Source organism: Nonomuraea sp. NPDC049646, from assembly GCF_044465525.1.
Classification (GTDB): Bacteria; Actinomycetota; Actinomycetes; order Streptosporangiales; family Streptosporangiaceae; genus Nonomuraea.
Genome location: NZ_JBITLU010000006.1, coordinates 166,830 through 223,995 on the forward strand (window position 1 = coordinate 166,830; position 57,166 = coordinate 223,995).

Annotated in this window: 47 protein-coding genes (1 of these 47 running past the window's edge); 20 read left to right on the top strand and 27 right to left on the bottom strand. The window is 73.5% G+C overall.

From position 1 onward, the window contains the following. Positions 1-406: the beginning of a gamma-glutamyltransferase family protein gene (locus tag ACIBQ8_RS19330; RefSeq protein ID WP_397170100.1), read on the bottom strand. It extends 1,319 nt beyond the left edge of the window; the window shows 406 of its 1,725 coding nt (coding positions 1-406); it begins with the start codon at positions 404-406; the stop codon falls past the left edge of the window. A gap of 94 nt (positions 407-500) precedes the next feature. Between ACIBQ8_RS19330 and ACIBQ8_RS19335 the strand changes: the two genes are divergently transcribed. Both ACIBQ8_RS19335 and ACIBQ8_RS19340 read left to right on the top strand, forming a co-directional pair. Further along, positions 501-1,610: a sensor histidine kinase gene (locus ACIBQ8_RS19335; protein ID WP_397192603.1), complete on the top strand. Its 1,110-nt coding sequence runs from the start codon at positions 501-503 to the stop codon at positions 1,608-1,610. Then, positions 1,607-2,254, top strand: coding sequence for a response regulator transcription factor (locus ACIBQ8_RS19340; RefSeq protein ID WP_352349443.1), 648 nt, complete (start codon positions 1,607-1,609; stop codon positions 2,252-2,254). Before ACIBQ8_RS19335 ends, ACIBQ8_RS19340 begins: the two co-directional genes overlap by 4 nt. Here ACIBQ8_RS19340 and ACIBQ8_RS19345 read toward each other — a convergent pair. Continuing rightward, positions 2,235-3,713, bottom strand: coding sequence for an FAD-dependent monooxygenase (locus tag ACIBQ8_RS19345; protein WP_397192604.1), 1,479 nt, complete (start codon positions 3,711-3,713; stop codon positions 2,235-2,237). The genes ACIBQ8_RS19340 and ACIBQ8_RS19345 overlap by 20 nt on opposite strands. A gap of 57 nt (positions 3,714-3,770) precedes the next feature. Between ACIBQ8_RS19345 and ACIBQ8_RS19350 the strand changes: the two genes are divergently transcribed. From ACIBQ8_RS19350 to ACIBQ8_RS19375, 6 genes are all read left to right on the top strand, one after another. Beyond that, positions 3,771-3,968 carry a helix-turn-helix domain-containing protein gene (locus tag ACIBQ8_RS19350; protein ID WP_352326953.1) on the top strand — a complete coding sequence of 66 codons (198 nt, stop codon included), beginning with the start codon at positions 3,771-3,773 and terminating at the stop codon, positions 3,966-3,968. Further along, positions 3,965-4,438 carry a Clp protease N-terminal domain-containing protein gene (locus ACIBQ8_RS19355; RefSeq protein ID WP_397192605.1) on the top strand — a complete coding sequence of 158 codons (474 nt, stop codon included), beginning with the start codon at positions 3,965-3,967 and terminating at the stop codon, positions 4,436-4,438. Before ACIBQ8_RS19350 ends, ACIBQ8_RS19355 begins: the two co-directional genes overlap by 4 nt. 58 nt (positions 4,439-4,496) lie before the next feature. Then, on the top strand, positions 4,497-5,270 hold the full coding sequence (locus tag ACIBQ8_RS19360) for a class I SAM-dependent methyltransferase (RefSeq protein WP_397170106.1): 774 nt from the start codon (positions 4,497-4,499) through the stop codon (positions 5,268-5,270). A 140-nt stretch (positions 5,271-5,410) separates the two neighbouring features. Then, positions 5,411-5,647: an SHOCT domain-containing protein gene (locus ACIBQ8_RS19365; RefSeq protein WP_397192606.1), complete on the top strand. Its 237-nt coding sequence runs from the start codon at positions 5,411-5,413 to the stop codon at positions 5,645-5,647. 96 nt (positions 5,648-5,743) lie between these two features. Beyond that, positions 5,744-6,622 (top strand): sulfite exporter TauE/SafE family protein, encoded by an 879-nt coding sequence (locus ACIBQ8_RS19370; RefSeq protein WP_397192607.1) that lies wholly within the window; start codon positions 5,744-5,746, stop codon positions 6,620-6,622. A 56-nt stretch (positions 6,623-6,678) separates the two neighbouring features. Continuing rightward, positions 6,679-8,067: a tetratricopeptide repeat protein gene (locus ACIBQ8_RS19375; protein ID WP_397192608.1), complete on the top strand. Its 1,389-nt coding sequence runs from the start codon at positions 6,679-6,681 to the stop codon at positions 8,065-8,067. A 34-nt stretch (positions 8,068-8,101) separates the two neighbouring features. Here ACIBQ8_RS19375 and ald read toward each other — a convergent pair whose 3' ends face one another. Together ald and ACIBQ8_RS19385 are read right to left on the bottom strand one after the other, a co-directional pair. Beyond that, positions 8,102-9,211 (bottom strand): alanine dehydrogenase, encoded by a 1,110-nt coding sequence (ald, locus tag ACIBQ8_RS19380; RefSeq protein ID WP_397192609.1) that lies wholly within the window; start codon positions 9,209-9,211, stop codon positions 8,102-8,104. A 52-nt stretch (positions 9,212-9,263) separates the two neighbouring features. Next, complete coding sequence (locus ACIBQ8_RS19385; RefSeq protein WP_397170113.1) at positions 9,264-10,646, bottom strand: aspartate aminotransferase family protein; 1,383 nt, start codon at positions 10,644-10,646, stop codon at positions 9,264-9,266. A gap of 231 nt (positions 10,647-10,877) precedes the next feature. Between ACIBQ8_RS19385 and ACIBQ8_RS19390 the strand changes: the two genes are divergently transcribed. Continuing rightward, positions 10,878-12,233 (top strand): dipeptidase, encoded by a 1,356-nt coding sequence (locus ACIBQ8_RS19390; RefSeq protein WP_352326941.1) that lies wholly within the window; start codon positions 10,878-10,880, stop codon positions 12,231-12,233. Positions 12,234-12,334: 101 nt separating this feature from the next. On the opposite strand, the gene ACIBQ8_RS19395 is transcribed toward ACIBQ8_RS19390, so the two are convergent. Continuing rightward, complete coding sequence (locus tag ACIBQ8_RS19395) at positions 12,335-12,559, bottom strand: hypothetical protein (RefSeq protein WP_397170117.1); 225 nt, start codon at positions 12,557-12,559, stop codon at positions 12,335-12,337. 10 nt (positions 12,560-12,569) lie between these two features. Next, positions 12,570-13,025, bottom strand: coding sequence for a hypothetical protein (locus tag ACIBQ8_RS19400; protein WP_397192610.1), 456 nt, complete (start codon positions 13,023-13,025; stop codon positions 12,570-12,572). A gap of 128 nt (positions 13,026-13,153) precedes the next feature. Here ACIBQ8_RS19400 and ACIBQ8_RS19405 point away from each other — a divergent pair, with 128 nt between their 5' ends. The 4 genes from ACIBQ8_RS19405 to ACIBQ8_RS19420 are packed head-to-tail and all read left to right on the top strand — an operon-like array spanning position 13,154 to position 17,264. Beyond that, positions 13,154-13,798, top strand: coding sequence for an alpha/beta fold hydrolase (locus ACIBQ8_RS19405; protein WP_397192611.1), 645 nt, complete (start codon positions 13,154-13,156; stop codon positions 13,796-13,798). A gap of 57 nt (positions 13,799-13,855) precedes the next feature. After that, on the top strand, positions 13,856-14,425 hold the full coding sequence (locus ACIBQ8_RS19410; RefSeq protein ID WP_397192612.1) for an ATP-binding cassette domain-containing protein: 570 nt from the start codon (positions 13,856-13,858) through the stop codon (positions 14,423-14,425). Next, the gene (locus ACIBQ8_RS19415; protein ID WP_397170123.1) at positions 14,425-16,701 is read left to right on the top strand and encodes a YhgE/Pip family protein; all 2,277 of its coding nucleotides are present in this window, start codon (positions 14,425-14,427) and stop codon (positions 16,699-16,701) included. The genes ACIBQ8_RS19410 and ACIBQ8_RS19415 overlap by 1 nt, the downstream gene beginning before the upstream one ends. After that, a complete protein-coding gene (locus ACIBQ8_RS19420) occupies positions 16,698-17,264 on the top strand; it encodes a TetR/AcrR family transcriptional regulator (RefSeq protein ID WP_397170125.1) in 567 nt (188 codons plus the stop codon). The genes ACIBQ8_RS19415 and ACIBQ8_RS19420 overlap by 4 nt, the downstream gene beginning before the upstream one ends. 67 nt (positions 17,265-17,331) lie before the next feature. On the opposite strand, the gene ACIBQ8_RS19425 is transcribed toward ACIBQ8_RS19420, so the two are convergent. Beyond that, positions 17,332-17,853 (bottom strand): cysteine dioxygenase, encoded by a 522-nt coding sequence (locus tag ACIBQ8_RS19425; RefSeq protein ID WP_397192758.1) that lies wholly within the window; start codon positions 17,851-17,853, stop codon positions 17,332-17,334. 117 nt (positions 17,854-17,970) lie between these two features. On the opposite strand from ACIBQ8_RS19425, the gene ACIBQ8_RS19430 reads away from it, so the two are divergent. The 3 genes from ACIBQ8_RS19430 (at position 17,971) to ACIBQ8_RS19440 (ending at position 26,063) form a co-directional block, all read left to right on the top strand. Continuing rightward, positions 17,971-18,852 carry a LysR family transcriptional regulator gene (locus tag ACIBQ8_RS19430; protein WP_397170127.1) on the top strand — a complete coding sequence of 294 codons (882 nt, stop codon included), beginning with the start codon at positions 17,971-17,973 and terminating at the stop codon, positions 18,850-18,852. Positions 18,853-18,948: 96 nt separating this feature from the next. Further along, positions 18,949-19,578, top strand: a complete 630-nt coding sequence (locus tag ACIBQ8_RS19435; protein ID WP_397192613.1) for a LysE family translocator — start codon at positions 18,949-18,951, stop codon at positions 19,576-19,578. Positions 19,579-19,661: 83 nt separating this feature from the next. Continuing rightward, entirely contained in the window at positions 19,662-26,063 is a 6,402-nt protein-coding gene (locus tag ACIBQ8_RS19440) for a hypothetical protein (RefSeq protein WP_397192614.1), read from the top strand. A gap of 133 nt (positions 26,064-26,196) precedes the next feature. Here ACIBQ8_RS19440 and ACIBQ8_RS19445 read toward each other — a convergent pair whose 3' ends face one another. Genes ACIBQ8_RS19445 through ACIBQ8_RS19465 form a run of 5 tightly spaced genes read right to left on the bottom strand, consistent with a single transcriptional unit; the run spans position 26,197 to position 32,393 of the window. Next, positions 26,197-27,783 carry an acyl-CoA synthetase gene (locus tag ACIBQ8_RS19445; RefSeq protein WP_397192615.1) on the bottom strand — a complete coding sequence of 529 codons (1,587 nt, stop codon included), beginning with the start codon at positions 27,781-27,783 and terminating at the stop codon, positions 26,197-26,199. Beyond that, the gene (locus ACIBQ8_RS19450) at positions 27,783-28,931 is read right to left on the bottom strand and encodes a thiolase domain-containing protein (RefSeq protein ID WP_397170135.1); all 1,149 of its coding nucleotides are present in this window, start codon (positions 28,929-28,931) and stop codon (positions 27,783-27,785) included. Before ACIBQ8_RS19450 ends, ACIBQ8_RS19445 begins: the two co-directional genes overlap by 1 nt. Positions 28,932-28,934: 3 nt before the next feature. Next, the gene (locus ACIBQ8_RS19455; RefSeq protein ID WP_397192616.1) at positions 28,935-29,954 is read right to left on the bottom strand and encodes a thiolase domain-containing protein; all 1,020 of its coding nucleotides are present in this window, start codon (positions 29,952-29,954) and stop codon (positions 28,935-28,937) included. Beyond that, on the bottom strand, positions 29,951-30,853 hold the full coding sequence (locus ACIBQ8_RS19460; RefSeq protein ID WP_397170138.1) for a Zn-ribbon domain-containing OB-fold protein: 903 nt from the start codon (positions 30,851-30,853) through the stop codon (positions 29,951-29,953). Before ACIBQ8_RS19460 ends, ACIBQ8_RS19455 begins: the two co-directional genes overlap by 4 nt. Next, positions 30,843-32,393 carry an acyl-CoA synthetase gene (locus ACIBQ8_RS19465; protein WP_397170140.1) on the bottom strand — a complete coding sequence of 517 codons (1,551 nt, stop codon included), beginning with the start codon at positions 32,391-32,393 and terminating at the stop codon, positions 30,843-30,845. The genes ACIBQ8_RS19460 and ACIBQ8_RS19465 overlap by 11 nt, the downstream gene beginning before the upstream one ends. Positions 32,394-32,519: 126 nt before the next feature. Between ACIBQ8_RS19465 and ACIBQ8_RS19470 the strand changes: the two genes are divergently transcribed. Both ACIBQ8_RS19470 and ACIBQ8_RS19475 read left to right on the top strand, forming a co-directional pair. Further along, positions 32,520-33,329, top strand: coding sequence for a crotonase/enoyl-CoA hydratase family protein (locus ACIBQ8_RS19470; protein WP_397192617.1), 810 nt, complete (start codon positions 32,520-32,522; stop codon positions 33,327-33,329). 105 nt (positions 33,330-33,434) lie between these two features. Further along, on the top strand, positions 33,435-33,908 hold the full coding sequence (locus ACIBQ8_RS19475) for a carboxymuconolactone decarboxylase family protein (RefSeq protein WP_397170143.1): 474 nt from the start codon (positions 33,435-33,437) through the stop codon (positions 33,906-33,908). Here ACIBQ8_RS19475 and ACIBQ8_RS19480 read toward each other — a convergent pair. The 6 genes from ACIBQ8_RS19480 to ACIBQ8_RS19505 all read right to left on the bottom strand — a co-directional run bounded on the left by ACIBQ8_RS19480 (position 33,884) and on the right by ACIBQ8_RS19505 (position 39,824). Next, positions 33,884-34,672 (bottom strand): arginase family protein, encoded by a 789-nt coding sequence (locus ACIBQ8_RS19480; RefSeq protein ID WP_397192618.1) that lies wholly within the window; start codon positions 34,670-34,672, stop codon positions 33,884-33,886. The genes ACIBQ8_RS19475 and ACIBQ8_RS19480 overlap by 25 nt on opposite strands. A gap of 25 nt (positions 34,673-34,697) precedes the next feature. Continuing rightward, entirely contained in the window at positions 34,698-35,804 is a 1,107-nt protein-coding gene (locus tag ACIBQ8_RS19485; RefSeq protein ID WP_397170146.1) for an NAD(P)H-dependent flavin oxidoreductase, read from the bottom strand. Positions 35,805-35,892: 88 nt separating this feature from the next. Then, the gene (locus ACIBQ8_RS19490; RefSeq protein ID WP_397192619.1) at positions 35,893-36,642 is read right to left on the bottom strand and encodes an SDR family NAD(P)-dependent oxidoreductase; all 750 of its coding nucleotides are present in this window, start codon (positions 36,640-36,642) and stop codon (positions 35,893-35,895) included. A gap of 61 nt (positions 36,643-36,703) precedes the next feature. Then, a complete protein-coding gene (locus tag ACIBQ8_RS19495; RefSeq protein WP_397192620.1) occupies positions 36,704-38,023 on the bottom strand; it encodes an FAD-binding protein in 1,320 nt (439 codons plus the stop codon). Continuing rightward, positions 38,020-38,907 carry a decaprenyl-phosphate phosphoribosyltransferase gene (locus ACIBQ8_RS19500; RefSeq protein WP_397170151.1) on the bottom strand — a complete coding sequence of 296 codons (888 nt, stop codon included), beginning with the start codon at positions 38,905-38,907 and terminating at the stop codon, positions 38,020-38,022. The genes ACIBQ8_RS19495 and ACIBQ8_RS19500 overlap by 4 nt, the downstream gene beginning before the upstream one ends. After that, entirely contained in the window at positions 38,904-39,824 is a 921-nt protein-coding gene (locus ACIBQ8_RS19505; protein WP_397192621.1) for a DUF3068 domain-containing protein, read from the bottom strand. The genes ACIBQ8_RS19500 and ACIBQ8_RS19505 overlap by 4 nt, the downstream gene beginning before the upstream one ends. A gap of 120 nt (positions 39,825-39,944) precedes the next feature. Between ACIBQ8_RS19505 and ACIBQ8_RS19510 the strand changes: the two genes are divergently transcribed. Beyond that, a complete protein-coding gene (locus ACIBQ8_RS19510; RefSeq protein WP_397170154.1) occupies positions 39,945-41,192 on the top strand; it encodes an acyltransferase family protein in 1,248 nt (415 codons plus the stop codon). Here the strand turns inward: ACIBQ8_RS19510 and ACIBQ8_RS19515 are convergent. Next, positions 41,135-42,958, bottom strand: a complete 1,824-nt coding sequence (locus ACIBQ8_RS19515; protein ID WP_397192622.1) for an ArnT family glycosyltransferase — start codon at positions 42,956-42,958, stop codon at positions 41,135-41,137. The two genes, ACIBQ8_RS19510 and ACIBQ8_RS19515, sit on opposite strands and share 58 nt — an antisense overlap. Here ACIBQ8_RS19515 and ACIBQ8_RS19520 point away from each other — a divergent pair. Further along, a complete protein-coding gene (locus ACIBQ8_RS19520; protein ID WP_397170157.1) occupies positions 42,957-43,730 on the top strand; it encodes a class I SAM-dependent methyltransferase in 774 nt (257 codons plus the stop codon). The two genes, ACIBQ8_RS19515 and ACIBQ8_RS19520, sit on opposite strands and share 2 nt — an antisense overlap. Here the strand turns inward: ACIBQ8_RS19520 and ACIBQ8_RS19525 are convergent. The 8 genes from ACIBQ8_RS19525 to ACIBQ8_RS19560 all read right to left on the bottom strand — a co-directional run bounded on the left by ACIBQ8_RS19525 (position 43,671) and on the right by ACIBQ8_RS19560 (position 56,794). Then, positions 43,671-44,648 (bottom strand): DUF3068 domain-containing protein, encoded by a 978-nt coding sequence (locus ACIBQ8_RS19525; protein WP_397170159.1) that lies wholly within the window; start codon positions 44,646-44,648, stop codon positions 43,671-43,673. The genes ACIBQ8_RS19520 and ACIBQ8_RS19525 overlap by 60 nt on opposite strands. Further along, the gene (locus tag ACIBQ8_RS19530) at positions 44,645-46,483 is read right to left on the bottom strand and encodes a hypothetical protein (protein ID WP_397192623.1); all 1,839 of its coding nucleotides are present in this window, start codon (positions 46,481-46,483) and stop codon (positions 44,645-44,647) included. Before ACIBQ8_RS19530 ends, ACIBQ8_RS19525 begins: the two co-directional genes overlap by 4 nt. Then, a complete protein-coding gene (locus tag ACIBQ8_RS19535) occupies positions 46,480-50,619 on the bottom strand; it encodes an alpha-(1->3)-arabinofuranosyltransferase family protein (protein WP_397192624.1) in 4,140 nt (1,379 codons plus the stop codon). The genes ACIBQ8_RS19530 and ACIBQ8_RS19535 overlap by 4 nt, the downstream gene beginning before the upstream one ends. Then, the gene (locus ACIBQ8_RS19540; protein ID WP_397192625.1) at positions 50,616-51,839 is read right to left on the bottom strand and encodes a glycosyltransferase family 4 protein; all 1,224 of its coding nucleotides are present in this window, start codon (positions 51,837-51,839) and stop codon (positions 50,616-50,618) included. The genes ACIBQ8_RS19535 and ACIBQ8_RS19540 overlap by 4 nt, the downstream gene beginning before the upstream one ends. 82 nt (positions 51,840-51,921) lie before the next feature. Further along, positions 51,922-52,053, bottom strand: coding sequence for a hypothetical protein (locus ACIBQ8_RS19545; protein WP_260477562.1), 132 nt, complete (start codon positions 52,051-52,053; stop codon positions 51,922-51,924). Positions 52,054-52,177: 124 nt separating this feature from the next. Further along, positions 52,178-53,686, bottom strand: coding sequence for a hypothetical protein (locus tag ACIBQ8_RS19550; protein ID WP_397192626.1), 1,509 nt, complete (start codon positions 53,684-53,686; stop codon positions 52,178-52,180). A 77-nt stretch (positions 53,687-53,763) separates the two neighbouring features. Then, positions 53,764-55,941, bottom strand: a complete 2,178-nt coding sequence (locus ACIBQ8_RS19555) for an acyl-CoA dehydrogenase (RefSeq protein ID WP_397170167.1) — start codon at positions 55,939-55,941, stop codon at positions 53,764-53,766. Positions 55,942-56,011: 70 nt separating this feature from the next. Next, on the bottom strand, positions 56,012-56,794 hold the full coding sequence (locus ACIBQ8_RS19560; RefSeq protein WP_397170169.1) for a hypothetical protein: 783 nt from the start codon (positions 56,792-56,794) through the stop codon (positions 56,012-56,014). Positions 56,795-57,166 lie beyond the last annotated feature (372 nt).

Consider the following 57,166-nt stretch of genomic DNA (forward strand, 5'->3'; position numbering starts at 1 on the left):
GCGTGCCGGGCACGCCCGCCGACAGGCCGCTGGTGACGCCCTCGTCGAACGGGATGCCCTCGAAGCTGGTGGCGGTCATCGCGCGCGGGGCGGTCTCGCGGCCGTCGATGGTGACGACCTTGCGCTGCCTGGCGTCGTACAACACCATGAAGCCGCCGCCGGTCAGGCCGGCCGAGTACGGCTCGGTCACCCCGAGCACGGCTCCGGCGGCCACGGCCGCGTCGACGGCGTTGCCCCCGCGTCTCAGCACGGAGATCGCGGCCTTGCTGGCGTCGAGGTCGACGGTGGCGACGGCGCCTCCGTACCCCTCGGCGACCGGGGCCTTCTGCTGGGGGCCCGCCGACGCGGGCGCGGCGGGCAGGAGTGAGATGAGGACTGCTGCTGCGGAGAAGATCACACGGCGCATGGTGTCCACGATGACCCAGCTACGCCCGTCGTGGTAGGGCCCCCTCGGACAAGGGGATGATGTCGCGCGCGCCGCCGTGGCCTAGCGTGGAGGCGTGCGTGGGAAGTCCGGTTTCGACCCTTATCTCGCCCTGATCGTGGCGGTCGCCCAGCTGGTGATCGCCCAGGGCGCGACGTGGGGCCAGCGTCTCCTCAGGGAGCAGCTCGACCCGTACGCGTACGCGTTGCTGCTGGTCGGGCCGCTGGCCATCCTCTTCCGCAGGCGCTTCCCGCTGCTGACGGTCGCCGTCGCGCTCGCCGCGATGGACCTGTTCCTCATCGGCGGCTACGCCTACGGCCCCGCCTTCCTCAGCCCGGGCGTCCTGCTGTTCCTCCTGGTCACCGGAGGCAGACGGCTGATGGCCTGGACGATGGCGACCATGACGGTGACCTCGCTGCTCAGCTACGCCTGGTGGGTGGGCAATCGGGACCTGTTCCACAGCGTGGCGATCCTGGCGTTCATCCTGCTGTTCATGGTCGTGGCCGAGCTGGTCAGGATCGTCAGGGAGCGCCGGGCCGAGCGCGAGCGCGTCGCGGAGGAGGAGGCCAGGCGGCAGGCCAGCGAGGAGCGCCTGACCATGGCCCAGGAGCTGCACGACGTGCTCGCGCACAACATCTCGCTCATCCACGTGCAGGCCAGCACCGCGCTGCACCTCATCGACGCCAACCCCGAGCAGGCCCGCTCGGCCCTGGCCACGATCAAGACGGCGTCCAAGGAGGTCCTGGGCGAGATGCGCTCGGTGCTCAACGTGCTGCGCGAGGGCGCCCCGCGATCCCCGACGGCCGGGCTCGACCGCCTCGACGACCTCGTCCAGCGTTCGGGGATGGAGGTCTCGCTCAGGCGGGTGGGGTCGCGGCCGCTGCCGCCGCAGGTCGAGCGGGCCGCGTACCGGATCGTGCAGGAGTCGCTCACCAACGCCGCCCGCCACGCGCCCGGCTCGCGGGTGTCGGTGCGCCTGGAGTACGGCGCCCAGGAGCTGGTCATCGTGGTCGCCGACACGGGGGCGACCAAGCCGGCCGTGCTGTCGGAGGAAGGCAGCGGCAACGGCATCCCCGGCATGCGCGAGCGCGCCTCCGCCCTGGGCGGCACGCTCGTCGCCGGCCCGTCGGGCGGCGGCTTCCAGGTCGAGGCCCGTCTGCCCCTACCCGAGGAGAACCCAACGTGATCAAGGTGTTGCTCGCCGACGACCAGGCGCTGGTCCGGGCGGGCTTCAAGGCCCTGCTGGACGCCCAGCCCGACATGACCGTGGTCGCCGAGGCGGCCGACGGCGCGGAGGCGGTGCGCCTGGCCGGCGAGCACGCCCCTGACGTCGTGCTGATGGACATCCGCATGCCCGGCACCGACGGCCTGACCGCCACCCGCCTGATGCCGCCCGGGCCGCACATCATCATCCTGACCACCTTCGAGCTGGACGAGTACGTCTTCGAGGCGCTGCGCGGCGGCGCGTCCGGCTTCCTGGTCAAGGACACCGAGCCGGCCGAGCTCATCCAGGCCGTGCGGGTGGTCGCGGCGGGCGAGGCGCTGCTGTCGCCGAGCGTGACCCGGCGGCTGATCGCCGAGTACGCCTCGCGCGCCAAGGAGCCGGTCGCCACCCAGGGCCTCGACCAGCTCACCGAGCGCGAGCGCGAAGTGCTGTCCCTGGTCGGCACGGGCATGACCAACGACGAGATCGCCGCCAAGCTGTTCATGTCGCCGGCCACGGCCAAGACCCATGTCAGCCGGGCCATGATGAAGCTGCACGCCCGCGACCGCGCCCAGCTCGTCGTCATCGCCTACGAGTCGGGCCTGGTCAAGCCGGGCTGGCTCTGACGGCGGACGGTCCCGCGCCGAACCACGCCCGCGCGGCCTCGGCCAGGCCGCCGGTCCCGGCCCAGGCCACGTACCCGTCGGGGCGGACGAGCAGCACGTCGGCGGGCGGCTCGGCGCACCGCGCCCGCACCACGTCGATCCAGCCGCCTTCGGGCAGCACCGGGGCCGGGTCGTCGCGGAGGTCGAGGAGGACCGGCCGTCCGGACCGCAGCAGCCCGGCCGCCCGCTGCTCCCCCGCCGCCGTGCTCGGCGGCAGGCCGGGGAGGAACCGGCCGGCGAGCGGATGCGGGTGCTCCAGCCCGGACGCGGGCGGGTAGCGGGTGTCGGAGCCGTGCAGGAGCGCGGCGAGCCGGCGCAGCGGCTGCTCGTCGGCGAACAGCTCGGCGAGCAGCGCGCGCAGGGCGTCGCCGTCCTCGCCGGGGGCCCGTTCCAGCGCCGCCTGGGCGCGGGTCTGGGCCAGCGCCCGCGCGGCCACCGGACGGCGCTCCTCCTCGTAGGTGCCGAGCAGCCCGGCGGGCACCCGTCCGAGCAGCACGGCGGCCAGCTTCCAGGCCAGGTTGGCCGCCTCCGTCAGGCCGACGTTGAGCGCCGATCCGCCCGCCGGGAACAGGTGGGCGGCGTCCCCGGCCAGGAACACCCGCCCGGCCCGGTAACGCTCGGCGAGCCGGGCCTGGGCGACCGTGCCGGACAGCCAGATCGGCTCGCCCAGCGGCAGGTCCCGTCCGATCACCCGGCGTACGGCCGCGCGGAAGTCGTCCGGGGTCACCGGGCCGACGGGCAGCGTGCCGCGCTCGCGCACCCCTGCGATGAGCACGCCGGGCCGCAGCGAGGTGAGCAGCAGGCGGCCGGACGGGGTGCGGTTCCAGCCGGGTTCCAGGCCCTCGACCCGCGGCGCCCGGAACGGGCCCTGCTCGTCCAGGGCGAAGTGGCCGAGCCGCAGCACCTCGTCGTCGGTGGTGCCCGGGAAGCCGATGCCCGCCAGGGCGCGGACGGTGCTGTGCCCGCCGTCGCAGCCGACCACGTACCGGGCGCGGGCCCGGCCGGTGGACAGCTCCAGCGTGACGCCCTCCTCGTCCTGGGCCAGCCCGACGACCTCGTGGCCGCGCCTGATCTCGGCCCCGAGCCGGGCGACCCGCTCGGTCAGCAGCCGTTCCAGCCGGGGCTGCTGGATCAGCAGCAGCCGCAACGGCATGTCGTCGTGCCCGGCGAAGCGCAGCGGCACCTGCCCGAACGGGAACCCCGGGGCGGGGCCGGCGAAGCCGCTGCCCTCGGCGAGGAGGCCGAGCAGGCCGCGGTGGCCGAGCAGTTCCACGATCTGCCCGGCGAGCCCGTTGGCCTTGGGCAGCTCGCTCGGTTCCGGGCGTTTGTCCAGCACGATCGGGCGTAAGCCGGCCAGCGCCAGCTCGCCCGCGAGCATGAGCCCGACCGGGCCCGCTCCCACGATCATCACGTCGTCCATGCCTGTCAGGCTAGATTGACAAAATCCCGGCTGTCAATCTAGCCTGACAGCGTGGACATGGAAGAGCTGTCTCAACGCATCAGGTCGAACGACCCCGCCCTCGGCCTTCGGGCGGTGGGCGCGCTGCACCGGCTGGCCGAGCAGGTCGAGGCGGCGTCGGTGGCGGCCGCCAGGGAGCAGGGCTGGACCTGGGAACAGATCGGCGACGCGCTCGGCATGTCGCGGCAGTCCGTGCACGCCAGATACGGAAAGTGAGGATCGCCATGTTCGGCAAGGAGAAGAGCCCCTTCGCGACCGTCGTCAGCGCGGCGCTCGACGAGGCCAGGCAGCGCGGCGACCGGCGGCTCGGCACCGAGCACCTGCTGCTCGGCCTGCTGCACGATCCCGCCGCCGAGCCGGCGCGGGCGCTCGGCGTGGACCTGGCCGGGGCGCGCGCCGCGCTCGACGAGCTCGACCGCGAGGCGCTGCGCTCGATCGGCCTCGACCTCGGCCAGGCCCCGCGCGCGACGCCCCGCCGGCATCCGCCGGTCCCCGGCACCGCGCTCACGTCGAGCGCCCGCGCGGTGATCAACGCCGCCATCGGGGCCACCCGGCGGAAGACCAGGTCCCAGGCGCCCCACCACCTCCTGCTCGCCCTCCTGGAGCGGGACCGCCACGACCCGGTGGCCCGGCTGATCGACCAGCTCGGGATCGACCGCGCGGCCGTCCGCGCCCGCGTCGCCTGACCGGCGACACGGGAGAAATCCGGTTGAAGCCGCGCCGGGGCGCTGACAGGGTCGAAGGATGCGGCGTACATACGATGACCTGGTCGAAGAGGCCGACACGGTGTCCGTGGCCGGCTGGGACTTCTCCTGGCTGGAGGGCCGGGCCACCGAGGAGCGGCCCTCGTGGGGCTACTCCCGCCTGCTGGCCGGGCGGATGGCGGGGGCGCAGGCGGCGCTCGACGTCCAGACCGGCGGCGGCGAGATCCTGGCCGGGCTGCCCACCCTGCCGAAGGTGACGGTGGCGACCGAGTCGTGGCCGCCCAACCTGGCGCTGGCCGCCGCCCGGCTGCGCCCGCGCGGCGCGTACGTGGTGGCCGACGACGACGAGCCGCGCCTGCCGTTCCGCGACGGCGTCTTCGACCTGGTGGTCAGCCGCCATCCGGTGGCCACCTGGTGGGCGGAGATCGCCCGGGTGCTGCGCCCCGGGGGCGCGTACTTCTCGCAGCAGGTCGGCCCGCGCAGCGTGTTCGAGCTGACCGAGTTCTTCATGGGCCCGCAGGACGGCTCGGCCCGCGACCCGCGTCAGGCCGTGGCGGAGGCGGAGGCGGCCGGGCTGGAGGTGGCCGACCTGCGGGCCGAGCGGCTGCGGATGGAGTTCCGCGACATCGGCGCGGTGATCTACTTCCTGCGCAAGGTGATCTGGATCGTGCCGGGCTTCTCGGTCGCCCGCTACGGCGACAAGCTGCGTGAGCTGCACGAGCTCATCGAGGCCGAGGGCCCGTTCGTCGCCCATTCGTCCAGGTTCCTCATCGAGGCCCGGCGGCCCGAAGCGCACCCGTCCTTCGGACGATGAGACGCGCCGGCGCGCTACCGCCCCGGGCGTACGCCGGGCCGGCCTGAGCACTCCCCCGGGCGCAGCGGCGGCGGCTCCCGGCGGGCGATTCGCCGCGCCACCGCAAGGCGGACCCTGGAGGCAGGACGAAGGAGGAAGTCATGCATCCGCATCTCTGGCCGGTCTTCCCGGTCTTCTGGGGCCTGTTCTGGGTCGCGCTCGTCGCGCTCACCGTCACCGCGCGCCGCAAGGGCTGGTGGGGGCGTCGCCCGGCGGCCGTTCCCGAGCGGCCCACCGCGTCGGCGGAGCAGATCCTGGCCGAGCGGTACGCCCGCGGCGAGCTGGGCGACGACGAGTTCTTCGAGAAGATGTCCGTGCTCAAGGGCGCAACCGCCTAAACATCACTTAGGGTACAAGAACTGTCACTGGCCGCATCCGGCCTGCCGCGTTACGTTTCCCCCGAAAGCATCGCGCGCGAGCGGGGAGGGCTGAGCGTGGAGGCGGTCACCCTGTTCGCCGGGGGCGTGGCAGCCGGGCTGGTGGCGGGCACGGCCTCGTGCACGGCCGCCCAGGGCGGGCTGCTCGTGGGCCTGGTCAGCCACCGCCCCGGCCGCGACCCGGCGCTGGTGGCCTGGTTCCTGGCCGGGCGGCTGGCCGCGTACACGCTGGCGGGGGCGCTGCTCGGGCTGCTCGGCTCGGCGGTCGGCCTGCCGCCGCGGGCGCGGGCCGTGCTCCTGGTCGCGGCCGGCTGCGCCGTGATCGTGTTCGCGGTCCGGCTCATGCGCGGCGGGCGGCACGCGTGCGCCGAGCCCGTCCGCCCGTCCGGGTACAAGGCGCCGCTGCTGGGGGCGGCCACCGTCCTCGTGCCCTGCGGGGTGACGATCGGCATGGAGATGCTCGCCGTCTCCAGCGGCTCGCCGCTGTCGGGCGCGGCGGCCATGGCGGGGTTCGTGGTCGGCACGGCCCCGGCGTTCGCGCTGCTCGGCTACGTGCTGCGGCGGATCTCCCGCACCCGGCTGGCCAGGTTCGCCGGGGTCGTCGCCGTCGCCGCCGGGCTGTGGACCGTCGTGGCCGGGCTCAACCTGGGCGGCTGGACGGGGGAGGCCGCGCCGGCCGCCGCGGGGTCCGCCGCCCGGACCGTCACGGTCTACGCCACCCGCGAGGGCTACCGGCCCGCCGCCGTGTCCGTTCCGGCGAACGTACCGGTCGAGGTCATCTTCAAACTGGTCGATCCGGGCTGCACGGGCACCGTCACCATCGACGGGCGCGACGTGGCCCTGCCCGCCACCGTACGGCTGCCGCCCCACCGCCCCGGCTCGCTGCGTTACGTGTGCGGGATGGGGATGTATTCCGGGTTCATCAGGTTCTCCTAGGGCCGTTGTCGGCGATTACGGTTCGCGATCGTATGATCACGTGCCACTCTGTCGCCATGGCCTGGTGGCAGGGAGAGGTGGCGACGCCGGCCGTTCCGGCGCCACGGGTGGGTGACGAGCCGGAGTTGCTGGTGGCCGCGCAGCAGGGCGACGCCCAGGCGGCCCACCGGCTCGGCAAGCTCTACGCCCAGCGCGGCGACCGCGCGGCGGCCCGGCTCTGGTGGGAGCTGGCGGCCGCGGGCGGCAACGTCGACAGCGCGTACAACCTGGGCGTCTGGCACGAGAAGCACGGCAGCCTGGAGGAGGCGGTCATCTGGTACGAGACCGCCGCGGCCACCGGCGACGCGGAGGCCGCCGCCAACCTGGCCACGCTCCTGCTCGAACAGCGCGGCGACGCCGGCGCGGCGAGGGCCTGGTTCGAACGCTCGGCCCTGGCCGGGTCGCGCGCCGCGGCCCGCCGGCTGGCGCTGCTGTGCGAGGACACCGGCGAGACCGGCGTGGCCCGCGAGTGGCACCGCAGGGCGGCCGACGAGGGCGACATGGCCTCGGCCCACGACCTCGGCTTCCTGGCCTACTCCGCCGGCGAGGACGAGGAGACCGTGCGCTGGTGGGAGTACGCCGCCAGGGGCGGCCACGCCGACTCGGCCCACTGCATGGGCCTCTACCTGCACGCCAGCCGCGACCCCGAGGGCGCCGAGGCCTACTACCGGCTGGCCGCCAAGAACGAGCACCCGGGCGCCGCCTCCCGCCTCGGCGCCATCGCCCTGTCCCGCGGCGACCTGCGTACGGCCCGCGCCTGGTACGAGCGGGCGGCCGCCGCCGGGCGGCTGGAGGACCAGCGCATGGCCGGGTTCGTCTGCGTGGAGCTCGGCGACACCCCGGCGGCCAGCCACTGGTTCGGCAGGGCGGCGGCGGGCGGCGACGCCGAGTCCGCCTTCAACTACGGCCTGCTGCTGATCGCCGAGTTCGGCGACCTGGCAGGCGGCCGCCACTGGTTCCGCCAGGCGGCGCGGGCGGGCCATCACGGCGCGGCGGTCGAGCTGGGCGGGCTGCTGACGGTCGCCGGCGAGCTGGGCGAGGCCGAGGAGTGGCTGGCCGACCCGCCGCCGCAGGCGTGGGCGCGCACCCCCGAGCCCGAGCTGGCCGCCCGCGCGGAGCTGGCGGCGGCGGCCACCGGCCGCAGGGGCGGCGTGCCGCTGTCGGTGCCCGACCTGACGGAGGTGCTGGGCACCTGGGACGTGGTGACCAGGCCGCTGCACGACCACTCCGACGTGATCGGCTGGCTGGTGGAGCGGAGCGGGGTGCACCGCAGCGCGGTCGAGCACCTGGCGTCGGTGCGCGGCACGCTGCTGCGCCCCGGCAGCGCGCCGTGGCCGGGCACGGGCGAGATCCAGCACGTCCTGGCCACCGCCCGTGACCTGCGGCGCCGACTGGGCGTGCGTTAGGGGCGCGACCGCCGGCCGCGCCCCTGGAGGAGAATCAGAGAACGTCGGCGACCGGCGTGTACGGCAGCCCCAGCGCCTGGGCGACCGGCTCGTTGGTGAGCAGGCCGTCGTGGGTGTTCAGCCCGCCCGCCTGGCCCTGGTCGGCCTTCAGCGCGTCGCGCCAGCCCAGGTTGGCCAGCTTGACCGCGTACGGGAGCGTCGCGTTGGTCAGGGCGTAGGTGGAGGTGTTGGCCACCGAGCCGGGCATGTTGGCCACGCAGTAGAAGATCGACCCGTGCACCGTGTACGTCGGCTCGGCGTGCGTGGTCGGCCGCGAGTCCTCGAAGCAGCCGCCCTGGTCGATGGCGATGTCCACGAGCACCGAGCCCGGCTTCATCCGCGCGACCAGGTCGTTGGAGACCAGCGTCGGGGCCTTGGCGCCGGGGATCAGCACCGCGCCGATGACCAGGTCGGCCTGCAGGACCTCGCGCTCGATCGCGTACGAGGTGGACACGAGGGTCTTGAGCCGGCCCTGGTAGATGGCGTCGATCTGGCGGAGCCGGTCGATGTTGGTGTCGAGCACGGTCACGTCCGCGCCCATGCCGACGGCGATCTGCGCCGCGTTGAGGCCCGACACGCCGCCGCCGATGACGACGACCTTGGCCGGGGCCACGCCGGGCACCCCGCCGGGCAGCACGCCCCGGCCGCCGTTGAACCGCATGAGGTTGTAGGCGCCCACCTGCGGCGCGAGCCGGCCCGCGACCTCCGACATCGGGGCGAGCAGCGGCAGCGTGTGGCCCACCTGCACGGTCTCGTACGCGATGCCGGTCGTCCTGGCGGCGAGCAGGGCGTCGGTGCACGGGCGGGAGGCGGCCAGGTGCAGGTAGGTGAACAGGACCAGGCCCTCGCGCAGGCGGTGGTACTCCTCCGCGATGGGCTCCTTGACCTTCAGGACCATGTCCGCCCCGGCCCAGACGGCGTCGGCGTTGTCGAGGATCTTCGCGCCCGCGGCGAGGTACTCCTCGTCGGTGATGTGTGAGCCGAGGCCGGCACCCCGCTGGACGGTGACGTCGTGACCGTTCCGCACCAGCTCGTGAACACCGGCGGGGGTGACCGCCACACGGTATTCGTGGTTCTTGACCTCGGCAGGGACGCCGATCTTCATCGTAGGGATCCTTTCGGAGACCGGCACTTCGTCGTACCGGGTGGGGAGGGTGTTAGAGGCGCGCCCACGCTTCCGAGAGCACACCCCGCAGGATGGATCCGATCTCGTCGAACTCCCTCTGCCCCGCGATCAGCGGGGGCGCGAGCTGGATCACGGGGTCGCCGCGGTCGTCCGCCCGGCAGTAGAGTCCGGCGTCGAACAGCGCCTTGGACAGGAATCCGCGCAGCAACCGCTCGGACTCCTCGGCGTTGAACGTCTCCTTGGTGGCCTTGTCCTTGACCAGCTCGATGCCCCAGAAGTAGCCCGAGCCCCGCACGTCGCCGACGATCGGCAGGTCGCGCAGGTCGTCGAGGGCGGCCTGGAAGAGGGGCTCGTTCTTGGTGACGTGGCCGAGCAGGTCCTCGCGCTCGAAGATGTCGAGGTTGGCGAGGGCCACGGCGGCCGACACGGGGTGGCCGCCGAAGGTGTAGCCGTGGGCGAACATGTTGTCGCCCTGCTTGAACGGCTCGAACAGCCGCTCGTGCGCGATCATGGCGCCGATGGGCGAGTAGCCGCTGGTCAGGCCCTTGGCGCAGGTGATGATGTCGGGCACGTAGTCGAACTTCTGGCCGCCGAACATGGTGCCGAGGCGGCCGAAGGCGCAGATGACCTCGTCGGAGACGAGCAGCACGTCGTACTCGTCGCAGATCTCGCGCAGGCGCTGGAAGTAGCCGGGGGGCGGCGGGAAGCAGCCGCCGGCGTTCTGGACGGGCTCGGCGAAGACGGCGGCCACCGTGTCGGGGCCCTCCATCTCGATGGCGCGGGCCACGCGGTCGGCCGCCCAGATGCCGTACTGCTCCGGCGACATGCCGGGGACGCCGCTGATCTCGTCGGCGCGGTAGTAGTTCGTGTTCGGAACGCGCACCGAACCGGGCACGAGGGGCTCGAACATCTGCTTGAACGCCGGGATGCCGGTGATCGACAGGGCGCCCTGCGGGGTGCCGTGGTAGGCGATCTGGCGGCTGATGACCTTGTGCTTGAGCGGCTTGCCGACGAGCTTGTAGTACTGCTTGGCCAGCTTCCACGCGGTCTCGACGGCCTCACCGCCGCCGGTGGTGAAGAAGACCCGGTTCAGCTCGCCCGGCGCCTGCTCGGCCAGGCGGGCGGCCAGCTCGGCCGCCTTGGGGTGCGCGTAGGACCACAACGGGAAGAAGGCCAGCTCCTGCGCCTGCTTGGCGGCGGCCTCGGCCAGCTCGCCACGCCCGTGCCCGACCTGGACGACGAACAGCCCGGCCAGGCCGTCGAGGTAACGCTTGCCGTGAATGTCGTAGATGTAGGACCCCTCACCGCGCACGATGGTCGGGATCTCGTTCTCCTGGTAGGCGCTGTGCCTCGTGAAGTGCAACCACAGGTTGTCCTGCGCGGCCTTCAGGACGTCGTTTTCCGGCTGCGTCATGGTTATCTTCCCTCGTGTCGAACTCTCCACAGTGTGCATCTTCACCTGCGGTTTGCCAAGCGAATCGGTCGCAGCACTATGCAAGAAAATCGAGATCCGCAGAACCGTTGTGTAACAGCAACGAAATCCGCAGGTAGATTAACGCGCGGGTCATGCCCGTTTCCATACTGTGGAACCTTCTGTGATCCAATGAGACCAAACTGCCGAGAACGACCCCCGGGGGACCGTCCCGTGACTCCTGACCAGATCGAGAGCGCCGTCGCCGCCGCGATGCCCCGAGCCATCGAGGAGCTCAAGCGGCTCGCCGCCATCCCCTCCGTGGCCTTCCCCGGGCACCCGGAGGAGCCGGTCCTCGCCGCCGCGGCGGTGACGGAGGAGCTCGTGCGCTCGGCGGGCCTGCCGCACGTCCAGCAGGTCGCCGTCGAAGGCAGCTTCCCCGCGATCTACGGCGAGGCCCCGGCCCCTCCCGGCGCGCCCACCGTCCTGCTGTACGCGCACTACGACGTGCAGCCCGCCGGCGACCTGGCCGCCTGGCGCACGCCGCCGTTCGAGCCCACCCTGATCGACGGCAAGCTGTACGGCCGCGGCTGCGCCGACGACAAGTCGGGCATCATCTCCCACATCGCCGCGCTGCGCGCCTTCCAGGGCCGGTTCCCGGTGGGCATCAAGGTCATCATCGAGGGCCAGGAGGAGTACGCGGGCGAGCGCCTGGAGGCCTTCGTCGAGCGCAACCCCGAGCTGCTGCGGGCCGACGCCATCGTGGTCGCCGACACCGGCAACCCGCGCGTCGGCGACCCGGCGGTCACCACGTCGCTGCGCGGCATGGCGGCCTTCACCATCGAGGTGCGCACGCTGCGCGAGGCCGTGCACAGCGGCTCGTTCGGCGGCGCCGCGCCCGACGCGCTTGCCGCCCTCATGCGCATGCTGACCGCGCTGCACGACGAGAACGGCGACATCCGGGTGCCCGGCCTGCCGCGCGGCAGCTTCCTCGGCCAGGGGCCCTCGGAGGAGGAGTTCAGGAAGACCGCCGGCGTGGCGGACGGCGTCTCGCTGGTCGGCTCCGGCTCGCTGGCCGACCGGCTGTGGGCCTCGTACGCCATCACCGTCACCGGCCTCGACGTGCCGACCGTGTCGGGCGCGGTGAACGCGGTCCAGCCGGCGGCGCGGGCCCGGGTGACCGTCCGGGTGCCTCCGTCCGGCGACCCGAAGACCACGGTCAACGCCGTGGTGGAGTTCCTGCGCCAGGTGGCGCCGTGGGGCGTGCAGGTGTCGTTCGACGACTTCACCGTCGGGTCCGGCTTCCAGGCCGACTCCGGCGGCAAGGCGCGGTCGGCGCTCAACCGGGCGATGGAGCGCGCGTTCGGCCGCCCGCCGCGCGACGTGGGCGCGGGCGGGTCGATCCCGCTGGTGAACACCCTGCTCAAGCAGTACCCGGCGGCCGAGATCCTGCTGTTCGGCGCCGAGGACGAGGACGCCGCCATCCACGCCCCCAACGAGCGGGTCGACCTCGACGAGCTGCGCCGGGTGGCCACCGCCGAGGCGCTGTTCCTCCAGGAGCTCAGCCTGCCGTCGGCGCTCGGCGTCTGAGCCCCGTCCCCTTGCCCGCCCGCTCGCCGCGGGCGGGGAGTCGCGTCGCCCTTCCCGGCCGGCCGCACGACGTTCCGCGGCAGCCGCCAGGAGGGGCCGCGTCAGGCGTGGTGGTCGGCCAGGCGCGACGGGTGCCTGGCCGTGCCGCGGCAGACCAGGCGCAGGCCGGTCTCCACCAGGGCCCAGCCCAGCCGCCGTTCCCAGGCGCGGGCGAGCGTCCCCGGGGCCGTCCGGCGTGGCCGGTCGGTTCGGTGGTGGGCCTGGGCGGCGGCGCGTAGTTCTTGTCCGCGTACTCGCTCGACAAGTAGGTATAAGTCGGGATTCATCCTGCTCTCCTCACGTCGTGAACGGGAACCCGTACAGGTGCACGGCCACGTTCTCGCGGCCCTCGGTGTCACCCGCCTCGCCGGCCGCCTTGCCGCGGGCCGTCCACTTCACGACCACGTCGTCGATCTCCTGCCTGAGGCCGCGCAACTCCTCCGCGGTCAGCGACAGCAGGAACTCCGACCCGAAGGACGAGTCCTGCCAGGCTTCGCTCCAGGCCCACTGCGCGTCGAGGTAGCCGTCGTACATCTCGGCGAGCTGGCGGGCGTGCAGGCGGGACAGGGTCTGGTGGACCACGACGCCCTCGGGGCTGTCGCGGAAGTCGGAGTTGCGGGTGGAGAAGCTCTCCGCCGACGTCCGCCACCAGCGCTCCCGGGCGTCGCCCCGGCCGCCCTGCGTCTCCTCGATCAGGCCGTGCGAGGCCTGCTTGCGCAGGTGATAGCTGACCAGGGAGACCGCCTCGTCCACGTTGCGAGATTTTTCTGTCGCAGGCGGTCGCCATACTGCGTCCAGGAACAGGGACACGACGAGGGAGCAGGAACCATGAGCGAGGCATCGCGGGGCGTTTCCGGCACGACGGCGCGGGGGTGAGGCGGATGGCGACGTTCGCGCTGATCCACGGCGGCGGCAGCTCCGTCTGGGACTGGCACCTGGTCGAGGCCGAGCTGCGCGCCCGGGGCCACCGCACGGTGGCCGTCGACCTGCCGATCGAGGACGAGTCGGCCGGCCTGGCCGACTACGCCGACACGGTGGCGCGGGCCGTCGGCGAGGCGGACGAGCTGGTCGTGGTGGCCCACTCGTGGGGCGGCTTCGTCGCCCCGCTGGTCTGCGACCGCCTGCCCGTCAAGCTGATCGTGCTGGTCACGGCCATGATCCCGGCCCCGGGCGAGCCGCCGGGCGACTGGTGGGCCAACACCGGCTACCGGGGCGCCGACGACCTGGACACGGTCGCGCAGTTCATGCACGACGTCCCGGAGGAGCTGGCGGAGGAGGAGCTGTCGCGGGGGCGTCCGCAGGCGGAGAAGTCGTCCGTCGAGCCGTGGCCGGGCGCGGCGTGGCCCGACGTGCCGACGCGGTTCCTGCTCTGCCGGGACGACCGGTTCTTCCCGCCCGAGTTCATGCGGCGCGTGGTCCGGGAGCGGCTCGGTGTCATGCCCGACGAGATCGGGGGCAGTCACATGGTCATGCTGTCGCGGCCGAAGGAGCTGGCCGAGCGGTTCGAGGCGTATCTCACAGTGTGACGCACCGCATCACGAGGTAATCTTTTGTACTGACCAGTCAGTTCAAGAGATGGGGTTGTGGTGATCGTCGCGGAGGGCTTGTCGATCGAGGGGGTGTACCCGGCGGTCTCGCTGAAGGCGGGCCCCGGCACGCTCACGGCGGTCGCCGGGCCGGCGGGCAGCGGGCGTACGAGCCTGCTGCTCACGCTGGCCGGGCGGATGAAGCCGACGACGGGCACGCTCTCCGTCGCCGGGCACACCAGGCCGCGGGCCATCCGCAAGGCGGCGGCGCTCGCGCTGGTCGACGGCGTGACCGATCTCGACAGAGCGCTGACGGTCAAGGAGCACCTGCGCGAGCGCAGGCGCAAGCCGTACCAGGAAGTCCTGAAGCGGGCGGGGCTCGCGGCGCCGGACACGACGCCGGTGAGCGAGCTGGACCGCGAGCAGCAGGTGCGCCTCGGCGTCGCCCTGGCCCTGCTGGACGAGCCCGCGGTGATCCTCGCCGACAACGTGGACGCGGGCCTGCCCGACGACCGCGTACAGGAGCTCTGGGACCTCCTGCGCGACCTCGGCGCCGGCCTCGGCACGGCCGTGGTCGCGAGCTGCGTGCGCCCGCCCGCCCGCTACGACCACCTCGTGGAGCTGTGATGAAGGGCATGCTGCGGTCCCGGTTGACCCGGGCTGCGCTGGCGGCGGTGATCGTGCTGCCGCTGCTGTACGCCGGACTGTACCTGTGGTCGTTCTGGGACCCCCAGGGCAACCTCGACCGGGTCCCCGTCGCGCTGGTCATGGAGGACCGCCCGGCCACGGTCGACGGCAAGACCCTGCACGCGGGCCAGGACCTGGCCGACGAGCTGCGCGAGCGCAAGACGTTCGCCTGGCACGAGGCCACGCCCCGGCAGGCGGCCGACGGGGTCGCCGACGGCAGCTACTACCTGTCGCTCACCGTGCCCGCCGACTTCAGCGCCCGCCTGGCCTCCCCCTCCGACGACACGACGACCCCCACCCCCGCCCAGCTCGGCCTGCGCGTGGACACCGGCCGCAGTTACATCGTCGGCAGCATCTCCGACGCGGTCTTCAACGAGGTGCGCGCCGCCGCCGAGCGCACGGCCATCCACGACTACTTCGACAAGGTCTTCGTCTCGATCGGCGACATCCACGACGCCACCACCGAGGCCGCCGACGGCGCCGGCAAGCTGCACGACGGCGCGGTCAAGGCCGGCGACGGCGTCTCCCGGCTCAACTCCGGCCTCGGCACCGCCGAGAACGGCGCCCGGCAGCTCTCTGTCGGCCTGAACAGCGCCAACACCGCCACCGGCAAGCTGCGCAACGGCTCGGCCCAGGTCACCGGCGGCATCGGCAAGGCCCAGCAGGCCATCGGCGAGCTGCGCGACGGCCTGCGCAAGCTCCGCAGCGAGGGCACCTCCGAGCTGCGGAAGGGCACCCGGAAGGCGGCCGACCAGGTCCACACCCAGACGCGCGCGGTCAACCAGCTCGCCGACAAGTACGTGCCGGTGCTGAACGAGTGGGGCCCGAAGGTCGCCGACGCCGCCGAGCAGGTGGCCGAGGCCGCCGACCGGCTGGCGGACGGCTCCGGGACGGGCTCCGGCACGGGCGCCGGCGCGACCCGCGCGGCTGGCAGCGCCCGCGAGGCCGCCTCGCAGGCCCAGGCCGCCCTCGACCGCCTCGGCGCGGACGCCGACCCCGAGGTGCGCTCCCTGCTGCGCAGCGCGGCGAACGCCGCAGAACGCGCCGCCGAGCAGGCCGGCTCGGCGGGCACCGGCGGCGCGGCCCGCACGGGCGGCGCCTCCGCCCTGTCCGCCCAGGCCCGCGAGCTGGCCAGGAACGCCAGGAAGATCGCGGCCGTGGCCCCGCAGATCGGCCCCAAGGTCGACCAGGTCAGGACCCAGGTGAACGCCCTGGACGACGGCCTGTCCAAGCTGGCCGCGGGCGCGGCGACCGTGGACGCGAGCCTGGCCAAGGCCGGCACCGGCGCGGGCGCCCTCTACCAGGGCGCGACCAAGCTGCACGACGGCTCGGCCCAGGTCACCAGCGGCCTCGGGCAGCTCGGCGGCGGGCTGGTCAAGCTGAGCGACGGCGCGAGCACCCTGCGCACCGGGGTCGGCCGGCTGCACGACGGCGCCGGCCAGGTGGACAAGGGCATGGACCAGCTCGCCAAGGGCTCGAAGGACCTGGCGGGCGGGCTCGGCGAGGGCGCGGAGAAGATCCCCGACTACGACGCCCAGCAGCGGGCCGCCCGCGCCGACGTGATGAGCGACCCGGTGCGGCTGGCCAAGACGGTCGACAACGAGGTCCCCAACTACGGCACCGGCTTCGCGCCGTTCTTCCTGCCGCTCGCGCTGTGGGTGGGCGCGATGATCACGTTCATGGTGCTCAAGCCGCTGAACCAGCGGCGGCTGGCCGGGACGCAGGGCGCGGTGCGCATCGCGCTGGCCGGCTGGCTGCCGGCGGTGGCGCTGGGCGCGGCCCAGGTCGGCGTGCTGGCGGCGGTGCTGCGGTTCGCCCTCGGCCTGGAGGCGGCCCACTGGCTCGGGGTGATCGGGCTGCTGCTGCTGGCGGCGGCCGCGTTCCTGGCGGTGGTGCAGGCGGTCAACGCGCTGCTCGGGCCGCCCGGCCGGGTGGTGGGGCTGGCGCTGCTGATGCTCCAGCTCACCTCGGCGGCGGGGACGTACCCGATCGAGACCTCGCCCGGGTTCTTCCAGACGATCTCGCCGTGGCTGCCGATGAGCTGGGTCGTCTCGGCGCTGCGCAGGCTGATCAGTGGCGGCGATCTGACCGTGGTGTGGCAGGCTTGCGGCGTGCTGTCCGCATTCCTCGTGCTCGGGCTCGCGCTGACCACCCTCGCGGTGGAGCGGGGCCGCGTCTGGTCCATGAAGCGCCTGCACCCCGAGCTGTCGCTTTGAGCAGGCAGGACACCCGGGCGAAGGTGTTCACGGCGGCGGTCGAGCTGATCGCCGAGCAGGGCTACGCGGCCACCACGGTCGACGCGATCGCCGAGCGCGCCGGGGTGGCCAAGGGCACCGTGTTCTACAACTTCGGCAGCAAGGAGGGCCTGTTCTCCGCGCTGCTGGAGCACTCGATCGAGCGGCTGGCGGGCGCGCTGGCCGCCGCCGACACCGGCGAGAGCGGGGTGGCCGCCCTCGACTCGGTCGTGCTCGGCCAGCTGCGCTTCTTCGAGGAGCACGGCCCGTTCGCCCGGGTGCTGCTGGCCGAGATGTGGCGCACCGCCTGGCAGGAGGCGGTGGCGCGGCTGCGCGAGAGCGCGCTCGGCGTGTACGCGGGCGTGCTGCGCAGGGCGGCGGCGAGCGGCGAGATCCGCGCCGACCTCGACGTGGAGACGGCGGCGACCGCCCTGTTCGGCATGGTTCTGACGGTCGCCATCGAACGCCGGGCCCTCTATCCCGAGCGGCCGATCGAGCAGACCCACCAGACCCTGGTCGAGCTGCTCCACGGCCGCCTCAGGTGAAGCGCGCTCAGGCGAGGCGGGCTCAGGCGAGGCGGAATCAGGTGCGGCGGAATCAGGTGCGGCGGGCTCAGCGCACCGGCAGCTCGTAGACGCGGCGCACGCTGCTGCCGAGCTTGCCGACGTCGGCCCCGTACACGTGCAGCGAGACCCCGACCTCGTCGCTGGTGTTGAGCACCATGTGGATGTCGCCGGGCGGGGCGAAGCCGCTGACCTCGCCCGGACGGTTGTCGGCGCGTCCGATCTCCATCAGGTGGTCGCCCATGTCGCGGTAGAGCGTCTCGTGCTCGATGCCGCTGAGGATGCCGAACGTACACCAGGACACGTGGTCGTGGATCACCGTGTACTGGCCGGGACGCCACACGACGGCCACGATCGAGAACTCGTCCTGGGCGTGCAGCAGGTGGGAGGCGTAGCGGTCGGGCGTGCCGAGGCGTTCCTCGGGCGTGAGGATGTCCATGCCGGGCAGCCGGTCGCGCAGCAGGTCGGCGACGGTGAACGCGGTCTCGCGGGCGCCGAGCTTCCTGGCCACGATCTCGGAGATGCCGGACACCAGAACGTCGAGCCCTGGCCTGGTGGTGGTCGCGACCATGTTCACGGTGTCCCCCTAGGGAAAATGCGGCAATTTGTCCTCCCTCTCTACGGTGGCCCATGGCGATCGATAGGTCCAACAGAAGTCTTCTGGCCTATTGATAGATACGATTGATGAATGCTCGACGTCGCCCGGCTCCGCGTCCTCGTCGCGGTGGCCCGCAAGGGGTCGCTCACCGCGGCCGCCAAGGAGCTCCACTATTCCCAGCCGTCCATCAGTCACCATCTGGCCCGGCTGGAGGCCGAGACCGGCGCCAAGCTCGTCCAGCGGGTGGGGCGCGGCATCCGGCTGACGGAGGCGGGCCGGCTGCTGGCCGACCGCGCCGCCGACATCATCGGCCGGATCGACGCCACCGCCGAGGAGCTGGCCGCCCACGTGGGCCTGCGCGAGGGCCGCGTCCGGCTGGCCGCCTTCCCGTCGGCGCTCGGCACGTTCATCCCGTCCGCCGTCCGCCGCCTGTCGGCCGCCCATCCCGGGTTGCGGCTGGAGCTCACCGAGACCGAGCCGCCCGAGGCCCTCAGGCTGCTGCGCGCGGGCCGCGTCGACGTCGCCGTGATGTTCCGGTACGACGACACCGCCCCCGAGGACGCCGGCCTGCACCTGATCCACCTCCTCGACGACCCCAGCTACCTGGTCTCCCCCGAGCCGGGCGGCGAGCTGGCCGACCACGCCGGATCCCCCTGGATCGCCGGCTGCGACCGCTGCCGCAGCCATCTGCTCGACATCTGCGCCAAGGCCGGGTTCGAGCCGCGCATCTCCTTCACCAGCGACGACATCGTGGCCGTGCAGGCGCTCGTGGCGGCCGGCATGGGCCTGACCGTGCTGCCCGGCCTGGCGCTCAGCGCCCACCGCAACCCCGACGTCGCGGCGACCCAGGTGCCCGGCTCCACCCGGCACGTCTACGCCGCCGTCTACGGCGACCCGCCGCACCCGCCGGCCACCGGCGCCCTCCTCGAAGCGCTCGGCGCGAGCCTGCCGCCCACCGCGGAAAGCCGTTGACGGCGGCCTGACGGGCACAGGAGGGAAAGCCGTTGACGCCGTCCTGCCGACGGCCACCCGAGGGAAAGTCGTTGACGGCGTCCTTACGATGAGCACATGCCGGACATCACGCATATCGCGCTGTTCTGCGCGGCCACGCTGGGGCTGCTCCTGGTTCCCGGCCCCGCGGTGCTCTACATCGTCACCCGCAGCGTCTCCCAAGGACGGTCCGCCGGGTTCGTCTCGGTGCTGGGCGTGCACGCCGGCTCGCTGGTGCACATCGGCGCGGCGGCCGTCGGCATCAGTGCGCTGATCGCGGCCTCGGCGACCGCCTTCACGATCGTCAAGTACGTGAGCGTGGCGTACCTGCTCTGGCTCGGCCTGCGCAAGCTGATGAAGCGCGGCGGCGAGCCCGAGGAGGTCGTCGAGCTGAAGGTGCAGTCCACGCGGCGGCTGTTCTGGGAGGGGTTCGTGGTCAACGTGCTCAACCCGAAGACGGCCGTGTTCTTCCTGGCGTTCCTGCCGCCGTTCACCGACCCGTCGGCGGGGCCGGTGGGGCCGCAGATCCTCCTGCTCGGCGGGTTGTGGCTGGTGCTAGGGATGGTCAGCGACGGCACGTACGCGCTGCTGTCGTCGGCGCTGGCCGGACGGCTGCGCGGGTCCGTACGGGCCCGGCGGCGGCTCGACGTGGGCAGCGGCCTGGTGTACCTCGGGCTGGCCGCGTGGCTCACAGCCGAGAAGGCATGACAAGCCGCGAAATTTCCCGCTCTTAATGCGATAGTGAGATCGATCGGGGGACAAAAGCCGGGACGTAGCAGCTAGGCGGACCCATGGACGCGCCACCGCACCGCCTCGGCCTCGAACGAGTCGTCGAGGTCTACTCGGGTCACGACGACGTGGTCGGCGTGACCGGGACCGGCCATGTGATCGGCACGGATCTCGTGCTGACGGCGTCCCTCGTCGTGGACCCCGGCGCGCCCTGCCAAGTGCGCCCGCCGTGGTCGTCCCGGTGGACGGCGGCCGAGCAGGTCTGGCGCGGGCACGGCGCGGTGCTGCTGCGGGTGCCCGGACCGCCCTGGGCCGACGTGCCGGGCATCGGGCACGTCCGGTGGGCCGCCTTGTCCGGGGAACGGGTGCCGTGCCTGGCCATGGGCTTCCCGCAGGCGTGGCGGCGGTCGGGGTTCAGGGACGTCCGGGTGCTGTCCGGAGCCGCCTGCGCCCCCACGGGCCCGGCGTCGCGGACGCTCGGCATGGACGTGACCGGCCCACCGCCTCCCATGCAGGTGTGGGCGGGCCTGACCGGGGCCGCGCTGCTGGCCGAGCCCGCCGGGCAGGTCGCCGCCGTCGTCACGGCCTCGGCCGCCGGGCACGCCCGGGGGCGGCTCGACGCGGTGCCGGTGGGCGTGCTGCTGGGCGACGACCGGTTCCGCGAGCTGACCGGGGTGGCGCCGGGCCCGCTGGAGAGCGTTTCCGCCGGTGACGGGAGGGTGGTCCTGTCCGGGCTGCTGCTGCCGGCGCGCGAGCCGTTGCCGTCCGACTGCCCGGACTGGCGGCTGCTGCTGCCGCGGCACGCCGTCGTGCCGTACTCCGGGCGGGACGGGCAGCTCGCCGCCCTGCGGGCCTGGGCCGGGGAGCCGGCCGCGCTGTCGGTCGCGGTGGTGACCGGGCGCAGCGGCACGGGCCGTACCCGGCTGGCCGGGGAGCTGTGCGAGGAACTGCGGGAAGCGGGCTGGGACGCCGGTTTCCTGGCCCTGGACGCCGCGCTCGCCGCCCTGTCCGGGCGCGCGGCGGTGTCGCTGGAGGCGATGCGGCCCTCGCTGGTGGTCGTGGAGTCGCCGGAGCCGTCCGCTCCGCTGGTGGGCGAGCTGGTACGGCGGCTGGCCAAGCACGGGCACAACCCCCGCGTACGGGTGCTGCTGCTGGCCCGCGAGCCCGGCGAGGCGGAGTGGTGGCGGCGGCTGGACACGGCGGCGGGCGGCTGGCTGCGCCGGCTCAACACCACGACCGTGCAGCTCAACCAGCATCCGCTCACCCTGAACGAGCGCACCGAGCACGCGTTCACGGCGATGAAGGCGTTCGCGCCGAGCCGGGCCGCGCTCCCCACGCCCCCGCGCCTGGACGACCCCGAGTACGGCCTGCCGCTCCGCGTCCACCTGGCGGCCCTGCTGCGGCTGCGCGGCGGCGAGACGGAGGTGCTGCCCGCGCCCGCCGTCCCGGACACCCTGCCCGGCGGCGGGATCGGCGCCCCGCCCTACCGGACGGCCCCCGAGCCCCGCCCCGGGACGTCCTGGAACGCCTTCCGTCCCGGCGGCCGGAGCGGGACCAGGACGCGCGCGGTGGTGACCGTCGGCGAGGAGCTGCTCAGCCGCTTCCTCGACCGTGAACGCGACCAGTGGGCCACCGTCTGGCCCGCCGGCCGCGCCCCCGTGGACGACACCACCGCCCGGCAGTCCGTCGCCCTGCTCACGCTCACCGCCCCCACCCCCGCCGAGCTGCCCGGCCTGCTGTCGGCCGTGCCCGCCCTGCACGGCGATCCGCAGGCCGCGGCGGTCGTCGCCGACTGGCTGGGACGCGTCTTCCCCGGCGTGGACCGGCTGTGCCCGCTCGGGCCTGACCTGGTGGCCGAGCAGGCGCTCGCCGAGACCGAGGGCCTGGACGCGCTGGTCCTGGCCGTGCACGACCACGAGCGGCGGACGGCCGGGCACCTGGCCCGCCTGCTCGACGTGCTCCGCCTGGGCGCGGAGCGGGCGGAGGTGGAGCGGGCGCTGCGTTCGCTGGTGACGTCCAGGATCGGGGCGCTGGTGGCGGAGGCGGCGGCGAACCCCGCCACCCGGCTCGGCGACCTGCTCAACGCCGCGCTCACGCGCCTGCCGGCCGACCGGGCGACGACCGCGGCGGTGGCCGCGCTGCCGTTCGCACCGCAACTGGGTGCGCAGGCGGGTGCACAGGTGGGTGCGCAGGCCGATGCGCCGGTGGATTCCCGGGCGGATTCATGGGGTCCCTTTCTGGCTGGGCCGCCGCTCGGTTTGCGGGCCCTTGAGGTGACGCTGGCCGAGTTGTCCGTACGGCATTTCCGTGCGGGCGGCAGGCGGACCGCGCTGGCGGGGGCGCTGGCCCGGCTGTCGTCCCGGTTGTCGGCCGTGGGCCGGGTGGGTGAGGCGGTGGTGGCCGCCGCCGAGGCAGTGGAGATCTTCGCGGCCGCTCCCCCGTACGAGGAGGCGGCCGGTCAGGCGGAGGCGCTGTTCGTCCTGGGGGCGTGCCTGCTGCTCGCGGGCGAGTCCGGCAGCGCGCTGCGTCCCGCCCAGGAGGCGGCGACCCGGTTCCGCATCCTGTCCGAGGACGACCCCCGGTACGCGGGACGGGCCGGGCAGGCGTACCACAACCTGGCGTGCGCGCTGCTGGACTCGGGGCGGACGGCCGAGGCGGTGGAGGCGTTCGCGGCGGCGGGCGGTGCCGGCGAGGTCGCCGCAGCCCTGACCGACATCCTCAGAACAACCCCCTTCCCCACCACCCCCGCTTCCCTACCCCAGCCCCCCACCCCCACCACCGGCCAAGCCCCCGCGCCCACCACTGGCCAAATCCCCGCGCCCGACGCCGGACCGCCTGCCATGCCGGGTGTCGTCAGGCGGGTGCCCGCGCCTGTTCCGCCATTCGCCCTCGCCGACACCGGCCCCGAACCCGAGGCGTTGCCCGAGTTGGCCGCCTGTCTTGCCGTCGCGGCCACCGCCGCCGTGTCGGGCGCGGCGCCGACCGACAGGGATCTGGCCGAGCGGTTGTGCCTGCTGGCCGGATGGCTCGGAGAACATGGCAGGGCGGCCGAGGCCGTCGCACCCGCCGCGGAGGCCGTCGTACGGCTGCGCGGCCTGGCGGACGAGGAGCCGGGCCTGCGGCTGATGCTGGCCGAGGCCGCGGCCCTGCTGGCCGGGCTCCATCGCAAGCTCGACGACCTGGATCCGGCCGAGCGGTTCGCCGCCGAGGCGGTGCGGAACCTGCGCTCGCTGGTCGCCCTCGAACCCGACCGGCACCGCCCGGCCCTCACCGTCCAGCTCCTCGACCTGGGCGAACTGCTGCTGACCGACGCGCGCCCCCGCGAGGCGCTCGACCCGCTCCAGGACGCCGCGATCCTCGCCTCCGACCTGGACGAGCGGCCCACGGCCACCAAGGCCCGCTCCAGACACCTGCTCGCCCTCTGCCTGGCCGACCTCGGCCGTCCCGCCGACGCCCGATCCCACCTGGAGGCAGCCGCCGCCCTGTACGACGCCCTGAGCACCGAAGACGCGTCCTACCAGCGACATCGTGAGGAGATCCAAGCCTGGCAGGACTCGACCACCGCCCTCACCCCTGCCGGAGAACCCGAACAACCCTGGATGACCACCCTCATCACCCCACCACCCGACGTCGCCAGAGCCGAACGAACCCTGCTCGAACGCCGCGCCGCCCTGGAACCCTCGGACAGCCCTGCATTCACCACCGGCCATGCGGCCCTGGAAGCCCCACAGGTCATGACCGTCCCTGAGGTCGTGGGCGGCGATGGGGTCATGGGCGGCCCTGAGGTCGCGGGTGGCCTTGGGGTCGCGGGTGGCCCTGAGGTCGCGGGTGGCCCTGGGGTCTTGGTGAACCCGCAAGCCCACACCGGACCGCCGCCCGCGAACAGTCCGCACACCGCGGACAGGCGGCAGAACGCGAACCATCCGCAAACCGCCAACGGGCCGCGAGCCGCGCAGGTGCAAGCGTATGCCGCCGCCCAGGCGGCCCTGGCACGCGCCTGGGCCGAAACCGGACGCGCCCGCGACGCGCTCCTCCTCGCAACCCAGGCCACCGGCCTGCTGCGACGCCACGCGGCCCCTGACCACCCCGGTGACGGAAATGACGCGCCCGGCACAGGTGGCGCGCGGGCGGGCGCAGGCGGCTCGATCGTAGGCGGCGAGGGTGGCACGGGTGGGGAGGGGGTTGGGGTTGGTGGGGGGATGTTGGGTGGGGTGGTTGTGGGTGGGGCGGTTGGGCGTGCATTAGTGGGGTTGGGGAGGTATGGGGAGGCGGTGCCTTATCTGCGGGGTGCCGTTGGGGCGTGCGGGCCGCAGGCTGAGGTCAGTTTCGTGGTCCAGCAGGAGCTGGCCAAGCTGCTCGTCCTGGAAGTCGTGGCGCTGGAGGCCACGGGCCGCCTGGAGGCCGCCGACGGCGAGGCGGAGCGGCTGGTCGCGGTGTGCGAGGGGCTGGTGGCCGAGCGGCTGGAGTCCCCAGTCGTGCTCGCGGGGGCGCTGCGTCTGCACGCGGGCCTGCGGCTGGACGCCGGGAACGTGGCAGGGGCGCTCCAATCGGTCACCCGCGCGCTGGACATCCTCGTGCCCGAGCCGCCCGAGCGCACCCGTCTGCTCACCGCCACCTGCCTGGAGCTCAGCGGCCTGTGCCACGCCGACCTGGACGAACGCGACCTCGCCGCCGCCGAGCTGGCCAAGGGCGTCGCCCTGATGGCCGAGGAGGAGGGCCCGCTCACCCGGGACCTGGCCGGCGTGCACGTGCGAGCGCTGGCCCGGCTGGCCCGGCTCCGCGTGACCGGCCACGGCCCGTCCGCCGGAACCGACTTGTACGCCCAGATCCTCCGTGTACGCCCGCTACCCCACCCCGACGTGCTCACCACGGCCGTGGACGAGCTGTCCGCCCACCTCCGCACGGCCAACCCCAGGACGGCCGCCAGGCTGCTGCCGCTGCTGACGTCGTTCGCAGAGGCCCTGGAACGCGAGGCTCCGGTCAGCGAGAACCCGCAGCTCCACGAGCGGTTCGGCCACTGCCTCATGCTGAGCGGCGCGACGGCGGCTCCGGCCGTACGCGTCCTCAAGGGGCTTGCCGCGCACGACGCCGGCCACCGGCATTCCCTGGGACTGGCGCTGGCCGCGCTCGGCGACGCCGACCTGGCCGTCCTTGAGCAGGCCGTGGACCTGCTGTCCGAGGACGGGAGGGCGCTGGCCGACACGCTGAACAGGTACGCGATCAGGCTGTTGGAGGCCGGTCGGCCGGTGGAGGCGCTGGCCCACTCCGAACGCGCCGCCGACCTCTGCGACGAGCTGGACGAGCCCGCCGTCGCCGCCGTCACGTACGCCCAGCTCGGCGCCGCTCTGGCCGCCCTCGACCGGCCGCAGGCCGCGCTGGAGGCGGTGACCTGGTCGCTGGCCGAGCAGGAACGCGCCGCGGAGGCGCGGGGCGGCGAGGCCGGGCTGCTCGGCGTGCGCGCGCAGGCGATCCAGGTGCGCGGGCAGGTGCTGCGCGCGTCCGGCCGGACGCAGGAGGCGCTGGCCCACCTGGTGGAGGCCATGCGGCTGCACGTCCGGCTCGCCCGGCCGTCGGCGGCGGCCGAGGTGGCCGGGACGGTCGCCGACGACCTGCTGGCCGCGGGGCGTCCCGAGGAGGCCGCCGAGTACGCCAGGATCGCCGTCACCGGGCTGCCGCCGCGCACGCTCAGGCATGCCCTGGCCACCCAGCGCCTGGTCAGGTGCCACATGATGCTGGGCGAGGCGCGGGAGGCGGGCGCGCTGGCCGAGGAGCTGATCCGGCTGGCCAGGCGGTCGCCGGGCGAGGTGACGTACCGGGCGATCCTGGCCGATTCGCTGGCGCAGAGCTCGGAGCTGCTGCCCCTGCTGCGGCCCGGCGCGGCGGCGGAGGCCGAGCAGCGGGCCCGCGAGGCCATCGCGATCTACGACGAGCTGCTGACCACGGGCATGAACGCCGAGGCGCTGCACGTGAGCCGGGCGGGGGCCGGGCTGACGCTGGCCGCCGCGCTCCGGCTGCGCGAGCAGCCGGCGGCGGCGGTGGGGCCGCTGCGCGAGGCCGTCGCCGTGCTCGAACGCCACGCCCCCGCGAACCCCCTGCTCGGCGGCATCCTGTCCCGCGCCATGCTCATGCTGGGCGACGCGCTGATGGAGTCGGGCCGGGCGCTGGAGGCGAGCCTGGTCTTCCATCGCGGTACCCAGGTCATCGACGACGAGCCGGCCGCCGCCGTCGCCCACGCCCGGCTCGGCTTCTGCCAGCAGGAGCTGGGCAGGGACGACGCGGCCGACACCGCCCTCCGGGTCGCCCACGGCCTGCTACGCGGCCTCCTGGCCACCGGCGGCACCACCGCGAACGGCGAGCTCGCCGAGCTGCTGCGCGACGTGCTGCGCGGCCGCCTGCGCCTGCTGGAGAAGTCCGGCAGACGCGAGGAAGCAGCCCAGGTGGAGGCCGAACTACGCACGACCTAGCCCCACGCGCGGCCGGAGCCCACGAGCGACGACGCCGAGCCGGCCGGAAGGCGCGGCCCGCGCAAAGAGGGGCGCCAGGAGAAAGGCGCGGGCCCGGCGAAGGCGCCCTGGGCTGGCGGTGAGTCGCGGGTGGTCAGGTGGTGGCGGATTCGGCGGTTTGTCTGGCCCAGCGGTAGTCGGCCTTGCCGGCAGGTGAGCGGACCATCTCCTTCACGAACGCGTACGAACGCGGCACCTTGTACCCCGACAACGACGCGCGGCAGTGCGCGTCCAGCTCGGCGGCGGTCACCTCGACGCCGGGACGCGGCTCGACCACGGCCGCCACCCTGCTCCCCCACCGGTCGTCCGGCACGCCGGTCACCACCGCGTCGAACACCCCGGGATGGCCCTTGAGCACGGCCTCGACCTCCTCGGGGAAGACCTTCTCGCCGCCGGTGTTGATGCACTGCGAGCCGCGCCCGAACACGTGCACGGTGCCGTCGGCGTCCACGGTCGCCAGGTCGCCGGTGAGCAGCCAGCGGGTGCCGTCGGGGTCGGTGACGAACGTGCGCGCCGACTTGTCCGGGTCGTTGTAGTAGCCGAACGCCACCCGCCCGGACCTGGCCACCGTCCCCATCTGCCCCGAACCCGGCGGAACGGGACGTCCCCGCTCGTCCAGGACGCTGATCCTGGCCGACGGGTTGGGCTGGTAGCGCAGCCCGGTCTCGGGGGTGGAGCCGGGCAGGGCGGAGGCGGTGTAGCCGGACTCCGTCGAGCCGAAGCTGTCCACGATCATGACATCGGGCAGCAGGCCCTGGAGCCGGTCGCGGACCGCGCCGCTGAGGATCGCGCCGGTCGAGCTGACGACGAACAGCGACGACAGGTCGTACGTGCCCGTCTCCAGCGCCTCGGCCAGCGGTCTGGCCATGGCGTCGCCCGTGATGCTCATGGTGAGCACGCGCTCGCGCTCGACCGCCCGCCACACCTCGCCGGCGTCGAACTTGGGGACGAGCACCATGGTCCCGCCCGCCCACCAGCTGATGAAGGTGGCCATCTGCGCGGCGCCGTGCATGAGCGGCGAGGTGGCCATCATGATCATGGGGTTGGCCTTGACTGCCTCGTCTATGACCTCCTGCGGGGTGGTGCGCGGGTCGCCGTACGGGTTGCCGCCGCCGAAGGCCATGAACAGGTCCTCGACGTGCCACATCGCGCCCTTGGGCATGCCGGTGGTGCCGCCGGTGTAGATGATGTAGACGTCCTGGCCGGTGCGCGGCTCGAAGCCGCGGCCCGGATCGCCGCGCTCCAGCGCCGCCTCGTACGGCACCGCCGAGGCGATCGACGACTCGCCGCCGACCGCGATCAGGTGGTCCAGCAGCGGCGCCTGGTGCGCGACGGCGGCCACCCGGGGGTCGAACTCGACGTCGTAGACCAGCGCGCGCAGGTCGGCGTCCTGGTAGAGGTAGAGCAGCTCGGCCTCGACGTACCGGTAGTTGACGTTGATCGGCACGGCCCGGATCTTGAGCGCGGCCAGCAGCCCGGCCAGGTACTCCACGCCGTTGTACAGGTGCAGCCCGACGTGCTGGCCCGGCCGCACGCCCAGGCCGGCGAGGTAGTGGGCGAGCCGGTTGGCCTCGGCGTCCAGCTCGGCGTAGGTGCGCCGCCGGTCGCCGCAGATGACGGCGGTGCGGTCCCCGATCGCGTCGGCGAGTGCTTCGAACAGGTCCGCGTGGTTGAACTCCATCAGGGTCTCTCCCGTCCGACGATCCACATCGCGAAGAACTGGGCTCCGCCGCCGTAGGCGTGGCCGAGCGCCGTGCGGGCGCCGTCCACCTGGTGGTCGCCGGCCTGGCCGCGCACCTGGAGCGCGGCCTCGGCGAACCTGATCAGCCCCGAGGCCCCGATCGGGTTGCTCGACAGCACGCCGCCGGAGGCGTTCCACGGGATGTCGCCGTCGAGGGCCGTGGCGCCGGACTCGGTCAGCTTCCAGCCCTCGCCCTCCGCCGCGAAACCGAGGTTCTCCAGCCACATCGGCTCGTACCAGGAGAAGGGCACGTACACCTCGGCCACGTCGATCTCGCGGCGCGGGTCGGTGACGCCGGCCTGGCGGTAGACGTCGGCGGCGCAGTCCTTGCCGCCCTGGGGGCTGACGGTGTCGCGGCCGGCCCGGAAGATGGGCTCCGAGCGCATGGCGGCGCCGTGCACCCAGGCGGGGGTGCCGGTGACCTTGTGCTCGGCGGCCAGGACCATCGCGCACGCGCCGTCGCTGGACGGGCAGGTCTCCAGGTAGCGGATCGGCTCCCAGAGCATCGGCGTGGACTCGACCATCTTCTGGTCGATGCCGGGGATCCGCAGGTGGGCGTAGGGGTTCTTCAGGGCGTTGAGCCGGTCCTTGACGGCGACCAGCGTGCCGATGTGGCCGGGCGCGCCGGACCTGCGCATGTACTCGCGGATGTGCGGCGCGAAGTAGCCGCCCGCGCCGACCACGAGCGACGCGCTGAAGGGCAGGTGCGTGGACAGCGCCCAGGTGGCGTTGGACTCCGACTGCTTCTCGAAGGCCACCACGAGCACCCGCTCGTGCACGCCGCCCTGGATCAGGCTCGCGCCGACCAGCGCCGTCGAGCCGCCGACGCTGCCGGCGGTGTGCACCCGCATCATCGGCTTGCCCGCGGCGCCGAGCGCGTCGGCCAGGTACGCCTCGGGCATCATCACGCCCTCGAACAGGTCGGGCGCCTTGCCGACCACGACGGCGTCGATGTCCTTGAACGTCAGCCCGGCGTCCTCCAGGGCCCGCAGCGCCGCCTCACGGACCAGGCCCGCGATGGAGACGTCCCTGCGCTTGGTGGTGTAGTGCGTCTGCCCGACCCCGATCACCGCGCAGCGATTGCCCATGATTCACGCCTCCAGGACCGTGACGAGGTTGTGCTGCAGGCAGGGGCCGCCGGCGGCGTGCCCGACGGTGCGGCTCGCGCCGCCGTCGAGGATGCGCCGCGCGGCCTCGCCGATGCGGATGAGCCCCGTGGCCATGACGGGGTTGGCGGCGAGCGGTCCGCCGGACGGGTTGATCAGCGTGTCGCCGCCCAGTTCGAGCGCCTCGCGCAGGATGAGCTCCTCGTGCGGGAACTGGGCGTGCAGCTCGGCCACCTCGACCGGGCCCTTGCCGACGCCGGCGGCCCGTGCGGCGTCGGCCGCGGAGGCCGATCTGGACAGGTCCCGCATGCCCAGGTAGTGCGGCTCGATGCGGTGGGCGATGCCCTTGACGAAGGCGGGGCGGCTGGTGAGCCGTCCGGCCAGTTCCGCCGTGGCCAGCACGATCGCCGCCGCGCCGTCCGTGACGGGCGGCACGTCCGTCTTTCTGAGGGGTTCGACGGCGACCTCCTCGCCGTCCGGTTCGGGCAGGTCGAGCGCGTACGGGTTGCTCCTGCCGTCCGCCCTGGACCTGCGGACGATCTCGTCGAGCTGCTTCCTGTCCGCGTCGAGCGCGTTCGCCTGGAGTGCGGCCAGGGAGAGCTGGTCGAGGCCGAGGGGTTCCAGGTAGTAGGGGTCGAGCTGGAGGGTCATGATGGTGCGCAGGTCGCCGAGCGACGACTTGCCGAAGCCGTAGACCAGGGCCGAGTCGATGTCGCCGTGCTGGAGGCGGACCCATGCCTCGTACAGGGCCCAGGCGCCGTCCATCTCGACGTGGCTCTCGGAGATCGGCGGCCAGGCGCCGAGCGCGTCCAGGGCGCTGACGAACGAGAACGGCGCCCCGGCCAGGTAGTCGCAGCTCCCGGAGCAGGTGAAGCCGAACCTGGTCAGCCCGGTCCGCTCCTTGACCTCGCTGATCACGGGCAGGATCAGCTCGGGCTCGGTGAGCCCGGTGTCGTGGTCGATGTGGACGGTCTGCGCGAACGCGACGATCGCGACCTCTCTCATGACAGCTCCACGTCGGGCTCGCCGGTGGGGGCGAACCAGCGGATGTTCGCCATGGACTTGCTCCGCTCCTCCTCGGGCACCCAGACGGCCCTGACCCGCATGCCCTGGCGCACCTCGTGCGCGGGTACGTCGCCGATCAGGGCGATCATGGGGATGTCGGCGTGGTCGAGCAGGATGTAGGCGGAGACGAACGGCACTTCGGGTGCGCGCGGATCCGGCAGGTTGTTGATGGCGAACGTGGTGATCGTCCCGGTGTCGGGGAGTTCGAGCGTCTCCGGGATGAGCCCTCCGCACTGGGGGCAGGACATCCGGTAGGGCACGTACACCTGGTCGCACTGCTCGCAGCGTCCGCCGAGGAAGACGCCGCGCTCGACGCCCTCCAGGAAGACGCGGAGCGAACCGCCCGCCTGGAGGCGGTACTCGGCCCGCACGTTGGAGACGATCTTCGTGACCTCGGGCGCGAAGTGGGAGATGTCGGTGATGTGGCCCGTGGGCCGGTCGCGCCACACCGGCCAGACCCGGGAGCCTTTCGACAGCGCCTTGGGGTTGTCGGCGGCGACGGCGTGCACGAGGGCGGTGTCGGCGCCGTCCAGCAGGATCGTGGCCCAGGCGAAGGGCCGGTCGAGCGGGTGGTTCGCCAGGGGCTCGGGCACCCAGGCCCAGGAGGTCACCGTGCCGGCCGGGCCGACCTCGACGTACTCGGAGGTGACGGGGTCGCCGGTGGCGGGGTCGTATTCGAGGGGCGGCACGAGCACCTTGCCCTCTTTCGTGCGCACTCCGACGATGCGGCGACCGCGTAACTCGGTGAGGAAGCGCCCGATCACCGGCCCGGTCGTCCGGGTGTAGCCGCCGGGGAACTCCAGGACGTGCTGGGCGACCAGCGGATCGTCAGATGGCACGGTCGTGGCCCTCCCAGTACGGTGCGCGGAGCTTGCGCTTGAGCAGCTTGCCGTTGGGCTCGCGGGGCATCTCGGCGATGAAGTCGACGCTCTTGGGCCACTTCATCCGGGCCAGGCGGCCCTCCAGCGAGGCGATCAGCTCGGCCGCGAGCTCGGGCCCCGGCTCGACGCCCGGCGCGGGCTCGACGACGGCCTTGATCTGCTCGCCCCAGTCGTCGTCCGGGATGCCGAACACGGCCACGTCGGCGACCTTGGGGTGGATCATGAGCTCGTTCTCGATCTCGGCCGGGTAGATGTTCGTCCCGCCGGAGATGATCATGTCGGCCTTGCGGTCGCAGAGGAAGAGGAAGCCGTCCTCGTCCAGGTATCCGATGTCGCCGACCGTGAAGTAGTCCTTGAGCCGGTTCGCGGCGGTCTTGTCGGGGTCGCCCTTGTACTCGAAGGGCACGCCCATCATCTTCATGTAGATCGTCCCGGGGGTGCCGGTCGGTACGGGTTCGCCCTCGTCGTCCGCGATCAGCAGCTCGCTGATCGGCCAGGCGGAGCCGACCGTGCCCGGGTGCGCCTTCCAGCCCTCGGGCGTGGCCAGGGTGCCGCCGCCCTCGGTGGCCGCGTAGTACTCGTAGATGCAGTCGCCCCACCACTCGAACATCGCCCATTTGACCGGGACCGGGCAGGGGGCGGCGGCGTGGATCATCCACCTGAGCGAGGACAGGTCGTACTTGGCCCTGGTCGCCTCGGGGAGCGCGAGCAGGCGCTTGAAGTGCGTGGGGACCATGTGGGAGTTCGTGACGCGGTAGCGCTCGCACAGCCGGAGCGTCTCCTCGGCGTCCCATCTGTCCATGTAGACGAGGGTGTGGCCCATGTGCAGGGCGCTGCCGCCGAACTGGGTGACGGCGGTGTGGTAGCTGGGCGAGGTGACCAGGTGCGCGTTGGGCGGCCCGGCCGTGATGCCGAACAGGCCGAGCAGGAAGGTCATCAGCTCGGCGCCGTCGTCGGGGTCGAGGCCGCTCAGCGAGCGCCTGACGCCCTTGGGCCGGCCGGTGGTGCCCGAGGTGTAGTGCATGGTGGCGCCGGCCGTGCGGCCGGGCGGCGCGGTGTCCGGCTGCCCGGCGGTCAGCTCGCTCGCCGGGCGGAAGCCGTCCTGCTCGCCGTCCCCGAGGAGGAAGCGGCGGTGCGGCTCGATCGCCTCGGCTCCCCTGGCGCCCTCCTGGAGGAAGCGGGGGTGGACGAAGAACGCCTTGGCCTCGCTGTCGGACACGATGTAGCCGATCTCCGGGCCGGTGAGGTGCCAGTTGATCGGCGTGTAGTACCAGCCGGCCTGGAGCGCGGCCAGGTAGAGGACGAGGCCGTCCGCGCCGTTCGGGACCAGGCCGCAGATCCCGTCGCCCGGCTCCAGGCCGAGCTCGCGTAACCCGTGGACGAGGCGGTTCGAACGGGCCAGGAGGTCACCCGCGCGGTGCTCCGTGCCGTCGGGGTCGACGGCCGCGATCCACTCGGGATCCGCCTGCGCCAGCCTCCAGAAACCGAGCGTGCCCATCTGATCTCCTCAGCTCAGGCGTAGCAAAACAGGAACTTGTTCTCGTTTGCTGTGGGGAGCGTATCCCGCGGGTAAAGTTCGTAGCAAGCGCTTGATTCAGTAGCTTCTGGGACTTGGGAGGCGTACATGGAGCTTCTGCCGATCAGCACCCCGCACTGCCGGGTGGAACGCGACGGCCACGTCCTGACCGTCACGATGAACCGGCCGGAGGCCCGCAACGCCCTCTCCTCGGACATGCTGGTCGGGCTGGCCTCGGCGTGGGCGTACGCGTCGGCCGAGCCCTCGATCCGGGTCGCGATCCTGACCGGGGCGGAGGGCACGTTCTGCGCCGGGGCCGACCTCAAGGCCATGGGCCAACCCTCGACCGATCCAGAGGTTCAGGCAAGGGCCGCCCAGATCCCGAATTTTCACTGGAAAGGACTCTTAAGGGAGGATTTGCCGACAAAGCCGATCATCAGCGCTGTCGAGGGGTACGCGGTCGCCGGCGGCACGGAACTGCTGGTCGGGACGGACCTGAGAGTGATGGCGGAATCGGCCACCCTGGGGCTGTTCGAGGCCAAACGCGCGCTCTTCCCCATGGGCGGCAGCGCGGTCCGCCTCCCCCGCCAGATCCCGTACTGCCACGCCATGGACCTGCTGCTCACCGGCCGTTCCGTGACCGCCGCCGAGGCCCTGGCGATGGGGCTGGTCAACCGGGTCGTGCCGGACGGGCGGGCGCTGGAGACGGCCCGGGAGCTGGCGGCGGACATCGCCGCTTCCGGCCCGCTGGCGGTCCAGGCCATTCTGCGGACGTACCGGGACACCCTGGGCATGCCCGAGCCCGAGGCCCTGAAGGTGTCGGACGAGCTGGGCTGGCCGGTGATCGGCTCGGAGGACGCCAAGGAGGGCACCCGGGCGTTCCGCGAGAAGCGCCCGGCCCGCTACGAAGGCCGCTGACCGCTCCCCGGGAGGGGAGACGCACGTCACATCCGTTCCTGTCACATCCCGTCCGGCTGCCCCGTCCGAGAGGTGGAAGCAGTCGACGACGACAAGGAGCGCGTCATGGAAGCCCGTCTCAACCTCTTCGAGAACCAGGTCGCGGCCAAGGTCATGAAGCACCTGATCGGCACCAACAAGGTCATCATGGACTCGGGCCTGCCCCACGCCACGCAGGAGCTGGTGAAGATCCGGGCCAGCCAGATCAACGGCTGCGGCTTCTGCACCGACATGCACACCAAGGACGCCGCGCACGCCGGCGAGACCCCGATCCGGCTCAACCTGGTCGCCGCCTGGCGGGAGGCCAAGGTGTTCACCGAGGCCGAGCGGGCCGCCCTGGAGCTGGCCGAGCAGGGCACCCGCATCGCCGACGGCGCCGGCGGCGTCCCGGACGAGGTCTGGGCGAACGCCGCCAAGCACTACGACGAGGAGCAGCTCGCGGCGCTGGTGTGCCTGATCGCCCTGATCAACGCCTTCAACCGGGTGAACGTCATCATCCAGCAGCCCGCGGGCGACTACGTGCCCGGCATGTTCGGCTGACGGAGGGCCGCGGCGAGGACCGTCGTCACCAGGTGCTCGCGCACGCCGCCGGAGTCGTCCCGGCCCGGATGCCACGTGCAGGCGAGGTTGAGCGCGGCGAGCCGGCCGCTGTCCAGCACCACCCGCACGGCCCGCAGCAGGGCCGGGACGTCCGGCCCGCCGGCCGCCGGATACCGCAGGCCGGGCAGCCGGGACGGGTCGAGGACGTCCAGGTCGAGGTTGAGCAGCAGCGGCCCGGGAGGCAGGATCCCGGGCGTCAGCTCGTCGAGGCTCGACCGGGTCACGCCCGAGGACGCCAGGTAGCCGGCCTCGGGCGGGTCGAGGTCGCGGGCGTCCACGAGCAGCACGCGGTCCTCCGGCGGCGGGCGCAGGGCCAGGCGGCCGGCCACGTCGCCGGGGCGGTAGCCGAGCAGGAAGCGCAGCGCCATGCCGCCGAGGTAGCCGGACGTGGTCGTCTCCAGCGTCTGGAGGTCGCCGTGGGCGTCGATCCAGACGATCGAGGGGTCGAGCCCGGCCCGTTGCAGGCCCGCCGTCATGCCGATCGACACCGTGCAGTCGCCGGAGACCACGACCGGCCGCTCCCCCGCCCGCACGGTCCGCTCGACGGCGGCGGCGACGGCGTCGTAGAGCCGCCCGAGGCGGGACCAGACGTCCTGGCCGGGCAGCTCCACGGTGAGCTCGGCGACGGGCACGCCGCCGGGCAGCGGCACGTTGAGATCGGGCTGGTGCTCGTCGAGGTGGTACGGCACGTACAAGACCGACACGTCCTCCACGGTAACAGCCGGGCGATCAGTCCCCGGTGATGCGGCCGAGGCGTTCCAGGGCCTCCGCGTACTCCTCCACGAGCCCGAACACCACGTCCTTCGTCGAGCGGACCTGGTTGGTGAGGCCGATGACCTGCCCGGCGGGGAACGTGGCCAGCTCGGAGGCGTCCGAGCGGCCGATCCGGCGCAGGGCGTCCGAGACGAGCATGAACTGCAGCGGCATCGGCAGCGTGCCCGGCGATTCCTGCGACTCCCACGCCTCGGTCCACTCGTTCCTGAGCAGGCGGGCGGGCTTGCCGGTCCAGCTTCGGGAGCGCACGGTGTCGCGCGAGGTGGCCTCCAGGATGCGGCGTTTCGCCATCTCCGGGGTGTCGGCCTCCTCGACGGTGAGCCAGAGGGAGCCGGTCCAGACGCCCTCCGCGCCCAGCGCCAGGCCGGCCGCCATCTGCCGGCCGTTCCCGATGCCGCCCGCCGCGAGGACGGGGACGTCCACGGCGTCCACGACCTGCGGGATGAGCACCATGGTCGAGATCTCGCCGGTGTGGCCGCCGGCCTCGGTGCCCTGGGCGACGACGACGTCCACGCCCACCTCGACCTGCTTGAGCGCGTGCCGCGGGGTCGAGGCGAGGGCGGCGACCTTGACGCCGTGCCGGTGTGCGAGGTCCACGACGTCGGCCGGGGGCGGCCCGAGGGCGTTGGCCAGCAGGGCGATGGGATGGCGGAGCGCGACCTCGACCTGGGGGCGCGCGGTGGCGTCGGTCCAGCCGAGCAGCACCCGGCCGGGGTCGGCGTCGGACGACAGGGGCGGCACGCCGTGCCTGCCCAGCAGGTTCTCGACGAACGCCCGGTGCCCCTCGGGGATCATCGCCTGGAGGCGGCCGACCAGCTCTTCGGGGGCGAAGTCGGCGCCCTCGTAGGAGGCGGGCATGACCACGTCCACGCCGTACGGTCTGCCGTCGACGTGGTCGTCGATCCACTTGAGCTCCATTTCGAGCTCTTCGGGGGTGAAGTAGAGCGCGCCGAGCACTCCCATGCCGCCCGCGCGGCTGACCGCGGCGACCACGTCCCTGCAGTGGCTGAAGGCGAAGATCGGGAGCTCGATTCCGAACATGTCCGTGACCCGTGTCCGCATGGCCCGACGATAAGCCGCGCCACAGCCGAACTGCAACGTGTTCTACTCTAGAACCTTTTGTCGGGCGGCCTCCGGCTCTGAACGCGTTCTAGCGCGGCAGCCGTCGCCAGAGCGGCCGCGGCAGCAGGCGCAGCAGGCCGAACGCCGGGCCGAGCGCCCGCGGCACCCACACGGACGACGCGCCCTCGCGCAGCGCGCGCACGGTGGCCAGGGCCACCTGGCGGGGCGTCGAGGACAGCGGCGCCGGCGGCAGGCCCTTCGTCATCCGGCCGATCACGAAGCCCGGACGGACGATCAGCACGCGCGCGCCCGACCCGTGCAGCGCGTCGCCGAGCCCCTGCGCGAACCCGTCGAGCCCGGCCTTGGCCGAGCCGTAGACGAAGTTGGCCCTGCGCACCCGCACCCCGGCGACCGACGAGAGCACCACGAGGGTGCCGTGCCCCTGCTCGCGCAGGACCCTGGCGGCGTGCAGGTCCACGGAGACGTGGCCGCCGTAGTTGATCGCGACGGCCTCGGCGGCGGCGGCCGGGTCGGCGTCGTAGTCGTCCTGGCTGCCGAGCACGCCGAAGGCGGAGATCACCACGTCGAGGTCGCCCACCAGCTCCACGGCCCCGGCCAGGACGGCGGCGTGCGACCCCACGTCCAGCGCGTCGAAGGGCAGGACGTGCACCTCGGCGGCGAGGGCGGCGAGGTCCGCCGGCGGCGTGAGCTCCCCTCTGGCGGCCAGCACGACCCTGGTCGCGCCCAGCCCGACCAGCAGCCGGACGATCTCCAGGCCGATCTCGCTCCGCCCGCCCAGCAGCAGCACGCTGTCCACGGCCCCGAGCGCGTTCCTCACGCCGCCCCCCGCCCCGGAGCGGCGGCCGCCCGGCTCGCGTCAGAAGCGTCAGAAGTGGTGGTCACAGTCGTAGTCTCCTGGACAGGTCCGAGCGGAACAGGCCCTTCGGGTCGGCCTCGTCCCTGATGCTCCGCCATCGTTCCAGTTCGGGGTACATCGCCGCCATCATGTCGGCGCGCAGCCGGGCGTCCTTGGCCAGGTACACCCGTCCGCCGGCCCGCGCGACGCGCTCGTCGAAGCCGCGCAGCAGGCCGCCCAGGCCGCGCTGACCGGCCGGGATGTCCAGGGCCAGGGTCCAGCCGGGCACGGGGAAGGACAGGAATCCGCCCGAACCGGGTCCGAACCGCTTGAGCACGGTCAGGAACGACACCGTCCCGTGCGCCGACAGCGACCCGACGATGCCGCGCAGCGTCCCCTCCGCGCCGAACGGCACCACGAACTGGTACTGCACGAAGCCGCGCGGGCCGTACATGCGGTTCCAGCCCTCGACGAAGTCGAGCGGGTGGAAGAACGGCGCGATGCCCTGGGTGACCGTCGCGCTCCGCGGCGCCCGGCGGTACCAGAGCTCGTTGAAGGCGCGCACGCTGAGCCCGTTGAGCAGCCCGTCCGGCGCCCACGGCGGCGCGTGCAGCCGGGCGCGCGGCGCGAAGACCCGCGGCGGCCTCTCCCCGTCGCGCGGCGCGTGGTCGCCCCTGGTCAGGACGCTGCGGCCCATCCGTCGGCCGCGGGCCAGCAGGTCGATCCAGGCCACCGTGTAGCGGTAGCGGTCGTCGGTGCGGGTCATGACGTCGAGCGTCTCGTCGAGGTCGGCGGTGCGCCGCACGTCCACCCGCATCAGGGACGACTCGACGGGCACGCAGCCGAACGTCGCCTCGGCCACCACCCCGGTCAGGCCCATGCCGCCGACGGTCGCCCGGAAGAGCGGGTCGCCGGGGCGCAGCACCCGGGCGGCGCCGTCGGCGGTCACCAGGGTGAGGGAGCGCACGTGCGCGCCGAAGGAGGAGTCGCGGTGGTGGTTCTTGCCGTGCACGTCTGCCGCGACGGCCCCGCCGACCGTGACGTGCCTGGTCCCGGGGCTCACGGGCACGAACCAGCCGCGTGGCACCAGCGCCGTCATCAGCTCGTGCAGGCTGACCCCGCCCGCCGCGGTCACGACGCCGGTGCGCTCGTCGAAGCTCCAGGCGTCCAGGCCGGTGCAGTCGAGGACGAGGCCGCCGGCGTTCTGGGCGGCGTCGCCGTAGGAGCGGCCGAGCCCGCGGGCGACGACGCCGCGGCCCGGCGCGGCCACGACCAGGTCGCGCAGCTCGTCCAGGGAGCGCGGGCGGCGCAGCACGGCGGGGGTGGGCGAGGTGCGGCCCCAGCCGGTGAGGAACGTGCTCACGCGTAGATCCCGAGCCCCACCAGGACGACCAGCGCGGCGGAGAAGACCAGGACGGGCCGGTCGCGGATCACCAGCTCCTCGGGCTCCTCGCCGCCGCCCCGCTCGACCAGCAGGTTGTGCCGGAGCACGAGGAGCAGGAACGGGACGATGCTCAGCCCGTAGAACACGTTCTCGTGCGCGTTCAGCGCCCACAGGCAGTACGTGACGATCATCGCCCCGGACGCCATGATCCGCACGTGCGTCAGGTACGCGGCCGGGTAGGCGGCCAGCGTGGCGCGCGTCCCCGACACGCCGCGCGACCGCAGCTCGGCCTCGCGCTTGCCCGCCACGAGCTGCAGCGCGGCCAGCGAGACGACCACGAGGAACCAGCCGGTCACCGGCACCGCGACGGCGACGGCTCCGGCGTAGGCCCTGATCACGTGGCATCCGGCGACCGCGATGAGGTCCACGACCTCCTGGTGCTTGAGCCAGGTCGTGTAGGCCAGGGTCAGGGCGACGTACCCGGCGACGACCGCGGGCGCCTGCCAGCCGCCGGCGAGCGCGGCGACCGCGGGCCCGAGGACCAGCAGGACGACGCCCGCCACCCGGGCCGTGCGCACCGACACCGCGCCGGAGGCGACGGCCCGGCGGCGCTTGCGCGGGTGCAGCCGGTCGGCCTCCACGTCGGAGGCGTCGTTCAGCAGGTAGGAGCCGCTGGCGGCCAGGCAGAAGGCGGCCAGGACGAGCAGCGCCGCGAGCAGGCGGCCCGGCTGCCCGAGCACCCCGGCCGCCATGGGGGCGGCCAGGACGAGCAGGTTCTTCAGCCACTGGCGCGGCCGGGCCGCCCTGACCAGGGCCAGCGCGGGCGCGGCCGACCAGGGCCGGGCGACCACGCCCTGGCTCATGCGGACCGGCGGCCGCGCAGGGCGAGCAGCAGGCCGCCCAGGAGCAGGACGACCCCGACCACGCCGAGCACGATCGGCAGCGTGGTCCTGATCAGGTTGATCTGGCTCTTGCCCTCGGCGGCGCTGTCGACCAGGCCCTTGACCGTGTCGTCGGTCATCTTGGCGGTGGCCACGAACGCCTTGGAGCGCTCGATGCCGTCCTGGCTCTTGAGCACCTCGTTGCGCACCTGCTCCTGCTTGACGGGCGCGCCGGTGGTGGGCTCGATCCAGTAGGTGACGGTGCCGGAGTAGAACCGGTTCAGCTGCACGTCGCCCGAGGCGCCCATGCCGAACCAGGCGGCGGGCGCGTTCAGCGTCTGCGTCCTGGTCTCGGGGACGGTCTGCTCGAACTTGTACGTGGCCAGCCCGTTGACCTGCTCCTCGCCGACGTACCTGGCGTCGAACGCCTTGCCCGCGCTGGCGTTGAAGACCTGGTAGGTCTTCTTCTCCACGTCGAACGGGAACTTGTAGATCTGGCCCTGGAGCTGCACCGGGGCCTTGTCGATGCTGGCGCCGCAGCAGTTGAGGCCGACGCCGGAGCGCTTGTCGAAGGCGCTGCGCCGCTCGCTGAAGTTGATGCCCGGCTTGCTGTTGGTGACGTCGTTGACGGCGGTGAACTCGTCCCAGACGACGCGGTCGTCGTTGGCCTCCTTCACGTCGCCGCGGGTGGTGACGATGATGTCGAGGTCGGCGGTCAGCACCTTGCCGTCCGGGATGCTGAAGTACTGGGCGCCCGTCGCGTGCAGCTTGGTGATGCTGTACTGGTCGCCCTTGGCGGCCATGAAGGCGGGTGCGACCTGGAGGCGCACCAGGGGAGCCAGAACGATGAGGAATGCCCCGACGGCGATGAGGACGCTGCCAACGACGACCCGGTTCATGGACCCTCCATGTGCGCAGGTGCACTGACGCCTGTTTGGGTGGTTAAGTACTGAAACGAACTACCTACTCGCCGGTATGTTATTGCGACGAGTGACCGACGTCACCAGGGATGCGGAAACGTGACCGAAACAGGTTCTACTTCGGGCGGGGTGCCGGTGGTCTCAGGACACCAGACCTCGCTCGACGGCGTGCGCGCCGTGGCCGCCTTCGCCGTCCTGCTGTTCCACGTGTCCATGGAGGCGGGGACGGCGCTGGACCCAGGGTTCCTGGGCGGCGTGCTGTCCAGGGGCGAGATCGGCGTGCCGATCTTCTTCACGCTCTCCGGCCTGCTGCTGTACCGGCCGTGGGCGGCCCAGGTGCTGCTCGGCGACCGGGCGCCGGACACCCGCCGCTACCTGTGGAAACGGTTCTTCCGGATCATGCCGGCGTACTGGCTGGTGGTCGCCGTGGCGCTGCTGCTGTGGGGCGACGCGCACCGGGCCGACCCCTGGACGTGGGCGCAGATGCTGTTCCTCGTGCACACCTACGACATCACCCCCTGGTGGTACGGCCTCGGCCCCAAGGGGCTCGGCCAGATGTGGAGCCTCGCGGTCGAGCTGACCTTCTACCTCACGCTCCCGCTGATGGCGGCGGCGCTGCGCAGGTTCGCCCTGCGCGGCGACCCCGACCTGCGGACCAGGGGACGGCGGCTGCTCATCGGCCTGGCCGCCTTCGGCGCGCTGTCCTACGTGTACACGGTCTTCGAGTACTTCCCCGACTACCGGCCCTGGATGAACGTGTGGCTGCCGCGCTCCTGGACGTTCTTCGTGCCCGGCATGGCGCTGGCCGTGCTGACCGTCTGGGCCAGGGCCGAGGACGGCCGCGCACGGCGGCTGAGCGCCGCGCTGGCCTCCTCCTGGGGCACGTTGTGGGTCATCGCGGGACTGGCCTACCTCATCGCCGCCACGCCGCTCACCGGGCCGCGGGCGGTCGGCCTGGGCAGCATCTGGACCGCGTTCACCGAGCAGGGCCTCTACACGCTCGTCGCCTTCTGCCTGGTCGCCCCGGCCGCGCTGGCGGCCGGACGGCCCACGCGGGTGCACGAGCTGCTCGGCGGCCGGGTGATGAGCTACCTGGGCCAGATCTCCTACGGCGTCTTCCTGTGGCAGTTCGTCATCATCTACCTCTGGTACGACTTCACCGGCCAGCGGCCGTGGACCGGCAACCTGCTGTTCAACCTGGTCGCCGTCACCGCCGTCACGGTCACCATGGCCGGGCTCACCCACCGCTACGTGGAGGAGCCCGCCAGGCGGCTGATCCGCCTGGTGCCTCAGCGCGCCGCCGGGCCCGGCTCGCCGAAGGCCACCGCCCTGAGGCAGAACGCCTGACCCTGCGCCCCGGCCGCGGTGATCCGCATGCCCCTGCCCGGCCCGTCGTGCGGCACGTAGAACAGCGCGCCCATGGCGCCGGTCGCGGGCAGCGTGGCCGCCCGCTGGGCCTCGCCGACCTCCACCACGACCTGCACGGGCCGCGGGCTGACGTACGACATGGCCACCACCACGCCGGGACCGCCGAAGGACTCGACGGGGAACTCCTTGCCCGCCGGGTAGCACTTGCGCCCCTTGACCGCGTCGAAGAACGGCGCCACCCGTCCCACCAGGACGAGCTTGCCCGTGTCGTCCAGCACGTACGGCTCCGACGAGGGCCGCGGGTCGCGCATGCGCTGCCTGGTCTCGTCGTCGGCCAGCGGCGCCAGCACGTACGAGGTCATCCGGCGCTCCCCGTTCCACGGCAGGACGATCTCCGGCGGCACGGGACGGGGGTAGATGTCGGCCTCCCCCGCCGCCGCGGCCAGCGAGGCCCTGGCGTTCTCCAGGTACGTCCTGACCCGGTCGCCGGTGAGCGTGTCGCCGAAGGTGTTGATCGAGATCAGCGACACGACGAGGAAGACGGCGGTCAGCGCGCCGCCGACGGCCGGCATGCTCGCCGGCACCGGCCGGCGCACGACGTCGGGCTCGCCCTCCACCGGCATGACGGCCAGCGCCAGGCAGAGCGCGAAGAGCACGGCGGCGTCGGCGACGTACCGGGTCTCGGCGCCGACCAGGTCCCAGGCGGTGGCCCGCGCGATCACGGTGGGCACCGCGTCGGCGACCACCACGTAGGCCGCCAGGATCGCCCACGCCCGCCAGGCCCGCCTGCGGTACACGCAGGTGACCACGACCAGCGCGGCGAGCACCGCCCACGCGAGGACCACGGTGACCGGGGCCGGGTCGGCCAGCCCGCCGGTCGAGGTGACGCCGCCCCAGCGCAGCGGGCCGCCGACCGCCCCCGTGGGGAAGGTCTCGCCCAGCAGCCTGCGCAGCAGCCCCGGGACCACCTCGGCCTTCGGGCCGGTCAGCGCGTCGGCCCCGGCGGTGTCGCGGCGCAGCCAGTAGAGCACCGCGTACCCGGCCAGCAGCAGGCCGTGCGCCCACCAGACGGGCCTGCGCAGCTCGGCGAGCAGGGCGCGGGCCCACAGCCCGCGCCCGAGGTAGGCGCTGCTGACGCCCAGCACCACGAAGGGGATGAACACCCCCTTGGTGGAGAAGGCCATCCCGACGGCGGTCCAGGCCAGGGCCCGCCAGCGGCCCTTGCCCTCGCGCACGTACCTGGCGTGCGCGGCCAGCGCCGCGATCAGCGCGAGTTGCAGCGGCACGGCGTTGAGCGCGGCCGACCACCAGCTCATGGCGGGCACGGTGAGCGGCGCGAACGCGTAGACCGTCAGCGCCGCGAGCACCGCCGCCCGGTCGCCGAACAGCCGCCGCAGCAGCACCAGGAACATGACCGAGGCGGCCCCCTGGATCGCGACGGTCACGAACGACACCAGCGCCCAGCTGTACGGCGCGACCGACGTGAGCAGCCACACCAGGCCGAGCGCGCCCGGCATGAGGTGCCCCTTGTGCACCCTCATCAGGTACTCCCAGGTCGGCCCGCTGTCGCCGGCCCCGGCCACGAAGAGGAAGTCGTCCTCGACGAAGTAGGCCTTGCTGAGCAGGCTCGCCCGGAACACCAGCGAGATCAGCACGATCAGCAGGCCCACGCCGATGACCGGCCCGGTGCGCACCGCCGGGATGGTGATCTGGAAGGGCTCGGCTCGCTTGACGTCTTCAGCCATGGACGTATCCCTCCACTGCAGTAAGCTCCGCGCCGTGGACACCGAACCGTTCCGAGCGGATCTCGGCAGATCCGTCCGGTTGCTGCGCGCCTTCCGTCTGGAGCAGAGCGACCCCGACTTCTTCTACGGCACCCTGGCCAGGGACACGGTGGCCCAGCTCGCCACCTACACCGACCTGGCCGGCGCGACCGTGGCCGACATCGGCGGCGGCCCCGGCTACTTCGCCGACGCCCTGCGCGCGGTCGGCGCGCGGCCCCTGTGCGTCGACTGCGACGCCGGCGAGATGCGCCTGCGCGACGGCGTGCCGCCCCGCGACGCCGTGCTCGGCAGCGCGCTCGACCTGCCGCTCGCCACCGGCTCGGTGGACGTGTGCTTCTCCTCCAACGTGCTGGAACACGTGCCCGACCCGCTGCGGATGGCCGGCGAGATGGTCCGGGTGACCCGGCCGGGCGGCGTGGTCTACCTGTCGTACACGATCTGGCTGGGGCCCTGGGGCGGCCACGAGACCTCCCCCTGGCACTACCTCGGCGGCCACTACGCGGCCCGCCGCTACGCCCGCACCCACGGCAAACCGCCCAAGAACGTCTTCGGCGAGAGCATGTACGCCGTCGGCGTGGCCAAGCCGCTGGCCTGGGCGCGCAGGAGGCGCGACGTGGAGGTCCTCGACGCGATCCCCCGCTACCATCCACGCTGGGCCAGGCACGTCGTCCACCTACCTGGCATCCGCGAGCTGGTCACCTGGAACCTGCTGCTCGTCCTGCGCCGCAGGTGAGCGCCGTCGCGACAGCCACAGGGCGGCCGCCACGCAGGCCACGCCGAGCAGGCCTCCGCCGATCGGGGCCACCGTGCCGAGCAGCAGGATCCAGCGCTTGTAGGCGGCCGCCGTCGCCAGGGTCGCCGCGACGTCCGGCTCCGAGGTGCGGAAGTCCGCGTCCAGGGCGGTCAGGCGGCCCCGTCCGTCCGCGGTGACCAGCGTCTCGGTCACCTCCTCCAGCGTCCTGACGGGCAGGCCGCTGACCGGTTCGACCCAGTACGTGCGCCGGATCTCGGCGTAGCGGCCGAGGCCCACGTCGCCCTTGCCGGGCAGGCCGAGCAGGCGGCGCGGCAGCGGCGGCGTCTCGCCGGGCACGAGCTGGCGCGGCGTGCGCTGGACGTAGCGGTAGGTCTCGACGCCGCGCACCCGCTCGACCCCGTCGAAGACGGCCGTGACCGGGCGGCGCAGGCGCAGGTCGAACAGCGGGTAGTCGCGGCGCTCGGCGTTGAACGGCCAGCGGAAGGCCTGCCCGCTCTGCCGGACGGAGACGTCCTCGTCCAGGTACTCGCCGCAGCAGTTCACGATCTCGCCGGTACGCCGGTCGAAGGCCAGGCGGCGCTCGTGGTAGTCCAGGCGGTGGCCGTCGCGGGTGGCCAGGGAGACCGACTCGCCCCACACCGCGCGGTCGTCGTCGCCGGCCAGCACGTCGCCGATCAGCCACCTGGTCTGGACCAGGTCGCCGGTGGTCTGCCGCATGGTCGCCGGGTCCACGTACGTGGCCGACCCGGCGACGGCCCTGGTCATGCTCTGCTGTTCCAGGGGGGCCTTGAGCACCCGGTCGTAGACGTACAGGCGGCTGAGCGGGATGAGCGTCAGCAGGAAGGCCCCCACGGCGGCCAGCACCAGCGCGAGGCTCCTTCGGCTCAGGGCGGTCACGGCCGGGGCACCGCCTGTCCCGGCGTCACGTCGCCCAGGCACAGGCCGGGCGGCACGTCGTGCACGACGATCCGGTCCGCGCCCGGCACGGCCAGCACGAAGACCCGGCCGAAGCCCGCGCGCAGCTTCATGTCGGTGGCCCGGTCGCCCATCCACAGGGTGACCGTCGTGTCGGACCGGGCCGCGTACCCCAGCCTGACCAGGGTGCCCTCGACGCGGGTGACGCGGTTGTCCAGCGGCACCTGGACCGTCCCGCCGGTCACCGGCCAGCACCGGTCGCGGGTGGTGGGCACGAGCGGGATGCCCTGCACGTCCACCGGCCGCAGGCGGCCCTGGTCGTCGAAGACCAGGCCGTCGAGCGCGGCGGGCGGCGCCTGCATCCTGGCCCTGAGCGCGGGCGTGGCCAGCGCGCCCAGCACCCGCGAGGTCAGGCTGTAGGTCCGGTACGTGTCCGGCAGCACCTCCGTCGGCACCAGCCGGTCGTAGATCACGCTGTCCGGGGCCGCCCTGGCCAGCTCGGCGCGGGCGGTCTCGATGTAGTCGTGCCGCCGCTCGGCCCCCATGTACCCGGCGAACAGCGTCACCGTGACCAGCGACGCGCCCGCGAACAGCCCCAGCATCGCGCCGGCCGCCCCGGTCACCCGCTCGCGCGCCGGCAGCGCCCTGCGGTACGGCGTCTCCTCGCCGCGCAGCGGCAGCAGCGCCAGGCCCACGACCAGCGCGAGCAGCGGGACTGCGTCGGCGACGTACCGGGTGTCGGTGCCGACGAACGAGCCCAGCAGGTGGACGCGTCCCCACAACACCGGCAGCGCGTCCGCGACGAGCAGGTAGCCCAGCAGCGTGGCCCAGGCCAGGACCGCCCGCCTGCGGTACCGGCTGGTGACCACCACCAGCGCGGCCAGGACGACGAGGGAGGCGATCACCAGCGGCAGCGGCGGCGAGGCCACCCCCCAGTCGCCGCCCGCGAACCACCGCCACGGCCCGCCGAGCACGGTGGTGGCGAACGTCTTGCCCAGCAGCTCCCACAGGAAGCCCAGCGCCTGGTCGAAGATCGGCAGCGCCCCGGTGTTCGGCGCCGACAACGACCGCTGGACGTAGAGCGCGCCGAAGGCCACCAGCACCGTGACGTACATGCCCCAGGCGGCCAGGTGGCGGCGCAGCGCGGCGCGCAGGCCGCCGTGGTAGATCGCGGTGAGGGCGAACAGCAGCAGCGGCAGCGCGAACCCCTTGACGAAGCCCAGCAGCCCGACCAGCACCCACAGCGCCGCGGCCACGGCGTGCCGCAGCCGGCCCGTCCGCAGGTGGTGCCAGTGCGAGGCGACCGCCATGGGCAGCGCGACCTGGAGGAAGACGGTGTTGAGCCCGGCCGCCCACCAGGCCAGCGCGGGCACGGTGACCGGCGCGAGCAGGAAGACCAGCAGCGGCACGAGCGTCGCCGGCCGCCTGCCGAAGATCACCCGCGACATGCGCAGCACGCCCAGGGCGGCCAGGGCGTGCAGCGCCAGCACCGTGCCGGCCGCCCACCCCCAGTCGAAGGGGTGCAGCCGGGAGACCAGCCAGGCCAGCAGGAAGCCGCCCGGCATGAACTGACCGAAGTGGATCCTGGTCAGGTAGTCGAACGACAGGTCGCTCTCCATCGCCCTGGCCACGAACTCGTAGTCGTCCTCCTTGAAGTAGGCCTCCTGGACGACGGCCGCCTTGCCCGCCACCGCGGCGGCGATGAGCACGAGCCCGGCCAGCAGGACGCCGTGGCGGCGGACCCACCGGGCGGCACGCGCCACCGGACCGGGAACCGTGATGACGGTCCCCGGCCGCGGCTTGATCGTGTCGGTCACGGAACACTCGTCATGGTCGGGCCGCCTGCGGCGACGGTGATCGGTACGGTGGTCTGCCGGGCCGGCGCGCGTCCGGCCGACACCTCGACGAGGAGCTGCCCGAGCAGCGGCAGGCAGAGCAGCTGCGCCCACAGGCCGCCCGCGCCGAGCGCCACCGCGACCGTGGCGGCCAGGTAGAGCGCGAGCCCGCCGGGCGGCCCGAGCAGCAGGGTCCAGCGCCGCCGCCCGCGCAGGTGCGCGGCCTCCCGCAGCGGACGCGACCAGGCGCCCAGCACGAACGCCACCCCGGCCACGCCCGCCCCCGCCGACCCGCCGACCCAGTAGCCGAGCGCCACGGCGAACACCGCGACGTGCCGGACCCGCGGCCGGGCGGCCAGGACGGGCGCCAGATGGCGTCCCGGCCGGCCCCTGCCCACCAGGGCCAGCCCGGCGACGAGCAGCGCCAGCGCCCCGCCCGCCGCGAGCCCCGCCCGGTACGGCTCGTCCGGCTCGTAGGTGAGGGTCACCGTCCCGGCCGTGAAGGCGGGCAGGAACCAGGCCTGCCGCCAGCCGTCGAGCCGGACCGGCTTGAGCGCCGCGGCCCCCAGCGTGGCCTTCCAGCCGGCGTTGAAGTTCTCGTTGACCACCAGGTAGGCGTCGTCCTGGACGTTCACCTGGACGACCCGCTCGCCGGCCGCCCACTTGGTGACCGGCGTGCGCCGCATGACGGTCGGCCCGGCCGCGGGGCTGCCCGGCTCGTGCCGCACGACGGCCGACTCGACCCGGTACGACTCACCCGGCCGCACCGACAGCCGGGTCGGGCCGGCCACGAGCTGGAGCCGCTCGCAGGTCTCGAAGGTCACCGGCCGGCCGGTGACCACGTCGTGCAGGGTGCCGCCGGTGACGGCGGTGTGCACCTCGTTGCCGTCGACGGTGAGCGTCGGGCCGAAGCCGCACGGCAGCGTGAGCCTGAAGCCGGTCAGCGCGCCGAGCGGCCGCACGCCGGGGAAGGCCACGTCGCTGATCTCGATCGGCCGGCCGCCGGACGCCCCGAACTCCAGCGCGACCTTCCTGGCCCTCATCTCGGGGAAGCGGACGAGCCCGTCCGTGCCGACCCAGCTCTGCCGGACGCCGCCCTCCGCGCGGATCGTCACCCGGACGGGCGGGGCGCCGAGGTAGGAGTCGGGCGTGATGACCCGGATCTGCGACAGCTTCGTCTCGCGGGCCAGCTCGACGTTCAGCGTGGGCCTGGGGTCGAGCGGGTCGGCGAACCAGGCCGTCTTCGGGTCGCCGTCGAAGGCCCAGCGGCCGCCCGCCGCGCCGCTGTCCACCGCGGTGGAGGAGGCGCGCACGCTCAGGGAGTCGCCGGGCAGCGTGCTGAGGCGTTCGATCGTCGCGCGGTCGGTGACCGTGGCGCGGCCGGAGACGCCGTACGCGCCGTCCTTGCCGGTGACGAAGGAGCGGTCGAAGCCGTTGCCGTCGTCGCCCAGCACCTCGTGGCCCTTGGCGCAGCTCCAGGCGGCCGAGCCGCGGACGCAGCCGGGCACGTCGCCGGTCCTGGCGACCGCGATCGTGGCCGGCTCGCCGGTGTCCTCGCGCGGGTCGGGCACGACGATCGAGCGTCCTGGCCGGACGCCGGGGATGGCGAGCTCGGTGATGCCGACCCGGCCGCCGAGGCGGTTCGCCGGTTCGTACGCGGTGGCCACGACCGTCACCCGCAGCCGCTCGACCGGCCCCTTCGGCACGGCCAGCTCCTGCGGGTCGGCGCTCGCGCGCACCTTCTGGCGCAGCGAGCCGGCGCCGGTCTCCACGACGACCTCGCTGGGCGGCGGGCCGATCGGCGAGTTCTCGAACGCCACCTGGATCGTGGGGATCGTCAGCGGCTCGGCGAAGGTCACCTCCAGCCACTCGCCGACGGCGCCGTTCCAGCCGGTGGAGCGCCAGCTCGTGCGCCGGTCGCCGTCCAGGGCGGCGAAGGGCTGGTGGCCGGGCTCGCGGCTGTTCGCCGCGGCGCCGACGTCGGCCTCGGAGCTGGAGGCGGTGACGCCTGCGACGCCGGTGAGGCCCGCCGTGGAGACGTACCGCGCCCAGCCGGGGTCGAGCAGGTCGTTGGAGGGCGAGCTGCCGCGCAGGGGCTCGTCGGCGGTGAGCGTGGCGCCGGCGTTGCGGCGCAGGTCGGCGAAGGCCACCTCCCTGCGGCGCAGCGTGTCGGTCAGGATCGTGTCGTGCGCGGGCACCTTGACCACGCCCGCGTCGTCGTTGAGCAGGACGGGCCGGTCGTCGTCCAGGAGGCCCTGCTCGGCCAGGGAGAGCACGGACTCCGGCGCGCCGCCGACGCGCAGCGGGCGGGTGGCGTCCACGGTGCCGACCAGCGGCGCGGCGCCGGCCACGCGGTAGATCTCGACGGCCGGGTAGGGCTGGTCCAGCCAGGCGGCGGCCCGGCCGTACTGGGCGATGCCGACGCCCGGCCCCATCTGTGCCGCCAGCGAGACGCCGGGCGAGTCCTCCAGCGCCTGGTGCACCCGGGCCGGCCAGGCGGTGCCGATCGTCGCCCGGTCCAGGTCGTTCCTGACGACCAGGTACGACACCCCCATCCGGCGCAGCGTGGCGGCCAGCCCCGGCGAGCCCTTGCCGGTGGCCAGGCGGTCGTCCACGGCGGCCATGAGGCGCGAGATGCCGGCCGAGCCCCACGGCACGATCGTGTGCGTGGCCCAGCGGGCCTGCGAGAGCGCCTGGAGCGGCTCGTCCAGGGGGCGGCCCCACAGGTACTCGCCGCGTTTGGCGCCCGGCACGGCCAGCACCATGCCGTCGCCGGCGTTGCGGTTGAGCCAGGTGATGGCCTGCCGCCAGTAGTCGGGGATGGCGGTGAAGCCGCCGGCGGGGGCCAGGCCGGCGTACAGGATGGGCAGGCCCGACAGGGTCACGAGCCCGGCGGCCAGCACGGTCAGGGGCGTGCGCAGGCGCGGGCGGGCCAGGGAGAGCAGCCCGGCGAGGCCGAGCGCGACGGGCAGCCGGATCAGCGCGTCGAACTTGTGCAGGTTGCGGAAGGCGGCCAGCGGGCCGTCGAGCAGCCCGACCATGAACTGCTCGTGCGGCGTGCCGGGATGGCCGGTGGTGATGATCGCGATCCCGCACAGCAGGCTGATCAGCAGGAACGGCCGCTCGGGCAGCCGGCGCAGGGTGAGCCCCGCCAGGCCGAGCGCGGCCACGGCGGCGGTGACCACGATCAGCCACGGGACGGTGGACTGCTGGTGGGCGTCGGGCAGCCAGGTCTGGCCGTCCACGGTCAGGAAGCTGAGCCAGCTCGACGTGCCGCGCAACGCGTTGACCAGCGACGTCACGCCGGTCGTCGCCGTGGCGGTCTCGATGTAGGGCAGGAAGGAGAAGATGTAGCCGCCGAGCGTGAGCAGCGGGACGGCCCACCACAGCGAGGCGAGCGCGACCAGCGGCAGCCACCAGGCGATCAGGCGGCGTTTGACCGGCCCGCCGCGCCTGGTCAGCAGGTAGAGCATCGGCACCACGAGCACGGCCGCCTCGGCCACCGCGTTGACGCCGCCGCAGAACAGGAAGGCGAACGCCGACAGCGCGGCCGACCGGCGCGGCGTCAGCTCGCCCTTGGCCCCCTTGACCAGCGGGAGCAGGATCCACGGCAGCACGGCGCTGGGCAGGAACTCCGAGGAGTTGATGCCGATGAGCGCCTGGGCGTGCGGCGCGAGCGCGTACACGAAGCCGGCCAGGACGCGGGTGTGCGGGCCGCCGACGCCGAGCGCGCGGGCGAGCTGGACCACGCCGAGGAAGGCGACGCACAGCACGAGCGACATCCACAGCCGCTGGACGGCCCACGACTCCATGCCCAGCTTGAGGAAGATCGCGTAGAACGGTCCCATCGGGAACAGGTAGCCGTACGCCTGGTTCTGCAGGTGGCCGAAGTAGGCGCCGTCCCACAGGTGCAGCGCCCGGCCGAGGAAGCCCAGCGGGTTGACCGCCATGTCGAGCTTCGTCTCGGGGATGATCTTCTCGGTCGAGGTGTTGAACGCGATGGCGCCGAGCAGCAGGCAGGAGGCGAGCAGCCGCAGCCTGTGCCTGATCCGGGCCTCGTAGCTCTCGACGGTGGAGTCCCCGCGTTCCCCCGGGGGTCCAGGCGAGGCTTGGGTCACTGAGGGGCTCCGCCGCAATCTTGGAGTTTCGCCAGGATAAGTCCGGTCATGTTAGCCCCAGTTCGGGCCCACGTAAATTCCCCGGCCCAGGCGCGGCAGGCCGCGGCCACCTCCGCCCGCCGCCGCGGGTCGGCCAGCTCCTTCAGCGCGCGGCCGGTCACCTCGGCCAGGCTCTCGCCGTCCCGTACGAGCCAGCCGGTGACGCCGTCCCGCACGGAGTCGCGCAGCCCGGCGACGTCGTAGGCCACGGTCGGCACGCCGAGCGCGGCGGCCTCGATCACGGTCAGGCCCCAGCCCTCGAACTCCGAGGCCGTCACGTTGAGGCGGGCGGCGGCCAGCAGGGCGTTCTTGCGCGGCTCGGGCAGGAAGCCGTGCAGCTCGACCCGGCCGTCCAGGCCCCGGCCGGAGATCCGGGCGGCCAGGGCGTCGTGCTCGGGGCCGCGGCCCACGACGTGCACCCGCAGGCCCGGCCAGGCGTCGCCGAGCTCGGCGGCCAGGTCCACGACGCGCTCGATGCGCTTGTGGCCGATCAGGCGGCCGGCGTACACGAGGGCGGGCTCGCCCATGGCGGCCGGCGGCTCGGCCCGCGCGGGCTCGGCGCAGCCGTTCGGCACGACGGTGACCGGCGCGAGCCAGCGCAACTTCGCGGCCAGGTCGTGCCTCGACGACTCCGAGACGGTGACCGTCAGGCAGCGCCGGTAGACCAGCCGGGCCACCTCGCCCTCCACGAAGCACCCGATGCGGGCCAGCCAGGCGGGCAGGAAGGCGTGGAACTGCCGGTCGTGGACGTGGTGCACGAGGCTGATCACGGGCGTGCGGCGGCGGACGACGAGCGGGGAGAAGAAGGGGATGCCGTTCATGGTGTCGATGACGACGTCCACGCGCCGCCGGTGGATCAGCAGCCAGAGCGGGACCAGCAGGTAGACGAGGTACGGGTTGCCCATCCTGCGCAGGTCCACGCCGTCGAGCACCTCGGCGCGGCGCTGCCCGCGCTGGCGGCCGGTGACGAACACGACCGAGGCGCCCTGGGTCAGCAGGAACCGGCTGACCTGCCAGGCGTACTCCTCGGCGCCGCCGGCCGTGGTCTGGTGGGGTTCGCGGAAGTTGAGCATCGCCACCCGGACGCCCGCGAGTGGCCGCTGCTCGGCCGTCGCCTCGCTCGTCCGCGGCTCGATCAGCCGTGCCGTGTCCGCCTTGCGCTCACCGGTAAAGACCACCATCACTCCTCGTCGGCGGGCACGCGGGCATGGCGGAGCCACACTCCGTGCTCGCTGTGCATGGCCCCGCGTCAAGCGGGATGGATCACCTGGTGCCGTAGTTGTAGAGCGGCTGGTTGGGCGGGGTGAGCGACGGTGAGGCCACGTTGACCACCGCGACGGAGGCTCCGACCGCCAGCAGGGCTCCTATCGCCAGGGCCACGAGAAGTCGCAACACGAAGCTCTCCCTTCCTTCCGGTGACGCGGTGTGCCGAGACTAGAACGTGTTTCGTCTTGAATCCATAACATTGGTCAAACCGTGATAAAGCAAGTTACCCTCCGGTACATCATGAAACAGCCGGTCAACGCCGCAGCAAGCGCAGCCCTTCGCCGTCGAAGACCGTTCTCCAGCCGGGCGGCGTGGACGGGAACCCGTTCTCGCCCGCGGCCATGAGGAGATACCTGGCGGGCAGGTCGCCGTAGGCGCCGGCGGCCAGCAGGTCACCGGCGACGCGGCTCAGCGGGTCCTCGCCGCGCACCCGCAGCCGGCCGCCGCCGGGCAGGCCGACGAGCAACGTGTCGTCCCAGAGCACCCGGCGCCGGAACAGCTTGGTCGCCGGGTCGAGCATCACCCGGCCGCCGTTCCAGGCGAAGGCCCGGTGGGCGCCCCACGGCAGCGAGACCAGCGCGCCCGGCGCGGGGTCGCCGTCCACGATCCGCTGGACCGCCGTCCATTCCGCCGGGTACGTCACCGCCTCCAGCCGGCCGAACGCGCCCAGCGCGAACGTCGGCAGGGCCAGCACCGGGGCCAGCACCCCGACCAGCGCGAGCGCGCCCGACCGCAGGAGCGAGGCGAGGCCGACCGCCGTCAGCAGGGCCAGCGGAGCCAGGTGGACCTGGCCGTCGCGCAGCGGCCCGAACCCGGGCCACAGGGCGATGAGCCATTTGAGCGCGTCCCGTCCCGGCTGGAAGGCGCCCAGCCCGGCGACGCAGAACCCGGCCGCCGCCGCCACCGCCAGGCCGCCCCACCAGGCGGGCCGCTCGGGGGCCGAGCGCAGGCGGGCGTAGCCGTACAGGCCGGCGAGGACCAGGAGGAGCCGGGCGGTCGCCGTCCACCACGCCTCCTGGCCCGGCAGCCCGGCCTCGGCGTTCCAGATGCCGCCGAGCGACAGCAGGCTGCCCAGCACGCCGAAGGGCCCGTCGGCGCGGGCCGCGAACGCGTCCACGCCCGCCGGGTCGGTCACCGCGCCCGAGCCGAGCGCGGGCACCGCCCACGGCAGGCTGTACGCGACCAGCACCCCGGCGGCGACCGGCGCCCTGCGCCGGGCGACGGCGATCGGCATCAGGGTGAGCCAGGACACCAGCATCGCCTGGAACCCGCCCACCGCCGCAGGCAGCAACGCCACCCCCAGCCGCCAGAACCGCGCGAGCCCTCCGGGCTTCTCCCACGTGAGCGCGCGGATCGCCCACGGGAGCCCGGCCACGCCCAGGAGCAGCGCCCACTGGCCGAGCATGAGCCGCTGGGCGAGGTAGAGGTTCCAGGCGTAGAACGCGGCGGCCACGAGCCGGGCGAGCCTGCGCTCCGGCGGCACCAGCGCCGCCGCCCCGGTCGCGGCCAGCACGAACACGGCGACCAGGGCCGCCTTCTGCACGATCTCCACGGGCAGCGCTCTGGCCAGCAGCGCCACGACCAGGTCGCTGGGCACCGCGCGGGGGAAGCCGCCGCGGTCGGGCCACAGGGGCGGATCGGGCACGAAGAGCAGGTCGTAGCGGAGCACCAGCCCCCAGCCCAGCGCCGGGCCGAGCGCCAGCACCGCCAGCCCGAGCCCCAGCGCCGCCGGCCCCCAGCGGCCCGCACGGCCTTCGCGCACCGTGACACCGCCTCTCCCTCGCGCCAGGACCGGCAATCCGGGCACAAGGGAGATTAGCCGCCGACGCCTCACATGTGTTACTTGCCGGGCTCGGGGTCCCGGGGCAGGCCGAGCATGCGCTCGCCGATGATGTTGAGCTGCACCTCGGTGGTGCCGCCGTAGATGGTCATGGCCCTGGTCGCGAGCACCGCCCGGTTCCAGTAGCCGGCGTCGCCGAGCTTCATGTCGGCGGCCACCACGGCCTGGGCGCCGAGCAGGCCGACGGCCGTCTCGGAGACGTGCTGGGCGTGCGAGGTGGACAGCAGCTTCCGTACGGACGCGTCGGCGCCCGGCTCGTTCCCGGCGAGCTGCTTGAGCGTGACCCGCAGCGACAGCGCGTTGATCGAGTGCCCCTCGCACACGACCCCGGCCACCTCCTGCTCCTCGGCCGGCGTGAGCTCGCGCCCGAGCCGGCCGATCAGCCCGAGCAGGTCGGGCACGGACGCGCCGGTGCCGCCCGATCCGGACGACAGCGAGACGCGCTCGTTGGACAGCGTGTTGCGGGCGACCTTCCAGCCGTCGCCGACCTCGCCCACGACCAGGTCGTCCGGGACGAAGACGTCGTCGAGGAAGACCTCGTTGAACAGGTTCTCGCCGGTCATCTCGGTGAGCGGCCGGACCGTGACGCCGGGCGCCTTCATGTCCACCAGGAAGTACGTGATGCCCTCGTGCTTGGTGCCCTCGGAGCTGTTACGGGCGATGCAGATGCCCCATTCGGCCACGTGGGCGACCGACGTCCAGATCTTCTGGCCGTTGAGCCGCCAGCCGCCCTCGACCTTCTCCGCCTTCATCTGCAGCGAGGCCAGGTCGGACCCGGCGCCGGGCTCGGAGAAGAGCTGGCACCAGATCATCTCGCCGCTGAGCGTCTTGGGCAGGAAACGTTCCTGCTGCTCGGGCGTGCCGTACACGGCGATGGACGGCACCACCCAGGCGCCGATGATCATCGCGGGCAGCCTGACCTTGGCGGCCTTGAGCTCCTGGGCGATGAGCACCTGCTCCAGCGGCTTGGCCGCGCGGCCCCACGGCCGGGGCAGGTGGGGCATGACGAACCCGCGGTCGGCGAGCGCCCGCTTCTGCTCCTGGCCCTCAAGGGCGGCGATCTCGGCGATCTCCGCACGAATGCCCTCGCGCAGCTCCTCGGCGCCCTCGGGCAGGTCGATCTCCATCTCCCGGCCGACGCCCTGCAGGGCGAGCGCGGTCACCGAGGCGGCCCACTCGGCCGACGAGCCGAGCAGGGCGCGCAGGGTGAGGGCGCGCCGGTAGTACAGGTGCACGTCGTGCTCGAAGGTGTAGCCGATGCCGCCGAACGTCTGGATCGCGTCCTTGGCGCACTGGACGGCCGCGTCGGGGGCCATCACCCCGGCGACGGCGGCGGCGTACTCCAGCTCGCGGCCCTCGGCCCTGGTGGCGTCCCAGACGGTGGCGCGGGCCTGCTCAAGGGCGACGAGCATCCGGGAGATCTTGTGCTTGATGCCCTGGAACTGGCCGATCGGGCGGCCGAACTGCTCGCGCACCTTGGCGTAGGCGGCGGCGGACGTGACGCACCACGACGCCAGCCCGGCGGCCTCGGCGCCGAGCAGGATCGCGGCCAGGTTGAGCACGTCGGGGCTCTCCACGCCGTCGAGCACGCGCTCGGCGGGCACCCGCGCCTCCGCCAGCTCCACCTTGGCCACCGGCCGGGTCAGGTCGAGCGACCGGACCGGCGTGACGGTGGCGGCCGAGGCGTCGACGGCGATCCACTCCTCGCCCTCGGACGTGGTCACCGGCAGCACCAGCACGTCGGCCAGCGAGCCGGCCAGCACCGGGTCGGCCGTGCCGGAGACGACCAGCGAGCCGTCGTCGGCGCGGGAGCCGGTGAGCGAGCCGGACAGCGCGACGGCGCCCGTCAGCGTGCCGTCGGCGAGGGCTTCGAGCAGGTCGTGCCGCTTGGAGGCGTGGATGACCGCACTGGCCAGCACGGTCGGCACGTACGGGCCGGGGGCGAGCTTCTCGGCCAGCGCCTCGACGGCGACGGCGGCCTCCAGCAGCCCGTAGCCCGAGCCGCCGGACTCCTCGGGCAGGTGCAGGCCGAGCAGCCCCTGCTCGGCCAGGCCCGGCCAGAAGGGCGGACGTTCGTCCGACCCGGATCGCAGCAGCTCCGAGGGGATGTTCCGCTCGGCCCAGCCGCTCACCGAGTCGCGGAGCGCCTCGTGCTCCTCGCTCAATCCGATCGCCATTGCTCATCCTCCAGCCAGGTCAAAGACAGTGCCCGATGCCCAGAACCATATTCTAGAGCATGCTTCTGGCCTAGAGGGGCCGTACCTGCTGGACGAGTGTCTTCAAATCAGCCCATCGCGCCTTGTTCTTCTCCGGAATGGAGGCCAGCAGCATCGCCGGCTTGGTCTTGCCCACCTCGACGACCGTCACCACGGCCTGGGCGGTCTCTGTCTTGCCGCCCGAGACGTAGGTGACCTGGTAACCCAGCGACCAGCCCTTGCCGACCGGCACCTTCCCGGACCCCGTCCAGGCGGTCAGCTGGGCGCCCGCCGGATACTGCGTCCGCAGCGCCCAGCGGGCCGCGCGGACGGCCATCTCGCGGTAGTCGGCGTCCTTGGCGGGCTTCTTCTCCGGGGCGTCGCCGGGGAACATGGCCGAGGCGATCACGGTGTGCGGCACCGCCACCTTGCCGATGCGCTGGGCGATCGTGAACGGCGCGAACGACTTGGCGTCCCAGGGCGCGGCCAGGCGCGGGTAGCTGATGCCGCTCGCCTTGTCGGAGATGATCCCGCTCACCACGGACGCCTTGCCCGGCAGCGTGGGGAACGCCTTGCTCGCCGGCACCGAGGGGAGCGCGACCGGCGTCTCGCTGGGGGTCGGGGAGGCGGTCGGGGTGGCGGTCGCGGCCGGCACGGGGGCGACGGAGACGGTCGTCCCGGCGGGGTCGCCGGTCGTGGGCACGTCGCCGGAGAACACGACGAAGATCAGCAGGACCGCCGTGACGGTGACGAGAATGGCGCCCGCCAGGTAGATCGTGCGGATGGGGATGTCCCCGACGCCGCGCTTGTGCGGCTTGGTGACAACCGGCGTCACAGAACCGGCCGCACCCGGCTGCGGCTGGGGGTGGGCCTGAGCCTGAGGCGACCTGGCCGTCCCCGGCGGCCACACCTGCACAGGCTGATGCTGCGCCCCCCTCCCCGGCCCCGCCCCTTGCGCGTGGCCTTGCCCCGGCCCTGGCACGAGCCCCGGCCCCGCGCCTTGCGCAGGACCTTGCCCCGCTCCGGGTGCGAGCCCTTGCGCGACGCCCTGGCCCACCCCTTGTGCAGGCCCTGCCCCCGCGCCTTGCGCGAGCCCCTGCCTCGCTCCTTGCGCGACGCCGTGGCCGGCCCCCTGCGCCTGTCCCGGGCCCTGCCGGCCGCCGCCTTGGAGCTGCCGGTTCCCGCCCGGAGGCTGCGGCGGGTGCGG

Excerpts from the sequence above, each read along its gene's own strand:
- ACIBQ8_RS19345 (WP_397192604.1), bottom strand. The coding sequence starts at position 3,713 with ATGGACGACGTGATGATCGTGGGAGCGGGCCCGGTCGGGCTCATGCTC.
- ACIBQ8_RS19350 (WP_352326953.1), top strand. The coding sequence starts at position 3,771 with ATGGAAGAGCTGTCTCAACGCATCAGGTCGAACGACCCCGCCCTCGGC.
- ACIBQ8_RS19360 (WP_397170106.1), top strand. The coding sequence starts at position 4,497 with ATGCGGCGTACATACGATGACCTGGTCGAAGAGGCCGACACGGTGTCC.
- ACIBQ8_RS19365 (WP_397192606.1), top strand. The coding sequence starts at position 5,411 with ATGCATCCGCATCTCTGGCCGGTCTTCCCGGTCTTCTGGGGCCTGTTC.
- ACIBQ8_RS19375 (WP_397192608.1), top strand. The coding sequence starts at position 6,679 with ATGGCCTGGTGGCAGGGAGAGGTGGCGACGCCGGCCGTTCCGGCGCCA.
- ald (WP_397192609.1), bottom strand. The coding sequence starts at position 9,211 with ATGAAGATCGGCGTCCCTGCCGAGGTCAAGAACCACGAATACCGTGTG.
- ACIBQ8_RS19385 (WP_397170113.1), bottom strand. The coding sequence starts at position 10,646 with ATGACGCAGCCGGAAAACGACGTCCTGAAGGCCGCGCAGGACAACCTG.
- ACIBQ8_RS19395 (WP_397170117.1), bottom strand. The coding sequence starts at position 12,559 with ATGAATCCCGACTTATACCTACTTGTCGAGCGAGTACGCGGACAAGAA.
- ACIBQ8_RS19405 (WP_397192611.1), top strand. The coding sequence starts at position 13,154 with ATGGCGACGTTCGCGCTGATCCACGGCGGCGGCAGCTCCGTCTGGGAC.
- ACIBQ8_RS19415 (WP_397170123.1), top strand. The coding sequence starts at position 14,425 with ATGAAGGGCATGCTGCGGTCCCGGTTGACCCGGGCTGCGCTGGCGGCG.
- ACIBQ8_RS19425 (WP_397192758.1), bottom strand. The coding sequence starts at position 17,853 with ATGGTCGCGACCACCACCAGGCCAGGGCTCGACGTTCTGGTGTCCGGC.
- ACIBQ8_RS19430 (WP_397170127.1), top strand. The coding sequence starts at position 17,971 with ATGCTCGACGTCGCCCGGCTCCGCGTCCTCGTCGCGGTGGCCCGCAAG.
- ACIBQ8_RS19435 (WP_397192613.1), top strand. The coding sequence starts at position 18,949 with ATGCCGGACATCACGCATATCGCGCTGTTCTGCGCGGCCACGCTGGGG.
- ACIBQ8_RS19440 (WP_397192614.1), top strand. The coding sequence starts at position 19,662 with ATGGACGCGCCACCGCACCGCCTCGGCCTCGAACGAGTCGTCGAGGTC.
- ACIBQ8_RS19445 (WP_397192615.1), bottom strand. The coding sequence starts at position 27,783 with ATGGAGTTCAACCACGCGGACCTGTTCGAAGCACTCGCCGACGCGATC.
- ACIBQ8_RS19450 (WP_397170135.1), bottom strand. The coding sequence starts at position 28,931 with ATGGGCAATCGCTGCGCGGTGATCGGGGTCGGGCAGACGCACTACACC.
- ACIBQ8_RS19455 (WP_397192616.1), bottom strand. The coding sequence starts at position 29,954 with ATGAGAGAGGTCGCGATCGTCGCGTTCGCGCAGACCGTCCACATCGAC.
- ACIBQ8_RS19465 (WP_397170140.1), bottom strand. The coding sequence starts at position 32,393 with ATGGGCACGCTCGGTTTCTGGAGGCTGGCGCAGGCGGATCCCGAGTGG.
- ACIBQ8_RS19470 (WP_397192617.1), top strand. The coding sequence starts at position 32,520 with ATGGAGCTTCTGCCGATCAGCACCCCGCACTGCCGGGTGGAACGCGAC.
- ACIBQ8_RS19475 (WP_397170143.1), top strand. The coding sequence starts at position 33,435 with ATGGAAGCCCGTCTCAACCTCTTCGAGAACCAGGTCGCGGCCAAGGTC.
- ACIBQ8_RS19485 (WP_397170146.1), bottom strand. The coding sequence starts at position 35,804 with ATGCGGACACGGGTCACGGACATGTTCGGAATCGAGCTCCCGATCTTC.
- ACIBQ8_RS19500 (WP_397170151.1), bottom strand. The coding sequence starts at position 38,907 with ATGAGCCAGGGCGTGGTCGCCCGGCCCTGGTCGGCCGCGCCCGCGCTG.
- ACIBQ8_RS19505 (WP_397192621.1), bottom strand. The coding sequence starts at position 39,824 with ATGAACCGGGTCGTCGTTGGCAGCGTCCTCATCGCCGTCGGGGCATTC.
- ACIBQ8_RS19520 (WP_397170157.1), top strand. The coding sequence starts at position 42,957 with ATGGACGTATCCCTCCACTGCAGTAAGCTCCGCGCCGTGGACACCGAA.
- ACIBQ8_RS19515 (WP_397192622.1), bottom strand. The coding sequence starts at position 42,958 with ATGGCTGAAGACGTCAAGCGAGCCGAGCCCTTCCAGATCACCATCCCG.
- ACIBQ8_RS19540 (WP_397192625.1), bottom strand. The coding sequence starts at position 51,839 with ATGGTGGTCTTTACCGGTGAGCGCAAGGCGGACACGGCACGGCTGATC.
- ACIBQ8_RS19555 (WP_397170167.1), bottom strand. The coding sequence starts at position 55,941 with ATGGCGATCGGATTGAGCGAGGAGCACGAGGCGCTCCGCGACTCGGTG.